Below are 57,314 nucleotides of genomic sequence, written 5' to 3' on the forward strand. Positions count from 1 at the left end.
AAACGGGTTCTTATGCCTCAGTTGTAAGTGTCTACCATGTCCCCGAACAAGTGTTCACTATGTCCCCGGACCGTACACGTATCCATCGCGGGGAGGTTCAAAAACGCACCAGTAAATTCCGCATTCATGTAAATGAATCGGGTTAGAGCCCGCATGAATAAAGCCATGTCTTATTCTGAATATCCCTTCAAGTAACGCGAACTTTTTAGAACAAGAAGTCGAAATGAGTATAGTAAGCCAGTCGTTTCAGAAGAAACGGCGTAGGTGAATCCGAACTTAAGGACAGCGTTATGGATACGAAATTTATCGACTGGCATACGGCAGATATCATTGCGGCACTGCGCAAAAGAGGTACGTCACTTGCAGCAGAGTCCCGCCGCCATGGTCTGAGTTCTTCCACCCTGGCCAACGCCCTGACCCGCCCCTGGCCAAAGGGAGAATTGATTATCGCGACGGCGCTGGAAACGCACCCGTGGGTGATCTGGCCTTCACGTTATCACGATCCTGTTACTCATGAATTTATCGACAGAACGCGCATGATGCGCCAGAGAAAAGCAAAAACAGAACCGCAGGGATAACGGTTTTTTGACAGGAATAGCAACCCCCCGGTCATTTCTGGCAGGGGGCTGCCGGAACGATTACTCGCCCTTCACACGCTCGATATTGGCACCCAGCGCGCGCAGTTTGTCTTCAATACGTTCATAGCCACGATCGATGTGATAAATACGATCCACCACCGTTGTGCCTTCCGCGATACAGCCCGCCAGCACCAGGCTTGCAGACGCACGCAGATCCGTTGCCATTACCTGAGCACCGGACAGTTTCTCAACGCCATGGCAAATCACGGTATTACTTTCGATCTCAGCATGTGCACCCATACGGATCAGTTCCGGTACGTGCATAAAACGGTTTTCGAAAATCGTCTCGGTAATCACACCGGTTCCTTCGGCAACCAGGTTCAGCAGAGTGAACTGTGCCTGCATATCGGTCGGGAATGCCGGATGCGGAGCCGTACGCACGGTCACCGCTTTAGGACGCTTGCCGTGCATGTCGAGGCTGATCCAGTCTTCACCGGTTTCAACATCGGCACCCGCTTCACGCAGCTTCGCCAGAACGGCATCCAGAGTGTCTGGCTGTGCATTACGGCAGACAATCTTACCGCCGGAAATGGCCGCAGCCACCAGGAAGGTGCCGGTTTCGATACGGTCCGGCAGAACGCGATACACACCACCGCCCAGACGCTCAACGCCTTCAATGGTGATGCGGTCAGTACCCTGGCCGGAAATCTTCGCGCCCAGCGCCACGAGGAAATTGGCGGTATCCACGATCTCCGGTTCACGCGCGGCGTTTTCGATGATGGTGGTACCTTCTGCCAGCGTTGCCGCAGACATGATGGTAACGGTAGCGCCTACGCTCACTTTGTCCATGACAATGTGTGCGCCTTTCAGACGACCGTTGACGGAGGCCTTAACGTAACCCTCTTCCAGCTTGATCTCTGCGCCCAGTTTCTCCAGGCCAAAGATATGCAGGTCAACCGGACGCGCGCCGATGGCGCAACCGCCCGGCAGCGAAACCTGACCCTGACCGAAACGTGCCACCAGCGGGCCAAGCGCCCAGATAGATGCACGCATGGTTTTAACCAGATCGTAAGGCGCAGAGAAGTTGTTCACGTTGCTGGCGTCGATCCAGACGGAACCGTTGCGCTCAACTTTAGTGCCCAACTGGGTGAGCAACTTCATGGTCGTGTCGATATCTTTCAGCTTCGGTACGTTCTGAATTTCTACCGGCTCTTCCGCGAGCAGCGCAGCAAAGAGGATTGGTAGCGCGGCGTTCTTCGCGCCAGAAATTGTGACTTCGCCCTGGAGACGCGTTGGCCCCTGTACACGAAATTTATCCATTGTGTGCTCTCTTATAAATTCAACCGTGCTGCGGGCCTGTCGCCCTCAGCTCAAAAACCGTTTAGTTTGCGATCGCGTGCCCACTCTTGCGGGGTGAACGCTTTAATCGACAGGGCGTGGATGCGGTTATCCGCAATATATTCCATCAGCGGCGCGTACACAGCCTGCTGCTTCTTCACACGGCTCATACCGTCGAACATCTCACCCACAGCAATAACCTGGAAGTGACTGCCATCGCCAGTGACGTGGGCTTCCTGAAGGGAGAGTGCATTCATCAGCACTGTCTGGATTTCATGATTTTCCATGGGCTCTTAATCATCTGATAGTGAAAACAAGCCCAACATCTTAGAGCAAAGTGGCGTCGTCTTAAACAAGCAAAAAGCCCCGACGATGAAACTGTCAGGGCTTTCGGAAGTAACGCACTGAAAATATTAACGAGGCAGTACGTCCTGAGGCAGATTGTAGAGTTGCGCAAGGGTAACGACATTGTCACTTGCGCCATGAAGCATGACGCTTGTTCCCTGCTTTTTGCCCACGGCAACCAGATGGGCGAGCAGCGCAACGCCTGCCGTATCCACCCGCGTGACGTCGGTTAAGTCGATAAGCGTCACGCCCTGCATCGCTTCCTGGCGTTTATCCCACAGTGGGTTCAGCAGATCCTGGTCCAGCTCACCGGACAGCCTTAACGTCTCACCTTCACGCGACCAGCGGAGTTGCTGCGACATTACTTCTTCTCGTCCAGGGTAATTTTCTGACGAGCAATGGACTGCAACTGTGCGGTCAGGCCATCAATGCCCTTGGTGCGCAGCAGGTCGCTCCACTCGTTTTGTTTAGTGGTGATCATGCTCACCCCTTCGGCGATCATGTCATACGCCTGCCAGTGGCCGGTCTGGCTATTTTTACGCCACTGGAAATCCAGGCGCACCGGCGGACGGCCGTTAGGATCGATGATCGTTACGCGAATAGGCACGATGGTCGCATCACCCAGCGGCTGCTCCGGGGCGATCTGATAGGTCTGACCGTGGTACATCGCCAGCGCCTGACCATACGCTTGCTTCAGGTATTCACGGAATGCGGCAAAATAGGCCTCACGCTGCGCCGGGGTGGCGTCTTTGTAATAGCGGCCCAGCACCAGCGCTCCCGCATATTTGATCTGCACATACGGCAGCAGTTCCTGGTCAACCACGTCACGCAGATAGTCAGGATTCGCGCGAATTTTTGGCTGTTCGTTTTTGAGACGGTCGAAGGTTTTCTTCGCAGCTTCGTCCATCAGTTTGTACGGGTTGCTCTGATCCGCAGCATGTGCCGCAGTGAGAGGGGCAATGACCAGCATGGCAACCATTAACAGTCGTTTAAACATGAATGACTTCTCCTGAATTAATTCGCAGCACCAGGGGTCGGCGCAACGTTGGTATGGTCTTCACTCTGCGCAGGGACATCGTCAGACTTTTTATCATCCCCTTTACTGTTGTAAAGGAACTGACCAATCATGTCCTCCAGCACCATCGCGGACTTCGTATCCTGGATAACGCTACCGTCTTTAAGGATAGTCGTTCCCAGCTCGGGATCTTCAAAGCCGACGTTAAGTGCCAGATATTGTTCACCCAGCAGGCCGGAAGTACGGATAGAAAGGGAGCTGGTGTCCGGAATGTGGTTGTAACGTTCTTCGATATCCATCGCAACGCGCGGCAGATACGTTTTCTCATCGAGCGTAATGTCAGATACGCGGCCGATCACCACGCCGCCAATGCGGACCGGTGAACGCGCCTTCAGCCCGCCGATGTTATCGAACGTGGCATAGATGCGATACGTCGGCTCGGTGCGCACAGACGTAATATCTGCCGCTCTCAGGCAGATAAACAGCGCCGCCAGCAGCGCCAGCAGCAGGAAAACGCCGACCCAAATTTCATTTTTTCTCGTTTGCATGAACTCAATTCCCAAACATCAGTGCGGTGAGCACAAAATCCAGGCCCAGTACGGCCAGCGACGAATGTACGACAGTACGTGTAGTTGCACGGCTAATGCCCGCCGACGTCGGGATAGCATCGTAACCATTGAACAATGCAATCCAGGTGACCGTAATGGCAAACACCACGCTTTTAATCAGGCAGTTAACCAGATCCATTCGCAGGTCTATGGCGTCCTGCATCGCGGACCAGAAGAAGCCGGCATCGATGCCTTTCCAGTGGACCCCAACCAGCGAACCGCCCCAGATCCCCACGGCGACAAACAGAATAGTCAGTAGCGGGAGCGAGATCACCCCCGCCCAGAAACGCGGCGAGATCACGCGACGCAGCGGATCGACCGCCATCATCTCCATGCTGGAGAGCTGCTCGGTCGCACGCATCAGGCCAATCTCAGCCGTTAATGCCGACCCAGCGCGTCCGGCAAACAGCAGTGCCGCCACAACCGGACCCAATTCGCGCAGCAGCGAAAGCGCCACCAGCATTCCGAGGCTGGTTTCCGCACTGTAGGTTGTCAGAACAAGGTAGCCCTGCAGCCCCAGCACCATGCCGATAAACAGACCGGAAACAATAATGATGAGCATCGACAGCACGCCGACATTATAAAGCTGACGCACCAGCAGAGGGGCGTGCTTACTAAACTCCGGCTTGCCGACCAGCGCGTTGAATAACATCAATCCGGCACGCCCGAACGTCCTGATGGTTTTTATGCCACGGTGTCCGAGAGCGGCCAACGCATTTAACAGCATGAGTGGCTTAACTCCCTATTCCCAGTAAATCGTCACGATAATCGCCCGCCGGGTAGCGGAACGGTACGGGTCCGTCAGCAATACCGTCGAGGAACTGCCGCACGCGCGGATCGCAATTTTCCTGCAGCGCCTGGGCGCTGCCGTGTGCAACGATCTTTTTGTCCGCCACGATATAGGCGTAATCGGCAATGCTCAACACTTCCGGTACATCGTGAGACACCACGATACAGGTGACGCCGAGCGCGCTGTTCAGTTCAGAGATGAGCTTTACCAGCACGCCCATCGTGATGGGATCCTGCCCGACGAACGGTTCGTCGAACATGATTAAATCGGGCTCTAATGCAATGGCTCGCGCCAGCGCGGCGCGGCGCGCCATCCCGCCGGACAGCTCCGAAGGCATTAGCTTCGCGGCTCCCCGCAACCCCACAGCTTCAAGCTTCATCATCACCGTGCTTTTCAGCAGCTCAGGCGGCAGGCTGGTATGCTCACGCAGCGGATAGGCCACGTTATCAAAGACGTTCATGTCGGTGAACAACGCCCCCGACTGAAAGAGCATACTCATACGTTTGCGGACAGTATACAGGCGCGAGCGCGACATCTCCGGGACGTTTTCGCCATCGAAGAGGATTTCACCGCTATCCGGTGGGATCTGACCACCAATAAGGCGCAGGAGGGTCGTTTTACCGATCCCGGACGGCCCCATGATGGCGGTGATTTTGCCACGCGGTACGGTCAACGAAATATCATCGAATATCAGTCGATTGCCGCGAGAAAAACTCACACCGCGGACATCGACGATATTCGCCATCGTTTGGCTCATTTATAGTTCCTTTCTTACCCTGCTCACGTTAAGACGTGCAGCCTGAATCAGCCCTTAACCCCGCATTTTTACAGAATATTAGCCGTTGAGGTTAGCGAAAGCTGGCATTTGTTTTACTTTTCCGGCGCATAAAGTCAAAATTAGGAATTCGTTACGCCTCAGACCGTATGCAGTCCAGCCATTCCCGCGCGATGGACCGACAAGTATACCTGAAGAAAGGACTTTTGATGCTTTTAGCAACAGCACTGTTAATCATTGGTTTACTGTTAGTGGTCTACAGTGCTGACCGTTTAGTCTTTGCTGCATCTATCCTGTGTCGCCTGACGGGTGTACCGCCTGTAGTCATCGGGATGACCGTGGTCAGCGTTGGCACGTCACTTCCTGAAATCATCGTCTCCGTCTCGGCGTCGTTGCATGGTCAGTTAGACCTGGCAATTGGCACCGCGATTGGCTCTAACATCGTCAATATATTACTGATTTTAGGCCTTGCGGCACTGCTCCATCCATTTCGCGTGCATTCTGATGTTCTGCGCCGTGAATTGCCGCTAATGTTAGTCGTAAGCCTGCTGGCAGGGTGCGTATTTTATGATGGCGTACTGAGCTATAGCGACGGCATTTTCCTGCTGGCGCTGGCCGTCATCTGGTTACTGTATAGTGTTAAGATTGCCCGCCAGGCGGAAAAACAGGGTCAGGATAGCCTGACGCGTGAACAGGTTGCCGAACTCCCGCGGGAAGGCACGCTGCCGGTCGCCCTCCTCTGGCTTGGCGTTGCGCTGATCATCATGCCGATGGCAACGCGCATGGTCGTGGATAACGCGACGGTACTGGCGAACTATTTCGCCATGAGCGAACTGACGATTGGCCTGACGGTTATTGCTATCGGCACCAGCCTGCCGGAGCTGGCCACCGCCATTGCGGGGGCACGTAAAGGGGAAGATGACATCGCCATTGGTAATATCATCGGCTCCAACATATTTAATATCGCGATTGTCATGGGCCTGCCGGCTCTGATTACGCCGGGGCCGTTTAATCCTATGGCGTTTTCACGCGATTACGGGGTGATGTTGCTGGTCAGCGTGATATTTGCCCTGCTCTGCTGGCGGCGGCAACGCCAGATCGGCAAAGGCGCAGGCGCGCTGCTGACGGGTGGATTTATCGTATGGATGGCGATGCTGTACTGGCTCTCGCCTCTTCTCTCTGGGTAAACGGAAACGCATTATGTCGCAAATAGAATTGCAGCCGGGTTTTGACTTTCAGAAAGCAGGCAAAGAGGTTCTGGAGATTGAACGTGAAGGTCTGGCGCAGTTAGATCAGTACATTAATCAGGATTTTAGTCTGGCATGTGAGAAGATATTCTACTGTGCCGGGAAAGTCGTGGTGATGGGGATGGGCAAGTCCGGCCACATTGGGCGCAAAATGGCGGCAACGTTTGCCAGCACCGGAACCTCGTCCTTCTTTGTACACCCGGGGGAAGCCGCGCACGGCGACCTGGGGATGGTCACGCCGCAGGATGTCGTTATCGCGCTGTCCAACTCCGGTGAATCCAATGAAATTCTGGCATTGATCCCCGTACTGAAGCGTCTGCAGGTGCCGCTGATTTGCATGACCAGCCGTCCGGAAAGTAGCATGGCGCGTGCAGCCGATATTCATCTGTGCGTTAAAGTACCGAAAGAGGCCTGCCCGCTCGGCCTGGCGCCAACATCCAGCACCACCGCCGCGCTGGTCATGGGTGATGCGCTTGCCGTCGCGCTGCTTGAAGCCCGCGGTTTTACGCCGGAAGATTTCGCGCTCTCCCATCCGGGCGGCGCGCTGGGGCGCAAGCTGCTGCTGCGGGTAAACGATATTATGCACACCGGGGATGAGATCCCTCACGTCAGCAAAGAAGCCTCCCTGCGTGATGCGCTGCTGGAAATAACCCGTAAGAATCTGGGTATGACGGTCGTGTGCGACGATCTGATGAAAATTCAGGGGATCTTCACCGATGGCGACCTGCGTCGCGTGTTCGACATGGGTGTAGATGTCCGCACGCTCGGCATTGCCGATGTGATGACGCCCGGCGGCATTCGCGTGCGTCCGGGAACGCTGGCCGTGGATGTGCTGAACCTGATGCAGTCCCGCCATATCACCTCCGTTATGGTTGCCGATGGCGACCAGTTGCTGGGTGTGGTACATATGCATGATCTGCTGCGCGCTGGCGTAGTGTAATAAAGGATAAGACAATGAGTAATGCGGGTGCATCCCTTGCAACCTGTTATGGTCCGGTCAGTACCCAGATGATGGCAAAGGCGGAAAATATTCGTCTGCTCATTCTGGATGTGGATGGCGTACTTTCCGATGGCCTGATTTACATGGGCAATAATGGTGAAGAGCTGAAAGCGTTTAACGTTCGCGACGGCTACGGTATCCGCTGTGCGCTCACCTCGGGTATTGAGGTTGCTATCATCACCGGACGAAAAGCTAAACTGGTAGAAGACCGCTGTGAAACCTTAGGCATTACCCATCTTTACCAGGGTCAATCCGATAAGATGGCAGCGTTCAATGATTTACTGGGTAAACTGGCTATCGCACCGGAAAACGTGGCCTACGTCGGGGACGACCTGATTGACTGGCCGGTGATGGCTGAAGTCGGTCTCAGCATCGCGGTTGCTGATGCTCATCCGCTGTTGATCCCGCGCGCTGACTACGTTACCCACATCAACGGTGGCCGGGGTGCCGTCCGTGAAGTCTGCGATCTGCTTCTGCTGGCGCAGGGCAAGCTTGATGAAGCCAAAGGGCAATCGATATGAGTAAAACCAGACGTTGGGTTATCATTCTGCTTTCGCTTGTCGCACTGGTATTGATTGGCGTGAACCTTGCCGATCGCGACGATACGCAAACGGAAGTCGTCAACAATAACGATCCAACCTATAAAAGCGATCACAGTGACACCGTGGTCTATAGCCCGGAAGGTGCGCTGAATTATCGCTTGATTGCCCAGCACGTTGAATACTTTTCCGATGACGGCGTTTCGTGGTTTACCCAACCTGTCATGACCACTTTCGATAAAGACAAAGTGCCGACGTGGTCAATTAAGTCAGATCGGGCCAAACTGACAAATGATCGTATGCTTTATCTGTATGGCCACGTTGAAGTCAACGCCCTGACCGCTGACTCGCAACTGCGAAAAATTACGACGGATAATGCCCAGATCAACCTGGTAACCCAGGACGTGACGTCGCAGGATCTGGTCACACTGTATGGCACAACATTTAATTCCAGCGGTTTAAGAATGCGCGGGAACTTACGCAGCAAGAACGCCGAGCTGATTGAAAAGGTTAGAACCTCCTATGAAATTCAAAACAAACAAACTCAGCCTTAAAGTAATTATCGCCAGCGCGATGCTGGCGGCCAGTCTCCCCGCGCTTGCTGTAACGGGCGATACCGACCAGCCGATCCATATCGAGTCCGACACTCAGTCTCTCGATATGCAGGGTAACGTCGTCACCTTCACGGGTAACGTCGTCATGACTCAGGGGACCATCAAAATTAACGCCGATAAAGTGGTCGTTACCCGTCCGGGCGGCGAGCAGGGCAAAGAGATCATTGATGGTTACGGCAACCCGGCCACCTTCTACCAGATGCAGGACAACGGCAAGCCGGTGAAGGGCCACGCCTCGCATATGCACTATGAGCTGGCGAAGGACCTGGTCATCCTGACCGGAAACGCGTATCTGGAACAGCTGGACAGCAATATTACCGGTGACCAGATTACCTATCTGGTGAAAGAGCAAAAAATGCAGGCCTCCAGCGAGAAAGGCAAACGCGTAACCACCGTGCTGGTTCCGTCGCAGCTGCAGGACAAAGGCAAGGGCCAGGCCCCGGCACAGAAGAAGAGTAACTAATTCGCTATGGCAACATTAACTGCAAAAAATCTCGCGAAGGCCTATAAGGGCCGCCGTGTCGTAGAAGATGTCAGTCTGACCGTCAACTCCGGCGAAATTGTGGGCCTGCTTGGCCCGAACGGTGCGGGTAAAACCACCACCTTCTACATGGTGGTTGGCATTGTGCCGCGCGATGCCGGCAACATTATTATTGACGATGAAGATATCAGCCTGCTGCCGCTGCACGCGCGCGCGCGCCGTGGCATCGGCTATCTGCCGCAGGAAGCCTCTATTTTCCGTCGTCTGAGCGTCTTTGATAACCTGATGGCAGTCCTGCAAATTCGCGACGACCTGACCAACGAACAGCGTCAGGATCGCGCCAACGAGCTGATGGAAGAGTTTCATATCGAACACCTGCGCGACAGCCTGGGCCAGGCCTTGTCCGGGGGGGAACGCCGTCGTGTTGAGATTGCGCGCGCGCTGGCCGCCAATCCGAAGTTTATCCTTCTGGATGAACCGTTTGCGGGCGTTGACCCGATCTCCGTTATCGACATTAAACGCATTATCGAGCATCTGCGTGACAGCGGACTTGGCGTGCTGATCACCGACCACAACGTTCGTGAAACGCTGGCGGTATGTGAACGTGCGTATATCGTGAGCCAGGGCAATCTGATCGCTCACGGTACGCCGCAGCAGATCCTCGAAGACGATCATGTTAAGCGCGTCTATCTTGGGGAAGACTTCAGACTCTGATAGGGTAGAGGTAACGTAACGCCGAACCGGAGAAAAATGCTCTGAACATGAAGCAAGGTTTGCAATTAAGGCTCAGCCAACAGCTGGCGATGACGCCGCAGTTACAGCAGGCAATTCGTCTGTTGCAACTGTCCACCTTAGAACTCCAGCAGGAGCTCCAGCAGGCGCTGGACAGCAATCCCCTGCTGGAGCAAGCCGATCTTCATGACGAGGTAGATACCCAGCAGTCACAGGACACAGAAGCGCTCGACACCGCGGATGCACTCGAACAAAAAGAGATGCCGGACGAGCTTCCGCTGGATGCCAGCTGGGATGAAATCTATACCGCCGGGACCCCTTCCGGCACGCGTGCAGACTACCAGGACGACGAGCTACCGGTCTACCAGGGCGAAACCACCCAGTCGCTGCAGGATTACCTGATGTGGCAGGTAGAGCTTACCCCCTTCTCCGATACCGACCGCGCTATTGCCACGTCGATTGTCGACGCCGTTGATGACACCGGTTATTTGACCGTCACGCTGGACGACATTCTGGAAAGCATGGGCGATGAAGAGATTGAGATTGAGGAGATTGAAGCGGTACTGAAACGCATTCAGCGCTTCGATCCGGTCGGGGTGGCCGCGAAGGACCTGCGTGACTGTCTGCTGATCCAGCTTTCTCAGTTCAGCAAAGAGACGCCGTGGCTCGACGAGGCACGCTTAATCATCAGCGATCATCTGGATCTTCTGGCTAACCACGATTTCCGCACCCTGATGCGCGTGACGCGCCTGAAGGAAGAGGTGCTGAAAGAGGCGGTAAATCTGATCCAGTCCCTCGATCCGCGTCCCGGTCAGTCGATCCAGACCAGCGAACCCGAGTACGTTATCCCGGACGTGCTGGTCAGAAAACACAATGACCGCTGGGTCGTTGAACTGAACTCTGACAGCATCCCTCGCCTGCAAATCAACCAGCAGTACGCCTCCATGTGTACCAGCGCGCGCAACGACTCCGACAATCAATATATTCGCAGCAATCTTCAGGAAGCGCGATGGTTGATCAAGAGCCTGGAGAGCCGGAATGATACCCTGCTTCGCGTGAGCCGCTGCATCGTCGAACAGCAGCAGGCCTTCTTTGAGCAGGGCGAAGAGTATATGAAGCCGATGGTGCTGGCGGATATCGCCCAGGCCGTTGAGATGCATGAATCCACTATTTCCCGCGTTACTACGCAGAAGTATCTGCACAGTCCGCGCGGTATTTTTGAGCTTAAGTATTTCTTCTCCAGCCACGTGAACACCGAGGGTGGCGGCGAAGCCTCCTCAACGGCGATTCGCGCCCTGGTGAAGAAGTTGATCGCCGCGGAGAACCCCGCGAAGCCACTAAGTGACAGTAAGTTGACCACCATGCTGTCCGATCAGGGTATTATGGTGGCACGTCGTACTGTTGCGAAGTATCGAGAGTCTTTATCCATTCCGCCGTCTAACCAGCGTAAACAGCTGGTCTGACACAACCGATAAGGAAGACACTATGCAGCTCAATATCACAGGACATAACGTCGAGATTACTGAGGCTTTACGTGACTTCGTGAACGCTAAGTTCGCGAAACTCGAGCAGTATTTCGAAAGGATCAATCAGGTCTACGTTGTGTTAAAAGTGGAGAAAGTGACTCATATCTCGGATGCAACCCTGCATGTTAACGGGGGTGAACTCCATGCCAGTGCGGAAGGGCAAGACATGTACGCGGCTATCGACGGCTTGATTGACAAGCTTGCGCGACAGCTCAATAAACATAAAGATAAACTGAAACAACACTAATTGTCCGGGCAGTTAACGGGTGCAGGACGGCCTGTTGTGAAACACAACGGGCCATTTGTACAGTTAGCGCTTAGGTGAAATTATGATGAACAACGATTCCGCTCTTCAACTGAGCAATGTCCTTAACCAGGAATGTACCCGCAGTGCCGTTCACTGCCAGAGCAAAAAACGTGCGCTGGAGATCATCAGTGAATTGGCTGCAAAACAGCTGGGCCTGCCGCCGCAGGTGGTGTTCGAAGCCATTCTGACCCGTGAAAAGATGGGCAGTACCGGTATCGGCAACGGCATCGCGATCCCGCACGGCAAGCTGGAAGAGGACACCCTGCGTGCCGTCGGTGTGTTTGTGCAACTGGAAACCCCAATCGCTTTTGACGCCATTGATAACCAGCCCGTCGATCTCCTCTTCGCGCTGTTGGTGCCTGCCGACCAGACCAAGACCCACCTGCATACGCTTTCGCTGGTTGCTAAACGTCTGGCGGATAAAACCATCTGCCGTCGACTGCGCTCAGCCCAAAGTGATGAAGAGCTTTATCAAATTATCACTGAAGCAGAAGGCAATCAGGATGACGCATAACCAGGTGATGGCCTTCACATCTGTTGTCCTGAGGAGAAACGGAACATGGTGCTGATGATTGTCAGCGGTCGTTCAGGGTCGGGGAAATCCGTTGCCCTGCGCGCGCTGGAAGACATGGGTTTTTACTGCGTCGATAACCTGCCGGTCGTGTTATTGCCCGATCTGGCACGCACGTTAGCGGAGAGACAAACCTCCGCCGCCGTCAGTATCGACGTTCGTAACATGCCGGAATCGCCAGAGATCTTCGAACAGGCAATGAGTAACCTGCCTGACGCGTTCTCGCCTCAGCTGCTGTTCCTTGATGCCGACCGCAATACCCTGATCCGCCGCTACAGCGACACCCGTCGTCTGCACCCGCTTTCCAGCAAGAATCTCTCGCTGGAGAGCGCCATCGACGAAGAGAGCGATCTGCTTGAGCCGCTGCGCTCACGTGCCGATCTGATTGTCGACACCTCAGAGATGTCCGTTCACGAGCTGGCGGAAATGCTGCGAACCCGGCTGCTGGGTAAACGCGAGCGCGAGCTGACGATGGTGTTCGAATCCTTCGGCTTTAAGCACGGTATTCCGATTGATGCGGACTATGTTTTCGACGTGCGCTTCCTGCCGAACCCGCACTGGGATCCCAAACTGCGTCCAATGACCGGCCTGGATAAGCCCGTGGCGGCGTTCCTTGACCGACACACAGAAGTTCACAATTTTATCTACCAGACGCGAAGCTACCTTGAGCTATGGTTACCTATGCTGGAGACAAACAATCGTAGCTACCTGACGGTGGCGATTGGCTGTACCGGCGGTAAACATCGTTCGGTCTACATCGCCGAACAGCTGGCCGACTATTTCCGCTCGCGCGGTAAGAACGTTCAGTCCCGTCATCGCACGCTGGAAAAACGTAAAACATGACCGTAAAACAAACCGTTGAGATCACCAATAAGCTGGGCATGCATGCACGCCCGGCGATGAAGCTGTTTGAGCTGATGCAGGGTTTCGATGCAGAAGTGCTGCTGCGTAATGACGAAGGCACCGAAGCGGAAGCCAACAGCGTGATTGCGCTGCTGATGCTGGACTCCGCCAAAGGGCGTCAGATTGAGGTTGAAGCCACCGGTCCTCAGGAAGAGGAAGCTCTGGCAGCGGTAGTTGCGCTGTTTAACGCCGGGTTCGACGAAGATTAGGCCTGCTATTCTGGCGGGTGGCGCTGCGCTTACCCGCCCTACATTAACGCATTTCTCTCCATAAACCCTTCCCCACCCAGCTGGCGCATCTGGCGCATGATCCACGCCTGACGGCTTCGCACATACCCTGACGGGGCGCTGGCCTTGAAGCGGACAGGATTAGGCAGAACAGCCGCGAGCAGCGCCGCTTCCGACATGCTCAGCCTGCTGGCAGGTTTATTAAAATAGCGTTGTGATGCAGCTTCGACACCAAATACCCCGTCGCCGAACTCGGCGATATTAAGGTAAACGGTCAGAATACGCTTTTTGCTCCAGACCGTTTCCATTCCCAGGGTCAGGCCCGCTTCCAGCCCTTTTCGCACCCAGCTTCGGCCATCCCACAGGAACAGGTTTTTAGCCGTCTGCTGCGACAGCGTTGACGCACCGCGCACGCGGTTTTCGTGACGTTCGTTATGGGCCAGCGCCTTTTCGATCGCGGCCACATCGAACCCCCAGTGCTCCGGGAATTTTTGATCTTCCGCCGCGATAACCGCCAGCCCCATGAACGGAGAAATTTCATCCATGCTCACCCAGTCAGAATGGGCAACATAGCCGAAATCACCGGAGAACCACGCGCTAAGCTGGCGCTCAACCATGACCGCTGAAAACGGTACCGGCAAAATGCTGAACACGGCCAGGCCGCCCCCCCAGAACACCGCCAGGACGAGAACGATGCGTAAAAGAAGGCGTTTCAACCATGCGCCTGCGGAAGACTGACGCCTCATTCCGTCAGCACCAGCACCCGGGCGACCAGCTTTTCAATGCCCACGGCGGCTTCCGCAATATTCTTCGCCAGCATATACGCGGGCGTGGTGACAACTTTGTTGTCTTCATCCACCACAATGTCATCGACCGGGCACGGAACGTGTTCACCCCCCATATCCTCGACGACCTCTGCGGTATCAATATCGGTTCCGATCGTCAGCCGTAACGGAAAATCGAAAATATTTGGCAGCATGGCCGGTGCAATACAGATAAAGCCCAGCGGCTTGCCCGCGGCATGCATCGCCAGCGTCAGCGCTTTGAGATCAGGGTCCACCGTGCATGCGGCACCCTCGGCAGCAAAGGTGCTGAGATTTTTCGCGGCGCCGAAGCCGCCCGGCACAATGAGCGCATCCAGTTCAGCGGCATCTGCCTGCGCCAGCGGATGAATCTCTCCCCGGGCAATACGCGCGGCTTCAATCAGCACGTTACGCGTTTCGGCCATCGGCTCGCCGGTCAGATGGTTAATCACATCCGACTGATTTTTGTCGGGCGCAAAACAGATAACCTCTGCTCCCTGTTTTGTCAGGGCCAGCAGCGTGATTACGGCTTCATGTATTTCTGAACCATCAAAAACACCGCATCCGCTCAGGACAACACCAATTTTTTTCATCTTGACGATCCTTCTTTGCAACTCGCTGAAGCACATTAATAATTTTGATTAAAACGCTATGCTTCACACATTTCACTGATTCATGTAACAAACCATTTAAGATTTGCTATCTTATCTGCGTGCGGCCTAAATTTTTACGGCGGCGCCCATTAGAAAATTACTTTAAAAAACAGGCGCAGCCACGATTTCCCTGGTGTTGGCGCAGTATTCGCGCACCCCGGTCTAGCCGGGGTCATTTTTTTCTGGCATCCACCCAGGCTTTAAGCACCGCAACATCGTTCTGCCACTCTTGTTTCATCTCTTCAACCCAATCACCAACGTTATCTTCCCAAGCTGGTAAATCAGGCGACTGAATCTGTTGACCCAACTGCTGCAGGTGGCGTAACCCGACCGAGCCGGCTGCGCCTTTGATTTTATGCCCTTCTTCCACGATGCCCTTCTGGTCACGCGCCGTCAGGTTTGACTCCAGCACGCTCAGATAACCCGGCATCATTTTTTCAAACACCGCCAGGCCGTCGGTAATCAGTTTCGGGCCGACCAGATCGATATACTGCTCCAGCATCGCGGTATCGAGTATCGTTTGGGCTTTTGCGCTATCAACAGACGTCATGGTGCTCTCCTCTTCATCGTGGGTATCCCAGAACTTCTTGATCATGGCGGTCAGAGCAGGCACCGCCAGAGGCTTGCTGAGTACATCGTCCATACCGGCGTCGAGATACTCTTTTTTATCTTTCAGCACGTTTGCCGTCAGCGCCACCAGCGGCGGCAGTTCATCAGCCGCGTACTGACGCGTCAGTTCACGCGAGATATCCAGCCCGGTCATATCCGGCAACTGAATATCCAGCAGAACGAGGTCATATTCACCCGGTGTAAACATCTCCAGCGCGGCTTTACCGGTCATCGCGACATCCACGCTGTTGCCCAGTTTTTCCAGCACCGAGCGCGCTACAATCACGTTAAGCTCAATATCCTCCACCAGCAGGACGTGCAGCGCAGGCAGCGGCATATCGTCATTTTCAAAGGTATCCTCTACCTCTTCCGCCACCGCCGGCGCATGCACCGTCAGCGTGAAGGTTGACCCTTTGCCCGCCTGGCTGGCAACGGTGATGTCACCACCCATGCTCTTCGCCAGCCGCTTAGACACCGCCAGGCCGATTCCGGTACCAGTGGCCGGTTTTCCACCGTTGCTGTCCTTCACCTGGTAGTACATCGCGAAAATCTTGTCCTGCTCCTCCTGCGGAATACCAATCCCGGAGTCCTCTACCTCGAAATGCAGCATGTCCCCGTCGTCATAGCGAATACGCACCGCCACCTGCCCCTTCTGGGTAAATTTCACCGCGTTGCTGATGAGATTCCACAGGATCTGACGCAGGCGCGTGCCGTCGGTAATCACTTTATGCGGCAGCGGCAGGGTGGGATCCATGACAAAATTCAGCCCCTTCTGCTGGGCCTGCAGACCAGACAAGTTTTCCAGATCGGCAAGGAAGCTGGTGAAATCAACCGGCTGGTTATCAAGCTGAACCTTTCGGCGCTCCATTTTATCCATGTCAATAATATCGTTGAAGATATTACCCAGCGTGACCGCCGAGACATGAATCGTTTTGAGGTATTTTTCCTGTTCTGCGGTCAGGTCGGTATCCAGCAGAATACGGCTCAGCCCCACAATGCCGTTAAGCGGGGTACGAAGCTCATGGCTGATGGTGGAGATGAAGGTGGTCTTGTCGCGGCTGGCGCGCTCCAGCGCATCCTGATAGCGCTTACGCTCGGTAATATCACGGCCGAAGCCCATCAGGCCGTGGCGCTTCCCGACGCGGTCATAGTACGGCACCTTACGGATCTCAAAGCAGGCTTTGCGCCCGTCCGGGTAATCCAGCCACTGTTCGTAGGTCAGCGAGACGTTATGGCGGAACACTTTTTCATCCGTCTCCATGACCTTGGCGGCCGCCTCTTCGGAGTAAACGTCCTGCGGCTTGAGGTGAATCAGCTGCTTCTCGCTTTTCCCGGTCAGGAGCTCCATCGCGCGGTTACAGCCTGAAAATTCTTTATCTTCGTTACGGTAGAATACCAGATCCGGTGAAGCGTCCAGGAACGAACGCAGGAAGGAGGATTGCTGCTCAAGCTGGATCTGCGTCACCTCGCGCTCTTTCATTTCGATTTTCAGCTGTTCCAGCGTGGCCTGACGCTCTGCCTCCGCCTTCTCACGATCTGAAATTTCCTGATTCAACTGAGCAATGTTGTCTTTAAGCTGAACGTTGAGCTTCAGGTCGCGCTCGCGCATCTCCTCCAGCTTATCGACCAGTTTTGATAAGCGCTGACGGGACTCCTCAAGCTGTTCGACCACCACGGAAAGGAAATAGACCGCCCACGGGGTAATGAGCAGGCCGAAGAAGATAGAGCGGATAACGTCGATACTCTCGACCTGACCATGCAGAACCATCGTAACGGCCATCTGCACGACAATCGCCAGAACGACCAGCGCCAGCGCCAGCAGCATGGAGAAACGCACCAGCCCAAGCTTCATCATCAGGTCGACGTAGTACTGGGCTAGCATTCGAATTTGCTTCATAGAGGATCCCTTCACGACTTTATCGCTCAATAATACTCAAATTCGAGGCGGGACGTTGAAGGTTGTGAGAAAAAGTGCGGGGTGAAACAGGAGATTAGCCTCGCCTCCGTTTCACCGGAAGCGAGGAGAGGTCAATCAGGAGCGTTTCAGCAGCAGCCAGAGGCTGATCAGGAAGAAGCTGGCGCTCGGCAGCAGCGCACCGATAATCGGCGGGATGCCATAAACCAGCGTCAGCGGACCGAAGATCTGATCGAGTACATAGAAGACAAAGCCGAAGCTAATACCGGTCACGACGCGCACGCCCATCGGCACGCTACGCAGCGGGCCGAAGATAAACGACAGCGCCATCAGCATCATCACCGCCACGGACATCGGCTGGAAGATTTTGCTCCACATGTTGAGCTGATAGCGTCCGGCATCCTGCCCGCTCGACTTCAGGTACTTCACATAGTTGTGCAAGCCGCTGATAGAGAGCGCGTCAGGATCCAGCGCAACAACCCCGAGCTTATCCGGCGTGAGGTTGGTCTTCCAGGTGCCGGTCACCGTCTGTGACCCGGTAATCTGTTTTGGATCCGTCAGGTCAGATTCATCAACCTGCGACAAACGCCACTGCTTATGTTCAGCGTCAAACTTCGCGGAAGAGGCGTGTCGGACAGACTCCAGACGGCGCTGGTCGTTGAACGCGTAGATGCTCACCCCGCCCAGTTCATCATTACCCTTTACCCGTTCGATGTAGACGAAGTTTTTCCCGTCTTTCGCCCATAAACCTTGCTGAGTCGAGAGCAGTGAACCACCGTACATTGCCTGAGCACGATAGTTACGCGCCATCTGCTCGCCCTGCGGTGCCACCCACTCGCCAATCGCCATGGTCAACAGCACCAGCGGGATTGCGGTTTTCATTACCGACAGCGCAACCTGCATACGGGTAAAGCCTGAGGCCTGCATCACCACCAGCTCGCTGCGCTGAGCCAGCATCCCCAGCCCCAGCAGCGCGCCCAGCAGAGCCGCCATCGGGAAGAAGATCTGCACATCTTTTGGCACGCTGAGCAGGGTGTACATCCCCGCCCCCATCGCGTCATAGCTGCCCTGTCCGGCTTTTTTCAGCTGATCGACAAATTTGATAATGCCGGAGAGCGACACCAGCATGAACAACGTCATCATGATGGTAGTGAAAATGGTTTTACCGATATAGCGATCAAGAACGCCAAACGCCTGCATTAGATGGCTCCTTTACGCGAGAATCGGGCACGTATGCGGCGCACAGGCACCGTATCCCACAGGTTTAATCCCAGCGCCAGTAAGATGTACAGGCTGTTAACGAACCACGTCCAGACCATCGGATCCAGTTTACCCTTCGCGCCGTTAGAGCGAATCGAGGTTTGCAGCAGGAAGTAGATCAGGTAAAGCAGCATCGCTGGCAGCATAGAGAGCACGCGGCCCTGGCGCGGGTTCACCACGCTCAGCGGCACGACAATCAGTGCCATCATAAACACGGTGAATACGAGCGTAATACGCCAGTGGAACTCAGCCCGCGCTCTGTCGGTATCGGTATTCCACAGCGTGCGCATATCCATTTGCTCGGTATCCGTCGGATCGAGCGCCACCGCCTGATGACCAATAATGGCCTGATAGTTCTGGAAATCCGTAATACGGAAGTCACGCAGCATCGCGGTGCCTTCGAAACGGGTGCCTTTATTCAGCGTGACGACCTGAGAACCGTCTTTGCGCTGAGAAAGCTTGCCAGAATCGGCAACCACCACTGACGGACGCGCGTTACCTTTAGGACGCAGCTGCGCCAGAAATACATCGTTGAATTTACTGCCGTCAACGCTCTCAATAAACAGCACGGAGTTTCCGTCAGTCGCCTGCTGGAACTGCCCCTGCGCGAGCGCCGCCAAGCCGGGGTTTGCTTTCGCCTCGGCCAGCACTTCGTCCTGATGACGGGAAGACATAGGGCCCGCCCACATCACATTCACCGCCGCAACAATGCCCGTGAACAGCGCCAGTATCATCGCCGCTTTCACCAGTACAGCTTTACTCAGGCCGCAGGCATGCATCACCGTAATTTCACTCTCGGTGTACAGCTTACCGAGGGTCATCAGCAGGCCGAGGAATAGACTCAGCGGCAGAATAAGCTGCGCCATTTCCGGGATCCCCAGCCCAAGCAGGGAAAGCACCAGATTCGTTGGAATTTCGCCGTCAACGGCCGCACCGAGGATCTTCACCAGCTTCTGACAGAAAAAAATCAGCAGCAGGATGAAGAGGATCGCCAGTTGGCTTTTGAGCGTCTCCCGCACCAGATATCTTATGATTATCACTTTAAATACGCCCGTAAAAACCCGTCTCTTTGCTGGAAAATCGCTTGTTTCATGGCTTAAACGTCATTTATTCTCTTGAGTCGTCGAAATCGTCGCTAAGATTAAAACATCCGGCGGATTCACGCTTCAGGACTTTTTCTGACGTGTCGAAACCGTAGTAACGTAAGATTAACACGAAGTCACCACAACAGCGGACATGAGTTACGAAAGGTTTCAATTCTATCCGTAGCAGCCGCCGTTGTCTTTAAGATTCAGGAGCGTAGTGCATGGAGTTCAGTGTAAAAAGCGGTAGCCCGGAGAAACAGCGGAGTGCCTGCATCGTTGTGGGCGTCTTTGAACCGCGCCGACTCTCCCCGATCGCCGAGCAACTCGATAAAATCAGTGACGGCTATATCAGCGCCCTGCTGCGCCGTGGCGAACTGGAAGGCAAACCTGGGCAGACGCTGTTACTGCACCATGTTCCGAACGTCCTGTCAGAGCGTATTCTGCTGATTGGCTGCGGCAAAGAGCGCGAGCTGGATGAACGTCAGTATAAGCAGGTTATTCAGAAAACCATTAATACGCTGAATGACACCGGTTCAATGGAAGCCGTCTGCTTCCTGACCGAGCTGCACGTCAAAGGCCGTAACACCTACTGGAAAGTGCGTCAGGCCGTCGAAACGGCAAAAGAGAGCCTTTACAGCTTCGAGCAGCTTAAGACCAACAAAAGCGAGCCGCGTCGCCCGCTGCGCAAAATGGTCTTTAACGTGCCAACCCGTCGCGAACTGACCAGCGGCGAGCGCGCCATCCAGCATGGTCTGGCGATTGCCGCCGGTATCAAAGCGGCAAAAGATCTCGGCAACATGCCGCCAAACATCTGTAACGCCGCCTACCTCGCCTCTCAGGCGCGCCAGCTGGCTGACTCCTACAGCAAAAACGTCATCACCCGCGTCATCGGCGAACAGCAGATGAAAGAGCTGGGGATGCACTCTTATCTGGCGGTGGGTAACGGCTCGCAGAACGAATCCCTGATGTCGGTCATCGAATACAAAGGCAACCCGTCTGAAGACGCGCGTCCGATCGTGCTCGTCGGTAAAGGGCTGACCTTTGACTCCGGCGGTATCTCCATCAAGCCTTCAGAAGGCATGGACGAGATGAAGTACGACATGTGCGGCGCGGCGGCGGTTTACGGCGTCATGCGCATGGTTGCGGAGCTTCAGCTGCCCATCAACGTAATCGGCGTGCTGGCAGGCTGCGAAAACATGCCTGGCGGTCGCGCGTATCGTCCGGGCGACGTCCTGACCACCATGTCCGGCCAGACCGTTGAGGTGCTCAATACCGACGCCGAAGGCCGTCTGGTACTCTGTGACGTGTTGACCTACGTTGAGCGCTTCGAGCCAGAAGCGGTTATCGACGTGGCCACCCTGACCGGTGCCTGCGTGATTGCCCTGGGCCATCACATCACCGGCCTGATGTCGAACCACAACCCGCTGGCGCACGAGCTTATCGGTGCGTCCGAGCAGGCCGGTGACCGCGCATGGCGTCTGCCGCTGGGTGACGAGTATCAGGAACAGCTGGAGTCTAACTTTGCGGACATGGCTAACATCGGCGGTCGTCCTGGCGGAGCAATTACCGCAGGCTGCTTCCTGGCGCGCTTCACCCGTAAATATAACTGGGCGCACCTGGATATCGCGGGGACCGCATGGCGCTCCGGTAAAGCCAAAGGCGCTACCGGACGTCCGGTGGCCCTGCTGTCGCAGTTCCTGCTTAATCGTGCGGGTTTTAACGGCGACGAGTAAGTCAAAACGGCAGTAAACCGTAGGCCGGGTAAGGCGAAGCCGCCACCCGGCTTAAGCATTTAAAGTGAGCACAAGAAGCCCCATATATGAAAAATGCAACGTTCTACCTTCTGGACAACGACACCCATCAGGATGGCCTCAGCGCCGTTGAACAGCTGGTGTGTGAAATTGCCGCAGAACGTTGGCGCGCAGGTAAACGCGTACTGATTGCCTGTGAAGATGAGCAGCAGGCGATTCGCCTGGATGAAGCGCTATGGGCGCGCCCGCCGGAAAGTTTTGTTCCGCATAACCTGTCGGGCGAAGGTCCACGCGGCGGGGCACCGGTCGAAATTGCCTGGCCGCAAAAGCGCAACAGCAGCGCGCGCGATATTCTCATTAGCCTGCGGACAGACTTTGCAGATTTTGCCACCGCTTTCACAGAAGTGGTAGACTTTGTCCCTTACGAAGAATCCTTGAAACAACTGGCGCGCGAACGCTATAAAGCGTACCGCCTGGCCGGTTTTAACCTGAATACGGCAACCTGGAAATAATGGAAAAGACATATAACCCACGCGATATCGAACAGCCGCTTTACGAGCACTGGGAACAGCAGGGCTATTTCAAGCCTAACGGCGACGAAAGCAAAGAGTCCTTCTGCATCATGATCCCGCCGCCGAACGTCACCGGCAGTTTGCATATGGGGCATGCTTTCCAGCAGACCATCATGGACACCATGATCCGCTACCAGCGCATGCAGGGCAAAAACACCCTGTGGCAGGCGGGGACTGACCACGCGGGTATCGCGACCCAGATGGTGGTTGAGCGTAAAATTGCCGCTGAAGAAGGTAAAACTCGTCACGACTACGGTCGCGATGCGTTCATCGACAAAATCTGGCAGTGGAAGGCAGAATCCGGCGGCACCATTACCCGTCAGATGCGCCGTCTCGGCAACTCCGTGGACTGGGAGCGCGAGCGCTTCACCATGGACGAAGGCCTGTCCAACGCCGTAAAAGAAGTGTTCGTCCGTCTGTACAAAGAAGACCTGATTTACCGCGGCAAACGCCTGGTAAACTGGGACCCGAAACTGCGCACCGCAATTTCTGACCTGGAAGTGGAAAACCGCGAGTCTAAAGGCTCCATGTGGCACATCCGCTATCCGCTGGCCGACGGCGCAAAAACCGCAGACGGTAAAGATTACCTGGTGGTGGCGACCACCCGTCCGGAAACCCTGCTGGGCGATACCGGCGTGGCCGTTAACCCGGAAGATCCGCGCTATAAAGATCTGATCGGCAAATTTGTGGTGCTGCCGCTGGTGAACCGCCGCATTCCGATTGTGGGCGACGAACACGCCGACATGGAAAAAGGCACCGGCTGCGTGAAAATCACCCCGGCGCACGACTTCAACGACTATGAAGTGGGTCGTCGTCACGCCCTGCCGATGATCAACATTCTGACCTTCGACGGCGATATCCGCGAAAGCGCAGAGGTGTACGACACCAAAGGCAACGAATCCGACGTTTACTCCAGCGAGATCCCGGCGGAGTTCCAGAAGCTGGAGCGCTTTGCCGCACGTAAAGCCATCGTAGCCGCCGTTGATGCCCTCGGCCTGCTGGAAGAGATTAAGCCTCACGATCTGACCGTGCCGTACGGCGACCGTGGCGGCGTGGTTATTGAGCCAATGCTGACCGACCAGTGGTACGTCCGTGCCGACGTGCTGGCAAAACCGGCTGTGGAAGCGGTTGAGAACGGCAGCATTCAGTTCGTGCCGAAGCAGTACGAAAACATGTACTTCTCCTGGATGCGCGACATTCAGGACTGGTGTATCTCCCGTCAGCTGTGGTGGGGTCACCGCATCCCGGCATGGTACGACAACGAAGGCAACGTCTACGTTGGCCGTAGCGAAGACGAAGTGCGTCAGGAAAACAACCTGAGCGCTGACGTGGCCCTGCGCCAGGATGAAGACGTTCTGGATACCTGGTTCTCCTCCGCGCTGTGGACCTTCTCTACCCTCGGCTGGCCGGAAAACACCGACGCGCTGCGTCAGTTCCACCCTACCAGCGTAATGGTGTCCGGCTTCGACATCATCTTCTTCTGGATTGCCCGCATGATCATGATGACCATGCACTTCATCAAAGACGAAGACGGCAAGCCGCAGGTTCCGTTCCATACCGTCTACATGACCGGCCTTATCCGCGACGACGAAGGGCAGAAGATGTCCAAGTCCAAGGGCAACGTGATTGACCCGCTGGACATGGTTGACGGGATCTCCCTGGAAGACCTGTTGGAAAAACGTACCGGCAACATGATGCAGCCGCAGCTGGCTGAGAAAATCCGCAAGCGTACCGAGAAGCAGTTCCCGAACGGGATCGAATCTCACGGTACCGACGCCCTGCGCTTCACCCTGGCGGCGCTGGCCTCGACCGGCCGCGACATCAACTGGGACATGAAGCGTCTGGAAGGTTACCGTAACTTCTGTAACAAGCTGTGGAACGCCAGCCGCTTCGTGCTGATGAACACCGAAGATCAGGATTGCGGCTTCAACGGCGGCGAGATGACCCTGTCTCTGGCGGACCGCTGGATCCTGGCGGAATTTAACCAGACGGTGAAAGCCTTCCGCGAGGCGCTGGACAGCTACCGCTTCGATATTGCAGCGGGCATTCTGTATGAATTCACCTGGAACCAGTTCTGTGACTGGTATCTGGAGCTGGCGAAGCCGGTCATGAACGGCGGTTCTGAAGCAGAGCTGCGCGGCACGCGCAACACGCTGATTACCGTCCTGGAAGGCCTGCTGCGCCTGGCGCATCCGGTTATTCCATTCATCACCGAGACCATCTGGCAGCGCGTGAAGGTCATTGCGGGCATCAGCGCCGATACCATCATGCTGCAGCCGTTCCCGGAATTCGATGCGGCTAAGGTTGATGAAGCCGCGTCAGCGGATACCGAGTGGCTGAAGCAGGCGATCGTTGCGGTACGTAACATCCGTGCCGAAATGAACATCGCCCCGGGTAAACCACTGGAGCTGCTGCTGCGCGGCTGCAGCGACGCTGCCGTTCGTCGCGTCACCGAGAACAACACCTTCCTGAAAACCATGGCGCGTCTGGAAAGCATCACCGTGCTGCCTGCCGATGACAAGGGTCCGGTTTCCGTGACTAAAATTATCGACGGTGCGGAGCTGCTGATCCCGATGGCGGGCCTGGTCGACAAAGACGCAGAGCTGGCGCGTCTGGCGAAAGAAGTGGCGAAGGTCGACGTGGAAATTGGCAAAATCGAAAGTAAGCTGGCGAACGAAGGCTTTGTTGCCCGCGCGCCGGAAGCTGTCATTGCCAAAGAGCGTGAGCGTCTGGTTGCCTTCGCCGATGCGAAGACCAAACTGATCGAGCAGCAGGCCGTTATCGCGGCCCTGTAATGCTTTTACCCCTTACGCTTCAGGGCGTAAGGGGTAACCTTCCTGAAAACTCCTCGCTTGCACTCCCTTTTCTGCGGTGCTATTAACAGCAACTGTGTGTCAATTTTTGTAATGAGTAATGCTATGAGCGTGATTACCCCCGTCGCGACGACGATGCGTCGGATCACTGAGCAGGACAATCCGGCTATCGCCGCCGTTATCCGCACCGTTTCTGCAGAGTTTGGGCTGACGGCGGATAAAGGTTACACCGTTGCCGACCCGAATCTTGACGAACTGTTTAAGCTGTACAGCCAGCCGGGCCACGCCTACTGGGTCATTGAGCAGGACGGCCAGGTTGTGGGCGGCGGCGGTGTTGCACCGCTGAGCTGCAGCGAGCCGGATATCTGTGAGCTGCAGAAAATGTATTTCTTGCCGTCGGTTCGTGGACAGGGTCTGGCGAAAAAGCTGGCGCTGGTCGCCCTGGAGCACGCGCGCAATCAGGGTTTTAAACGCTGTTACCTCGAAACCACCGCCTTCCTCAAAGAGGCCATCGGCCTGTATGAACATCTGGGCTTTGAGCATATCGATGCGCCGCTGGGCTGCACGGGCCACGTCGACTGCGAAGTCAGAATGCTGAAAAGTCTGTAAGTTTCGTTCCTGCCCCCTTCTGTTAAGCGGCTGTAAACTGAATGCTCTACACTCTCAGTTCACACCACAACGGGGGAAACACGATGTCGAAGATAAAAAGCTACGCCGCACCGCAGGCGGGTGCAGAACTTGAGCTGTACGAGTACGATGCGGGCGAACTAAAAGCAGAAGACGTCGAAGTACAGGTTGATTACTGCGGGGTCTGCCACTCAGATCTCTCGATGATCGACAACGAATGGGGCTTCTCCAGCTATCCGCTGGTTGCCGGGCACGAAGTGATTGGCCGCGTCGTCGCGCTCGGCAGCGCCGCGCAGGACAAAGGGCTGAAGGTTGGCCAGCGCGTGGGCATTGGCTGGACAGCACGCAGCTGCGGCCACTGCGACGCCTGTATCAGCGGCAACCAGATCAACTGCCTAGAAGGCGCAGTGCCCACCATCCTGAACAAGGGCGGTTTCGCCGATAAGCTGCGCGCCGACTGGCAATGGGTCATCCCGCTGCCGGACAGCATTGATATTGAATCTGCTGGTCCACTGCTGTGCGGCGGGATCACCGTCTTTAAACCGCTGCTGATGCACCACGTCACCGCCACCAGCCGCGTGGGCGTGATCGGTATCGGCGGTCTGGGCCATATCGCCATCAAGCTGCTGCACGCGATGGGCTGTGAAGTGACGGCGTTTAGCTCGAACCCGGCGAAGGAGAAAGAAGTGCTGGCAATGGGCGCGGACAAAGTCGTGAACAGCCGCGATCCGGACGCGCTGAACGCGCTGGCTGGGCAGTTTGACCTGATCATCAACACCGTGAACGTCGATCTCAACTGGCAGCCTTACTTTGAAGCGCTGGCCTACGGCGGTAACTTCCACACCGTGGGTGCGGTGATGAAGCCGCTGCCGGTTCCGGCCTTTACCCTGATCGGCGGGGATCGCAGCGTGTCAGGCTCCGCGACCGGTACGCCATACGAGCTGCGCAAGCTGATGAAGTTTGCCGGCCGCACCAAAGTGACGCCGACCACCGAGCTGTATCCAATGTCGAAAATTAACGAAGCCATCCAGCACGTGCGCGACGGCAAAGCCCGTTATCGCGTGGTGTTGAAAGCGGATTTCTGATGTGAGTTTGCCGGGTGGCGGCTTCGCCTGACCCGGCCTACTTTTGCTACTGCGCCAATGTATTAAACACTTCCGCCACCGCGACCGCCCCCGGGTCCATTACCCCATCCAGATTCTCTTTATTCACATACGATGAGCGCCCTGCTCCGGCTTTCGCCATTTTCGCCGTTGCCTCCGCCCCCTGCTGCGCAGCCTGCGCGGCCGCCTGAAGATCTTTTTTCTTCAAGGCTTCCAGCGCCGGTTGCAGCGCATCGATCAGCGTACGATCGCCGAGATCTGCCCCGCCATACTGCTTCATCTGCGCCAGTCCGCTCAGCAATGCTTCAGGTAGCGGCTGTCCATCGTGAAGCTTTTGCCCCGCCGCCGTGAAGAAGATCGACATGAGTACACCGCTCGATCCGCCCATCACCGTGGCCAGTCGTTCCCCCACCAGCAACAGCAGCTTAGGCACGTCATTCAGCGGGAGAGTGTTTTCTTCCAGGCGCTGCGCAATATCCCGTGCACCTTGCGCAAACGTAGAGCCGGTATCGCCATCGCCCACTTTGGCATCCAGCGCATTCAGGCGGTTTTCAAGCTGTATGAGCGTCTTCGTCACCTGTGAAACAGACTCCTTCACCTGCGGATTGTCGGACGCGGCATATTCCACGCTATCGTGAATAGCGCTTTGCGGAACGGTACGCAGAGGGGCAAACGCCACAGGCTTCTGCCAGCCCAGCGTCTCGACCTCGGCGTGAATCGCCTTTTCAAAGTAATCGTTGAGCTTTAGCAGCGTCAGAGAAAAGCCCTTCATATCCAGCGCGCTCACCAGCGGCGCAGGGCCAATCAGGTACGCAATATTCTCTTTCAGCGCTGAATGTGCCAGCTCTTTGGTGAGCAGAGCCATCTCCAGCGCGGACACGCCGCCGAGGTTGTTGATCAGCACCGCGAAACGCCCCTCGCCCGCCTGCGCTTTGAGCGGCGACACCAGCGTGTCGATAATCGCTTTGCTGTTTTGCGTATCAACCACCGAGGCACCCGGCTCCCCGTGGATCCCCAGCCCCAGCTCGACATGGCCCTGCTTGATGCGCCCCTCTTCATCGTCGCTGCCCGGCAGGTTGCAGGTTTGCATCGCAACGCCCAGGCTCCAGAGGTTATCGCAGGCCTGCTGCGCAATATCCCGCACCTCGCTCAGCGATTTTCCGTGCTCCGCTGCATAGCCCGCAATCTTGTGCACCAGCGCCGTGCCGGCAATGCCGCGCGGCTGCTTGTTGTCGGGCAGCGCGATATCGTCTGCCACAATCACCATCTCGACCTTCAGGCCGTAGCGTTTGGCCTTTTCTGCCGCCAGGCCAAAGTTAAGCCGGTCACCGGTATAGTTTTTGACGATGAGCAGGCAGCCGCGATCGCCCGTCACCGCCACAATAGCGTTCAGCACCGCATCCACGCTCGGGGAGGCGAACAGATCGCCACACACTGCCGCCGTCAGCATGCCTTTACCGACAAATCCGGCGTGCGCCGGTTCGTGCCCGGAGCCACCGCCGGAGATCACCGCCACGCGGCTTTTATCCCAGTCGCCGCGGGCGACAACCCTGATAGCTGGATCGATATCAAGTTTGACGAGATTCGCATGTGGCGCAGAAAGCAGTATGCCTTCAATGGCGTCGTTGACCAGCTGTTTGCGATCGTTAAAGAAGAATCTGGACATTGTTTTCCACTATTTTATGAACCGTATGCAAAAGCATAGTCCGCGCTGGACAATGCGCCGCAAAGTCAGCAATTTACTCAACCATTTTGCCGTCAGGTTGCCTATACTCCACCCAGGACTAAGAGAGGAAGCGCATCATGAGTACACCATTGTTAATTGCCCGGACGCTGGAAAAAGAGCTGTATTTACTGCCCGCGATGGCGAACCGCCACGGTCTGATTACCGGCGCCACCGGCACAGGGAAAACAGTCACTCTTCAGAAGCTGGCGGAGTCACTTTCAGAGATTGGCGTGCCGGTCTTTATGGCTGACGTGAAGGGCGATTTAACCGGTGTGGCTCAGGAGGGTACCGCTTCTGAAAAACTGCTCGAACGACTGAAGAATATTGGCATTACGGACTGGACGCCGCACGGCAACCCGGTGGTGGTCTGGGACATCTTCGGTGAGAAAGGCCACCCGGTACGCGCCACCGTTTCCGATCTCGGCCCGCTGCTGCTGGCCCGCCTGCTCAACCTCAACGACGTGCAGTCCGGCGTGCTGAATATTATCTTCCGTATCGCCGACGATCAGGGGCTGCTGCTGCTCGATTTCAAAGATCTGCGCGCCATTACCCAGTATATCGGCGATAACGCCAAATCTTTCCAGAACCAGTACGGCAATATCAGCAGCGCCTCTGTCGGTGCCATTCAGCGTGGGCTACTGACGCTGGAGCAGCAGGGCGCCGAACACTTCTTCGGCGAGCCGATGCTGGATATTAAAGACTGGATGCGCACCGACAGCAGCGGCAAAGGCATCATCAACATTCTGAGTTCAGAGAAGCTCTACCAGATGCCAAAGCTTTACGCCGCCAGCCTGCTGTGGATGCTCTCCGAACTGTACGAGCAGTTACCGGAAGCGGGCGATCTGGAAAAACCCAAACTGGTCTTCTTCTTTGACGAAGCACACCTGCTGTTTAACGACGCGCCGCAGGTACTGCTGGATAAAATTGAACAGGTTATACGCCTGATCCGCTCCAAAGGGGTCGGCGTCTGGTTTGTGTCGCAAAACCCGTCGGATATTCCTGACAATGTGCTGGGCCAGCTGGGTAACCGCGTGCAGCACGCCCTGCGCGCCTTTACGCCGAAGGATCAGAAAGCGGTGAAAGCCGCCGCGCAAACCATGCGTGCCAATCCGGCCTTTGATACCGAAGCCGCGATTCAGGCGCTGGGCACCGGTGAAGCACTGATCTCGTTCCTGGATGCCAAGGGCAGCCCGTCCGTGGTGGAACGCGCAATGGTGATCGCGCCCTGCTCGCGCATGGGGCCGGTTACCGACGATGAACGTAACAGCCTGATTAATCACTCCCCGGTGTACGGCAAGTATGAAGACGAGGTGGATCGGGAGTCTGCGTTCGAGATGCTGCAAAAAGGGGTACAGGCAAACACCGAATCGCAGGATGCTCCACCCGCTAAGGGCCAGTCAGTCGCAGTGGATGACGGCATTCTCGGCGGGCTAAAAGACATTTTGTTTGGCACAACCGGACCGCGCGGCGGCAAGCGCGACGGCGTGGTACAGACTATGGCGAAAAGCGCCGCGCGGCAGGTCACCAATCAGATTGTGCGCGGCATGCTGGGGAGTCTGCTAGGCGGCCGCCGTCGATAGGCGGGGAACCCACGGGCGGCCCAGCGCCGAACCCTGTACGCCGTTTTCCTGAAGATAGCGGTCGATTTCCACCATCCCCGTCCACCGGTTCTCGCACCAGAGCGGTGCCAGAAGCGTTGGACGGCGGGCGCTGGCGGAGATGCGGTGGTAGACAATCTCCGGCGGCGTGTGGCGAATCATCTCCCCCGCCGTCACCGTATAGTCCTCAAGCTCGATACCGCTTAACCGCCCGGCCTCCCAGGCTTTCGCCATAATGCTGCCCTTCACGATATGCAGCGGATGAAGCTTGATGCCGTCCACGCCGGTTTCAACGACTTTTTCCAGCGTTTCAAGGGCATGCTGTTGACCTTCGCCGGGCAGACCGACAATCAGATGTGAACAGACCTTCAGCCCGCGCTCGCGTGCCAGCCGCGTGGTGCGCTGGTAGCAGGCGAAATCATGGCCACGGTTGATACGGTGCAGCGTTTTATCATGTGCCGTTTGCAAGCCCAGCTCCAGCCAGATCTCGTAGCCTTGTTCTTTGTACTCGCTGAGCAGGTCCAGCACCGCGTCCGGTACGCAGTCCGGGCGGGTTCCCACGCACAGCCCAACGATGTTGGCCTGGCTGACGGCCTGCTGATACATCGATCGCAATACCTGCACCTCCGCCCACGTGCTGGTGTAAGCCTGAAAATAGGCCAGATACTGCTTCGCACGGTTCACCAGGCTGGCCTGATGAGCAAGCTGTTCAGCGATAGAGTTATGTTGCTGTGCTTCATCGGCAAACGACGCAACGTTACAGAAGGTGCAGCCTCCGCGCCCGATGGTGCCGTCGCGATTCGGGCAGCTAAACCCGCCGTGCAGCGTCAGCTTATGCACCTTTTGACCGTACCGCTGCAAAAGATCCCCACCAAACATATTGACTAATTTCTGTAACTGCATAATCTGATAGACCGTCCCGAAGAAAGGGGACAAGCCTGCCATTTTTAGCCTCTGTCGGCGATGACCTGGATCAATCGCCCTGGACGGCCTTTATCCATTTGAATAAATAATCACGATTACCGAGATTTCATTCACCCGCCACGTAATTACTTTTCCTTATGTTCTGATGGTTTTTTTCATTTATAGCGCCAGGACTGAAAAACAGTGATTTTATGCGGGTTCGAAGACTGCGCCAGATTATTATTCTGTCATAAAACCGCATTTCAGCACGCTGCATCAATAATACCGCTTTCATATAGTGAGTCAGATCACACTCCCCTGCACCTTCCTGGCGCTTTCAGTGGTTGTAAAATTAGCCAAATAACCAATAAAAACAAAATGATAATTACGCTTTAGCACATTTTTGTATAAATAAGATTGCCATTTGACCTGTGTACCAATTCCCGATAAGTTGGAAATCCGCTGGAAGCTTTCTGGATGAGCGGCCTGCTCATCATATTTATGCAGTAATTGAGATTCCCTCTGAAGCAAGTCCTCAAACTTGTTTACCTGCGCGAAAGGATGAAAAAGAGGGCGAATGCGAGGTCCGCGTATGAAACGCTAACCCCGTCGCCATGCTCTTTCTGCGCCTGTGCGCCACGGTAAAGTTCAGTGGGAAGCCCGACGAGCCTGGGGAGGTTCACTGATATGTTGTACGATAAATCCCTTGAGAAGGATAACTGTGGTTTCGGCCTGATCGCCCACATAGAAGGCGAACCTAGCCACAAGGTAGTGCGTACCGCTATTCACGCACTGGCCCGTATGCAGCACCGTGGCGCCATCCTGGCCGATGGTAAAACCGGCGACGGTTGCGGCCTGCTGCTGCAAAAACCGGATCGTTTCTTCCGCATCGTGGCGGAAGAGCGCGGCTGGCGTTTAGCCAAAAACTACGCTGTCGGCATGCTGTTCCTGAATCAGGATCCTGAAAAGGCTGCCGCCTCACGCCGCATCGTTGAAGAAGAACTTCAGCGCGAAACCCTGTCGATTGTCGGCTGGCGCGATGTGCCAACCAACGAAGGGGTACTCGGTGAAATCGCCCTCTCCTCGCTGCCTCGTATTGAGCAGATTTTCGTTAACGCGCCTGCGGGCTGGCGTCCGCGCGATATGGAACGCCGTCTGTTTATCGCCCGTCGCCGCATTGAAAAACGTCTTCAGGACGATAAAGAGTTCTACGTCTGTAGCCTCTCTAACCTGGTGAACATCTATAAAGGTCTGTGTATGCCGGCTGACCTGCCGCGCTTCTACCTGGACCTGGCGGACCTGCGTCTGGAATCGGCCATTTGCCTGTTCCACCAGCGCTTCTCCACCAACACCGTACCGCGCTGGCCGCTGGCTCAGCCGTTCCGCTACCTGGCGCACAACGGCGAGATCAACACCATCACCGGCAACCGCCAGTGGGCGCGTGCTCGTACCTATAAGTTCCAGACCCCGCTGATCCCTGACCTGCACGATGCCGCGCCGTTCGTGAACGAAACCGGCTCTGACTCCAGCTCCATGGACAACATGCTGGAGCTGCTGCTGGCGGGCGGGATGGATATCGTGCGCGCCATGCGTCTGCTCGTGCCGCCGGCCTGGCAGAACAACCCGGATATGGATCCGGAGCTGCGCGCATTCTTCGACTTTAACTCCATGCACATGGAGCCGTGGGACGGTCCGGCAGGTATCGTGATGTCCGACGGTCGCTTCGCTGCCTGTAACCTGGACCGTAACGGTCTGCGTCCGGCGCGCTACGTCATCACCAAAGACAAGCTCATCACCTGCGCCTCTGAAGTGGGGATCTGGGATTACCAGCCTGACGAAGTGGTCGAGAAAGGCCGCGTCGGTCCGGGCGAGCTGATGGTGATCGATACCCGCGGCGGCCGTATTCTGCACTCTGCGGAAACCGATAACGATCTGAAAAGCCGCCATCCGTATAAAGAGTGGATGGCGAAAAACGTCCGTCGCCTGGTGCCGTTCGAAGATCTGTCTGACGACGAAGTGGGCAGCCGCGAGATGGACGACGATACCCTCGCGAGCTTCCAGAAGCAGTTTAACTACAGCGCGGAAGAGCTGGACTCGGTTATTCGCGTGCTCGGCGAAAACGGCCAGGAAGCGGTCGGCTCGATGGGTGACGATACCCCGTTCGCCGTGCTCTCCAGCCAGCCGCGCATTATTTACGACTACTTCCGTCAGCAGTTTGCGCAGGTGACCAACCCGCCAATCGATCCGCTGCGTGAAGCCCACGTGATGTCGCTAGCCACCAGCATCGGCCGTGAGATGAACGTCTTCTGCGAAGCCGAAGGCCAGGCGCACCGTCTGACCTTTAAATCGCCGATCCTGCTGTACTCTGATTTTAAACAGCTCACCACCATGACCGAGGAGCACTACCGCGCCGACACGCTCGATATCACCTTCGACGTGACCGAAACGAGCCTCGAAGAGACGGTGAATGCGCTGTGTGACAAAGCCGAGCAGATGGTGCGTAACGGCACCGTTCTGCTGGTGCTGTCTGACCGTAACATTGCGAAAAACCGTCTGCCGGTGCCTGCGCCAATGGCGGTGGGAGCTATCCAGACGCGTCTGGTCGACAAGAGCCTGCGCTGCGACGCCAACATCATTGTGGAAACCGCGAGCGCCCGCGATCCGCACCACTTTGCCGTGCTGTTAGGCTTTGGTGCGACGGCGATCTACCCGTACCTGGCCTACGAAACGCTGGCCCGCCTGGTAGACACCCGCGCCATCGACAAAGATTACCGCACGGTGATGCTGAACTACCGTAACGGCATCAACAAAGGCCTGTATAAGATCATGTCCAAAATGGGCATCTCGACCATTGCCTCTTACCGCTGCTCGAAGCTGTTTGAAGCGGTCGGCCTGCACGACGACGTCGCCAACCTCTGCTTCCAGGGCGTGGTCAGCCGCATCGGCGGGGCCGGTTTTGCTGACTTCCAGCAGGATCTGGTGAACCTGTCGAAGCGCGCCTGGCTGGCACGTAAGCCGCTGGAACAGGGCGGCCTGCTGAAATACGTTCACGGCGGCGAATATCACGCCTACAACCCGGACGTGGTGCGCACGCTGCAACAGGCGGTACAGAGCGGCGAATACAGCGATTATCAGCAGTATGCCGAGCTGGTGAACAACCGTCCGGCAGCGACGCTGCGAGACCTTATTGCCCTCAATCCGGGCGATGAAGCGGTCAGCGTTGACGAAGTTGAGCCTGCATCCGAACTGTTCAAACGCTTCGATACCGCGGCGATGTCCATCGGCGCGCTGAGCCCGGAAGCGCACGAAGCGCTGGCGGAAGCCATGAACAGCATCGGCGGCAACTCCAACTCCGGCGAGGGCGGTGAAGATCCGGCCCGTTACGGCACCAACAAAGTGTCGCGCATCAAGCAGGTGGCGTCCGGCCGCTTTGGCGTAACCCCTGCCTACCTGGTTAACGCCGACGTGATCCAGATTAAGGTCGCTCAGGGTGCAAAACCGGGCGAAGGCGGTCAGCTGCCGGGTGATAAAGTCACCCCGTACATCGCCAAACTGCGCTACTCGGTGCCGGGCGTGACGCTGATTTCCCCGCCGCCGCACCACGATATCTACTCTATCGAGGATCTGGCGCAGCTCATTTTCGACCTGAAGCAGGTCAACCCGAAAGCGATGATCTCCGTGAAGCTGGTTTCCGAGCCGGGCGTCGGCACCATCGCCACCGGCGTGGCGAAAGCCTATGCGGATCTGATCACCATTGCCGGCTACGACGGCGGTACCGGCGCAAGCCCGCTCTCCTCCGTGAAATACGCGGGCTGCCCGTGGGAGCTTGGCCTGGTGGAAACCCAGCAGGCGCTGGTGGCTAACGGTCTGCGTCACAAGATCCGTCTGCAGGTGGACGGCGGTCTGAAAACCGGCCTCGACATCATCAAAGCGGCGATTCTGGGTGCGGAAAGCTTCGGCTTCGGTACCGGCCCGATGGTTGCGCTCGGCTGTAAATACCTGCGTATTTGCCACCTGAACAACTGCGCAACCGGCGTTGCGACCCAGGACGAGAAGCTGCGTAAGAATCACTATCATGGCCTGCCGTTCAAGGTGACTAACTACTTTGACTTCATCGCCCGTGAAACCCGCGAGCTGATGGCGCAGCTGGGCGTGAAGCGTCTGGTGGATCTGATTGGCCGTACCGACCTGCTGAAAGAGCTGGAAGGCTTCACCGCCAAGCAGCAGAAGCTGGAGCTGTCTAAGCTGCTGGAAACGGCTGAGCCGCATCCTGGCAAAGCGGTTTACTGCACCGAGAACAACCCGCCGTTCGACAACGGCGTGCTGAACGCGCAGCTGCTGCAACAGGCGAAGCCGTACGTGGACGAGAAGCAGAGCAAAACGTTCTGGTTTGATATTCGCAATACCGACCGTTCTGTCGGCGCGTCCCTCTCCGGTTATATCGCGCAAACGCACGGCGATCAGGGGCTGGCGTCGGATCCGATTACCGCGCACTTCAGCGGTACCGCGGGCCAGAGCTTCGGCGTGTGGAACGCCGGCGGCGTTGAGTTATACCTGACCGGCGATGCCAACGACTACGTCGGCAAAGGCATGGCGGGCGGTCTGCTGGCGGTGCGTCCTCCGGTCGGTTCAGCCTTCCGCAGCCATGAAGCCAGCATCATCGGCAACACCTGTCTGTACGGTGCGACCGGCGGTCGTCTGTTTGCCGCGGGCCGTGCGGGCGAACGTTTTGCGGTGCGTAACTCCGGTGCCATCACCGTGGTGGAAGGCATCGGCGATAACGGCTGCGAATACATGACGGGCGGAATTGTGTGCGTCCTGGGTAAAACCGGCGTGAACTTTGGCGCCGGCATGACGGGCGGTTTTGCCTACGTGCTGGATGAAGACGGTGAGTTCCGCAAACGCGTGAACCCGGAACTGGTGGAAGTGCTGGACGTTGATTCGCTGGCCATTCACGAAGAACACCTGCGCGGTTTGATTACCGAACACGTGCAGCATACCGGTTCTTCGCGCGGCGAAGAGATCCTGGCGAACTGGCCAGCGTTCTCTGCGAAATTCGCGCTGGTTAAGCCGAAGTCCAGCGATGTTAAAGCCCTGTTGGGTCACCGTAGTCGTAGCGCAGCAGAGCTGCGCGTGCAGGCGCAGTAAGGAATTCAGATGAGCCAGAACGTATACCAGTTTATCGACCTGCAGCGTGTTGATCCGCCAAAGAAACCGCTAAAGATCCGTAAAATTGAATTTGTTGAAATCTATGAGCCGTTTTCAGAAGGCCAGGCCAAAGCACAGGCAGACCGCTGCCTGTCCTGCGGTAACCCTTACTGCGAATGGAAATGTCCGGTCCATAACTACATTCCGAACTGGCTGAAGCTGGCCAACGAAGGGCGTATTTTTGAAGCCGCCGAGCTGTCTCACCAGACCAACACCCTGCCGGAAGTGTGCGGCCGCGTGTGTCCTCAGGATCGCCTGTGCGAAGGCTCCTGTACGCTGAACGACGAGTTTGGCGCGGTGACCATCGGCAACATCGAACGCTATATCAACGATAAAGCGTTCGAGATGGGCTGGCGTCCGGATATGACCGGCGTGAAGCAAACCGACAAGCGCGTGGCGATCGTCGGCGCGGGTCCGGCAGGCCTGGCCTGTGCGGACGTGCTGACACGCAACGGCGTGAAGGCGGTGGTTTTTGACCGTCACCCGGAAATCGGCGGTCTGCTGACCTTCGGTATCCCGGCATTCAAGCTGGAAAAAGAGGTAATGACCCGCCGCCGTGAAATCTTCACCGGCATGGGCATTGAGTTCAAACTCAACACCGAAGTGGGCCGCGACGTGCAGCTCGACGATCTGCTGAAGGATTACGACGCCGTGTTCCTGGGCGTGGGTACCTATCAGTCCATGCGCGGTGGTCTGGAAAACGAAGACGCGCCGGGCGTTTACGACGCGCTGCCGTTCCTGATTGCTAATACCAAACAGCTGATGGGCTACGGCGAAACTGCCGACGAGCCGTTTGTCAGCATGGAAGGTAAACGCGTTGTCGTGCTGGGCGGCGGTGATACCGCGATGGACTGCGTGCGTACGTCCATTCGTCAGAACGCGGCGCACGTCATCTGTGCTTACCGTCGTGACGAAGAAAACATGCCGGGCTCTAAGCGCGAAGTGAAAAACGCGCGTGAAGAGGGCGTGGAGTTCCAGTTCAACATCCAGCCTCTGGGCATTGAAGTGAACGCCAACGGTAAGGTAAGCGGCGTGAAGATGGCGCGTACGGAGATGGGTGCGCCGGATGCGAAAGGCCGTCGTCGTGCGGAGATTGTGGCTGGCTCTGAGCACGTGATCCCGGCCGACGCCGTGGTGATGGCGTTTGGTTTCCGCCCTCACAGCATGGAGTGGCTGGCGAAGCACAGCGTAGAGCTGGACTCACAGGGCCGCGTGATTGCGCCGGAAGGCAGCGACAACGCCTTCCAGACCAGCAACCCGAAAATCTTCGCCGGTGGCGATATCGTTCGCGGTTCAGACCTGGTGGTTACCGCGATTGCCGAAGGACGTAAAGCGGCTGACGGGATCATGAACTTCCTGGAAGTGTAAGCCCCTCTGACTCCCCGGCAGAAGCATAAAGCGGAACGCCGGGGAGCCTGTTTTCAGTAACCTCCCCTTCAGTTAACGATACCCATTTCCCCACAAATGCAGCGTAAACCCCGGACGTAAACGTTTGCATTGTCGAAAAAAATGGATATTATGCGGCGGATTTTTTGGCCAAAATTCAAGGAGGCGTTGTGTCGCAAGATAACAATTATAGCCAGGGCCCCGTCCCTCTGACGGCGCGGAAAGGCGTGGTTCCACTCACTTTTGTGATGTTAGGGTTAACGTTTTTTTCCGCCAGTATGTGGACCGGAGGCACGCTCGGTACCGGTCTTTCCTATAATGATTTCTTCCTCGCAGTTCTCTTCGGCAATCTCCTCCTCGGTATTTACACTGCTTTTCTTGGCTACATTGGCGCAAAAACCGGCCTCTCAACCCATCTTCTTGCGCGTTACTCGTTCGGTATAAAAGGTTCCTGGCTTCCCTCCATGCTTTTAGGCGGTACGCAGGTAGGATGGTTTGGCGTCGGCGTAGCGATGTTTGCCATCCCGGTTAGTAAAGCCACGGGCATCGACGTGAACATCCTGATTGCGGTTTCCGGCCTGCTGATGACGTTGACCATTTTTTTTGGCATCTCGGCACTGACGATTTTATCCATCATCGCCGTACCCGCTATCGTCATCCTGGGTAGCTACTCCGTCTGGCTGGCGGTGGACGGCGTGGGAGGGTTGGACCACCTCAAATCCATTGTGCCGCAGACGCCGCTCAACTTTTCCAGCGCGCTGGCGCTGGTTGTAGGTTCGTTTATCAGCGCAGGCACGCTGACCGCCGACTTCGTCCGCTTTGGCCGCAATGCTAAAGGTGCCGTTCTGGTGGCGATGGTGGCATTTTTCCTTGGCAACTCGCTGATGTTTATCTTCGGTGCGGCAGGCGCTGCTGCCGTAGGACAGGCCGATATTTCTGACGTGATGATCGCCCAGGGACTGCTGCTGCCGGCGATTGTCGTTCTCGGCCTGAATATCTGGACCACCAATGACAACGCGCTGTACGCCTCTGGTCTGGGTTTCGCCAATATTACTGGCCTTTCCAGCCGTACGCTGTCGGTGGTGAATGGCATTATCGGTACGCTGTGCGCGCTGTGGCTATACAACAACTTCGTTGGCTGGCTGACCTTTCTGTCGGCAGCGATTCCGCCGATTGGCGGGGTGATTATCGCCGACTATCTGATTAATCGCCGCCGCTATGCCAGCTTCGACCACGCAAAATTTGTGTCCGTTAACTGGATTGCCATTTTCTCGGTCGCACTGGGCGTTGCTGCCGGGCACTACATTCCGGGAATTGTCCCCGTTAACGCAGTATTGGGTGGCGTCTTCAGCTATTTGGTGTTAAACCCATTCGCCAAACGTACCCTTGTCAATCCTTCGGAGGCTTCCCATGCAGAATAATTCCCTCACTATCCGTCAGGCCCGTTTGCAGGGGCAGGAGGGTTTATGGCAGATCACGATTGAGGACGGACGCTTCAGCCGTATCGATCCTCAGGAAACCGCCTCTGCGCCAGTCGGTCAGGTGCTGGACGCCGAATGCGGGCTGGTTATCCCTCCTTTCATCGAACCGCATATCCATCTGGATACAACGCAAACGGCGGGTGAACCGAGCTGGAACCAGTCAGGCACCCTTTTCGAAGGCATCGAGCGCTGGGCCGAACGTAAGGCGATGCTCACCCACGAAGACGTTAAAGCTCGCGCGATGCAAACCCTGAAGTGGCAGATCGCCAACGGCATTCAGTACGTACGTACTCACGTTGACGTCTCGGACCCTACCCTTACGGCACTGAAAGCCATGCTGGAGGTGAAGCAGGAAGTCGCCCCGTGGGTCGATATGCAAATTGTGGCATTCCCGCAGGAAGGCATTCTTTCTTATCCGAACGGTGAAGCACTGCTTGAGGAAGCAGTGCGTTTAGGGGCGGATGTCATCGGCGCAATCCCGCACTTTGAATTTACGCGTGAATATGGCGTGGAGTCGCTGCATAAAACGTTTTCCCTGGCCAGAAAGTACGACCGCCTGATCGATGTCCACTGTGACGAAATTGATGATGAACAATCGCGCTTCGTTGAAACCGTTGCAGCCCTGGCACATCGTGACGGAATGGGTTCGCGCGTGACCGCCAGCCATACCACGGCGATGCACTCCTATAATGGCGCGTATACGTCCCGGCTGTTCCGCCTGTTAAAAATGTCAGACATTAACTTCGTGGCAAACCCGCTGGTTAACACGCATTTGCAGGGCCGTTTCGATACCTATCCCAAACGCCGCGGCATTACACGCGTCAAAGAAATGCTGGAAGCGGAGATCAACGTCTGCTTCGGTCATGACGACGTTTTCGATCCGTGGTATCCGCTGGGAACCGCGAATATGCTTCAGGTTCTGCATATGGGACTGCACGTTTGCCAACTGATGGGTTACGGGCAAATAAACGATGGGCTTAACCTGATCACTACCCACAGCGCGAAAACGCTTAATTTGCAGGACTATGGCGTGCGCGTTGGGAATTCAGCAAACCTGGTGATCCTCCCGGCAGAGAATGGGTTTGATGCCGTTCGTCGCCAGACGCCGGCACGATACTCTGTTCGCCACGGCAAGGTGATTGCCGAGACGGTGCCCAGCCAGACAACCTTGCATCTGACGCAGCCGGAAGCGGTGACGTTTAAGCGCTAATTCAGGGTTGGTAACCGCGTGGCAAACGTCATCGCGTACATAAAGATATCCTCACGGCGGAGCTAACGCCCTGCCGCTTTTTCCAGCGGATTAACTTTTGCTTTTGGCTAAAGCGCTTTTATCGCCGCCAAACGGGACGGCTCCGCTGAAAGGTTTACCGTCGATGGCGTCGTGAGTTCGAATCGCCTCCGGCCGCAGCCAGCGCTGAACGCGGGACGGCATATCCAGCCCAATCAGCAGGATCACCACAAAGGTCAGGCCGAAGGAGAGCGATCCCAGGGCTGTGCCCAGCGCCATATTCTGCGACAGCAGTGCGCCAATCACCGGGGCGATCGCTCCGCCCAGCGCCCCGACGTTATAGGTAAAGCCCAGACCCGCCGCACGCTGGTCGGTGTCGAAATAACCGCCGATGAGTTTCGGTAAGATCCCCGAGATCCCCTGCCCCAGCATCTGCTGGAAAAAGAGCAGCAGGCCCAGCACCCAGACATTTGCGCCACCGATCGCAAAGACGGGAACGATCAGCAGCTGTGAGGCCAGCAGGCTACAGACGTAGGCCTTCCGGGTGCCCAACCAGTCGCCGAGAAAACCACCCACGCAGCAGCCTACAGCCGCGCCGAAGCCGCTAAAGAACAGCACCTTCGCCACCGTCGACGGGTCATAGGCCAGGTCGGTTTTCAGATACGTGGGTAACAGCGCCTGAATCGGCCAGGAGTAGAGGAACGCGAAGAGCACGACAACCATCAGCGTGACGCCCGTAGGCCAGCGTTTACCGCTGCTTTGCACCATAAAGCTGATAAACACAATGGCGCACAGCAGGCCGAGAATAACCACCAGCCCGGCGTTGTTGAGTTCGCCGGCAAAGCAGAACCACAGCGCCGTGCCAGCAAACAGCGTCATCGCCATATTGATCAGACGGTATTTGCCGCGATAAAGAATATCAACCATTGTACGTACCGGCGCCTGACCTTCGTGCTTCGCTTTCCAGTCTTCAGCCTCCGGAATATTTTTCCGCAGCCACAGGGCAAAGACGATGGGCAGGATGCCGATAAAGAACAGCGCTCGCCAGCCCCAGACGGGCACGACAAGGCTGTAGACCTGGGCCGCAACCACGGCACCGATGGAGAAGCCAGAAATCAGAAAACCACTCGCCTTATTGCGCAGATGTTTCGGCCAGCTTTCGATGACGTAGGTTGCGCTGGAGCCGTATTCCCCCGCCATCCCCATACCAATCACCATGCGGGCGATAAACAGGATGACGTAACCCGGCGCAAAACCGCAGGCCAGCGTACCGCAGGAGAAGAGTACGATGCTGGTTATCATTGCCAGCTTGCGGCCATAGCGGTCGCCCATGGCGCCCAGCAGCAGGCCGCCGAACCAGCGCGAAATAAAGGCCGCCGAAATGAGGCTCGCCGCTTCCACGGTCGTCAGGCCAAATTCACTTTTAATTTCTGTCAGGACTAAGGCAATCAGGACAAAATCGAAGCCATCAAGCAGATATCCCAGCCAGGCGGCAGAGAAGGCGCGCCACTGAGGGCGGCTTAGATGGCGGTACCACGGGATGCTTTGGGTAGACTTACTCATTTCACTCTCCCGACGATTTCTCTGTCGTTTTACCGAATGGCGCGTCGCTTATCCGGCAGTACGTTAGCGTTTTTCCGCCATTAACTGCTCCGCCAGCGCCTTCAGCGCCGGCACGAATTTCTCGTCTACAGGGGCAAACGGTTTACGGCACAGCGGCACGGACACCACGTCCATGTAGTGCAGAACCGTTTTCAGACCACGGAAGACCCCGGTTTTGATCAGCAGGTCGATGACCTTGTTGCATTCGCTTTGCAGGCGCTGTGCGGTGGCGTTATCCCCCTCACGAACCGCGTTGGCGATAGCCCGGTAGCGCCAGCCCATAATGTTGTAGGTGCTGCCGATCCCCCCGTCCGCGCCGGCCAGCAGGCCGGAGGCAAAGATTTCGTCATAGCCGTTGTAGAGCACCAGATCCGGATGCTCACGGCGGATCTGCTCCATCTGGAAGAGATCGCCGGAGGTTTGTTTTAACGCGCCGACGCCGGGCAGCGTCACCAGACTGTTGATCTGATCCAGGCTTAGCTTCACGCCGCTTAACGCCGGGATGTTGTAGACCACCATCGGCAGACCATCCGCCGAATCAATAATTGCACGGTAGTGATCGCAATGTTCTTCAAAGCTAAAGGGGTAATAAAACGGCGTGACGGCGGACACGGCGTCAAAGCCCAGGCGGACAGCGGCGGTGGCCAGCTGCTGGCTTTCCGCAGTGCTCACGCAGCCAACGTGGGCAATAAGCGTGATTTTTCCTTTCGCCTCCTCCGCCACGATCTCCATCACCTGCTCGCGTTCAGAAAGGCTTTGGACAAAGGCTTCCCCCGTTGAACCGCCGACATAAAGCCCGTCGATGCCCTGCGCAATATTGAATTGCACCAGACGGCGCAGGCTCTCCTTATCCAGCGCCTGCTGTTGGGTAAACGGAGTCAGAAGTGCGGCCATTACGCCGCGGAGTTGCGTTGCCATAGATACCTCAATCATTCGTGTGTTTGTTATAACGATATACCTTTATACCTGTTATACCAGATCAATTAAGCAGCAGTGGGATACAGAACGCTTATATTGCGATCTGCTTCACTAAAGGATCGTTACTTTTTAGCTTTTGAATGCTGGCCGAAGGCGTGCCAGGTAGCGGAAACGCTGTTGAGGTGAGTTTGCAACGCCCGATCGGCTTCATCGGGATCGCGGCGGCGGATCGCGTCAACGATCGCGATATGCTGGCGATAGCTGGCTGCGTTATGTTGATAAAGCTCTGCATCCGGCACTTTAGGACGCGCCGCGATTAGCCAGTCGAGCAGCGCAACGTGGATCGCGTTGAAGATTGGGTTGCCGGGGATCTCCGCCAGCACGCGGTGAAAATCGACGTCGGATCGAATGAACAGCGCGTTGTCATCCAGGGACTGGCTGTTGATCTCCAGCGCTTTCGTCAGCCGCGCAATCTGATCGTCCGTGGCGTACTCTGCGGCATAACGCACGAGGCTGGATTCAAAGAACAGACGGAGCTGCTCAAAATGGGCAATACCGCCGGGCTGGGTCAGAAAATCTTTCGCCATCCCCGACAGCTCGCTGATGATGGTATCGGCAGACGGCAGGGTGACGCGGGCGCGTTCACCGTTGTTAATCTGTACCAGACCTTTACGCTTCAGCGCCGCCAGCGCTTCGCGCACCGAGGGGCGGCCCACGTTGAAGAACGCCATCAGCTCGCGCTCGGAGGGCAGTTGCTCTCCCTGGGCAAATTCCTTCCGGCGGATCATCTGCTCTAGCTCTTCTTCCACCATATCCGACAGCTTTTTGCGCGTCAGCGGTCGGCGACGCAGGCTGCGGCCAAGGGTTACATCTGAGTTTTCAGCGTTACGATCGGTCGGTTTCATTGCAGTCCGGTGCCATTGAAGGAAAACGCTGCATCATAACACAGGAAATTAGAGGGGGCGAAAAGGGGCAGAAAGCAAAACAGGCCCGTCGGGCCTGTTTGTTTATTTCACAACGCGCAGTGCGGGACGACCACCGCGCGGTGGCGGTTCATCATCGGGACCCTCGTCGTCGTCCTGACGATCGGGCTTGTCGCCATCAATCACAGACATTACCGGGTCGCTTTCGCGTTCATCGGATGCCTCATCGTCATTCAGGCTGGCAACCTCTTCATCATACGCCGCTTCCGGCTCGAACATGGTGCCTGCACCGTTTTCACGGGCGTAGATAGCCAGAACCGCAGCCAGCGGAACGGAAACCTGACGCGGCACGCCGCCGAAACGCGCATTAAAGCGCACTTCGTCGTTTGCCAGCTCCAGGTTACCCACTGCACGTGGCGCAATATTCAGTACAATCTGTCCGTCGCGTGCGTATTCCATTGGAACCTGCACGCCCGGCAACGTCACATCCACAACCAGGTGCGGCGTGAGCTGGTTATCCAGCAGCCATTCATAGAAGGCGCGCAGCAGATACGGACGGCGTGGGGTAAGTTGTGACATTTCCACAGTCATTAGCCTCGGCCGAGACGCATTTCACGTTCCGGTTCAGTTAAAGATGCCAGGAAAGAGTCGCGCTCAAATACGCGAGTCATATAGCCTTTCAGCTCTTTTGCGCCAGGGCCGCTGAACTCAACGCCCAGAATTGGCAGACGCCACAGCAGCGGGGCCAGATAGCAATCCACCAGGCTGAACTCGTCGCTCAGGAAGAACGGTTTCTGACCAAACACAGGGGCAATTGCCAGCAGCTCTTCACGCAGTTGCTTACGCGCAGCGTCGGCTTCAGAAGCGGAGCCGCTGGTAATGACGTTCATCAGCGAGTACCAGTCTTTTTCGATACGCTGCATGTACAGGCGGCTTTCACCACGTGCAACAGGGTAAACAGGCATCAGCGGCGGATGCGGGAAACGCTCATCCAGATATTCCATAATGATACGGGATTCCCACAGGGTCAGCTCGCGATCCACCAGCGTCGGTACGCTTTGGCTCGGGTTGAGATCGATCAGATCCTGAGGCGGGTTATCCTTTTCCACATGCTCGATCTCAAAACTGACACCCTTCTCGGCCAGCACGATACGAACCTGATGGCTATAAATGTCAGTAGGACCAGAAAACAGCGTCATTACCGAACGTTTGTTGGCAGCGACAGCCATGAAAACCTCCAGGTATATTCAGAATTTTTACTGCTACCAGCCCAACGGGGCCAGCCAGATGAAGTATCGCCCATCCCAGAGAAGACACATTGTTCAAGAATCGAACAAAAATCGAGTATTCACCGATATTTGGGCAGAAAATTGGATGATAGTTTACCAGATTTTGATGGCTTTGTGGTGAGGGGATGCCGGAAATGTGGAAAAAGAGAAGATATATGAAATGTTACTGTGGATAACCTGCGCATTATCCATAAAAAAACCCGCCGAAGCGGGTTTTTCGCCAATCGTTCTGCGTAAGCAGAATGGATTAACGTTTGGAGAACTGTGGACGACGACGTGCTTTACGCAGACCCACTTTCTTACGTTCAACCTGACGCGCGTCACGAGTAACGAAGCCAGCTTTACGCAGTTCAGAACGCAGGGATTCGTCGTACTCCATCAGAGCGCGGGTGATACCGTGACGGATCGCACCTGCCTGACCGGAGATACCACCACCTTTAACGGTGATGTACAGATCCAGTTTTTCTACCATATCAACCAGTTCCAGCGGCTGGCGAACTACCATGCGGGCAGTTTCGCGACCGAAGTACTGTTCCAGAGAACGCTGGTTGATTACGATTTTACCACTGCCCGGTTTGATGAAAACGCGAGCTGCGGAACTTTTGCGGCGACCAGTGCCGTAGTATTGATTTTCAGCCATTGCCTATAATCCCGATTAGATGTCAAGAACTTGCGGTTGCTGTGCCGCGTGGTTGTGCTCGTTGCCTGCGTAAACTTTCAGTTTACGGAACATAGCACGACCCAGCGGGCCTTTTGGCAGCATGCCTTTAACCGCGATTTCAATCACACGCTCAGGACGGCGGGCAATCATCTCTTCAAAGGTCGCTTCTTTGATACCACCGATGTGGCCGGTGTGGTGGTAGTACACTTTGTCAGTACGCTTGTTGCCGGTAACAGCAACTTTGTCAGCGTTCAGAACGATGATGTAATCACCGGTATCAACGTGCGGAGTGTATTCCGCTTTATGCTTACCGCGCAGGCGACGAGCCAGTTCAGTAGCCAGACGGCCCAGAGTTTTACCGGTCGCGTCAACAACATACCAGTCGCGCTGTACGGTTTCTGGTTTAGCTGTAAAAGTTTTCATTAAAAGCTTACCCAAATAATAAGTTACACGTTGGTGAACACCCAAACGTTTAGTCAGTTGAGGTTCACACGACAAAGTCCGGCAAACCTACCCCTTCGAATAGCACATGCCGACACATAGAAAGTTTCGGGAAAAAAACCTTCTCGTAACGTGGGGTCGCAAGATTATAGAGAAGTTGAGGTCAAAGATCGACCCTTAAATGTGATTTGGAATGGGTTTTTCGGGGGGCGCGTTTGTGCGGTCTGGTGCCCTCACTCCCAGCTCCTCTCCCCGCGGGAGAGAGGCGCATTTATTAGGGCATATGCTCACGCTTGAGATACTCTTCGCTCTGCATCTCTTGCAGGCGCGAGAGGCAGCGCTGGAACTCAAACTTCAGCCGCTCGCCCTGGTAGATCTCATATAAAGGCACCTCGGCGCTGACGGCAAGCTTGACGTGGCGCTCGTAAAACTCGTCCACCAGCGCAATGAAACGCCGCGCTTCGCTCTCCATCAGCCGCGTCATCACCGGCACATCCAGCATCATCACGGTGTGGAACAGGCGCGAAAGCGCAATATAGTCATGCTGGCTGCGGGCATCCACGCAGAGCGTCGCAAAAGAGACCGCCAGCGTCTGGTTTTCTACGCCAAGGGTGGGTAACGGGCGATGGTTAATCTCCAGCGTCGGTGCGTTTTCGCGTTTTGCGCCCGCCAGCGCCAGCCAGAGTTTATCCATCTCGCGAGCGGTATCGGCGTTTAACGGCGAAAGCCACAGGTGCGCCTGCGTTAACGTGCGCAGACGATAATCGACACCGGCATCGACATTCATGATGTCGCAATGCTGTTTGATAGCATCAATAGCCGGCAGGAAACGCGCCCGCTGCAGGCCGTTGCGATAGAGTTCATCCGGCGGGATATTCGACGTGGCAACGAGCGTGATCCCGCGGGCAAACAGCGCTTTCATCAGCCCGCCTAACAGCATGGCGTCGGTAATGTCAGAAACAAAAAACTCATCGAAGCAGAGCACGTCCGTTTCCGCCTTGAACCTGTCAGCCACAATCTCCAGCGGATCGCTTTTGCCCTGCAGCGCTGTCAGCTCTTCATGCACCCGCAGCATAAAGCGATGGAAGTGGAGGCGCTGTTTACGCTCCCCCGGCAGGCTGAGATAAAACAGATCCATCAGCCAGGTTTTTCCGCGACCGACGCCGCCCCACATATATAAACCGCGCACCGGAGCCTGAGCCTGCGGCGCTTTTTTGCCGAGCAGTCGGCCAAACGCCGCTTTGAGCCCACCACTCTGTTCTACTTCAGCAGGTTTTGCCGTGAGCGCCTGATAAATCATCTCCAGACGGTTTACCGCCTCACGTTGAACGTCATCAGGCTGATGAGTACCCTCATTCAGGGCCAGTTGATATCGCGATGCAGGGGACAGGATTTGCATAATCTTATTGTTATTCCTTCAATTAATGCTCATCAGCAGGCGTGACTGATGAAAAAAAGGCCGTTCTACACTACGCGATGATACGTCAGGATTCCACTTCTGCGGAAATAGCGGTTATAGTGGCATTATCAGGCACAGGCAGGAGCCGAGCCAACACCCTACGGAACAACAAGACAACGGGAGAAGTTCATGACCTGGGAATATGCGCTAATCGGTTTAGTCGTCGGCATCGTGATCGGTGCTGTGGCCATGCGTTTCGGCAACCGCAAATTGCGTCAGCAGCAGTCACTGCAGTACGAACTGGAAAAGAATAAAGCAGAGCTGGAAGAGTATCGCGAAGAGCTGGTCAGCCACTTTGCCCGTAGCGCTGAGCTGCTGGACAACATGGCGACCGACTACCGTCAGCTGTATCAGCATATGGCGAAAAGCTCCAGCAGCCTGCTGCCGGAAATGACCGCGGAGACTAACCCGTTCCGCAACCGTCTGGCCGACTCAGAAGCGGGTAACGATCAGGCTCCGGTTCAGATGCCACGCGACTACTCTGACGGCGCGTCCGGCCTGCTGCGCGGTGGCGCAAAACGCGATTAATCGCACAACATAAATATATTTTACGGGCGCATCTCTTGCGCCCGTCCTTTCTTCCCGTCCCCAGCTATTATTTAGTCAAACACCTCATTGTTCAGCGGTATAAAATTCAATAACATCATCATGATTTTGGGCCGTTCTTCTTTCATTCCAGGATACGAGAGTCAGCATCAATGAAGAAAAAAAACCAGCTGTTGAGCGCTATAGCGTTAAGTGTCGGGTTATCTCTCTCGGCGTCCTTCCCTGCCGGTGCGGCGCTGCCTTCGCAGGTGCCGGGACAGGCAGCCACTCCCAGCCTCGCGCCAATGCTGGAAAAAGTGTTGCCCGCGGTCGTGAGCGTTCAGGTAGAAGGCACGGCGGTTCAAAGCCAGCGCGTACCGGAAGAACTGAAAAAATATTTTGGCGATGAGTCCCCCAACCAGCAGGCCCAGCCTTTTGAAGGCCTGGGCTCTGGCGTCATCATTGATGCGGCTAAAGGCTATATCCTGACCAACAATCATGTCATCAGCCAGGCCGATAAAATCAGCGTCCAGCTGAACGATGGTCGTGAATTTGATGCCAAACTGATTGGCGGCGATGATCAGAGCGACATCGCGCTATTGCAGGTGCAGAACCCGAGCAACCTGACCCAGATTGCCATTGCGGATTCCGACAAGCTGCGCGTCGGTGATTTTGCCGTCGCTGTGGGCAACCCCTTTGGTTTAGGTCAAACCGCCACCTCCGGCATAGTCTCGGCGCTGGGACGCAGTGGCCTGAATCTGGAAGGTCTGGAAAACTTCATCCAGACCGATGCCTCAATCAACCGGGGCAACTCCGGCGGGGCATTACTCAACCTTAACGGCGAGCTGATTGGCATTAACACGGCAATTCTGGCTCCGGGCGGCGGCAGCATTGGGATTGGCTTTGCGATCCCGAGCAATATGGCTAAAACGCTGGCGCAGCAGCTAATCCAGTTCGGCGAAGTCAAACGTGGACTGCTGGGTATTAAAGGCATGGAGATGAGCGCTGATATCGCGAAAGCGTTCAATATCAACGTGCAGCGCGGTGCGTTTGTCAGTGAAGTGCTGCCAAACTCCGGCTCGGCAAAAGCAGGCATTAAATCGGGCGACGTGATCGTCAGCCTTAACGACAAGCCGCTGAGCAGCTTTGCTGAACTGCGTTCGCGTATTGCCACTACCGAACCGGGGGCCAAAGTGAAGCTGGGCCTGATCCGTGACGGTAAGCCGCTGAACGTCGAAGTGACGCTGGATAAAAGCACCTCGTCCTCTGCCAGCGCGGAGCTTATCGCCCCGGCGCTGCAGGGAGCAACGCTAAGCGATGGGCAGTTGAAAGACGGTACGAAAGGCATTCGCCTGGATACCGTCGAGAAGAGCAGCCCTGCCGCGCAGGCCGGATTGCATCAGGAAGATGTCATCATTGGCGTGAACCGCAATCGCGTGCAGTCCATTGCCGAACTGCGCAAGGTGCTGGAGAGCAAACCGGCGGTCATTGCCCTGCAGGTCATGCGTGGCAATGAGTCTATCTACATTCTGTTGCGCTAAGCATTTGCGATCCCGGACATCACCGCTGCGTGTGATGTCCGGATAACTCATGTTATGCTGCAAATCGTTCCTTTTTTCACGACACGCGCATCATGCTTTTAAAGCTCTTACGTTCCATTGTCATCGGTTTGATTGTCGCTGGCCTGCTGCTGCTGGCGATGCCGTCTTTGCGTCAGTTTAATAAGCTGTCTGCCCCCCAGTTCGACAGCACGGATGAAACGCCGGCGACCTATAACCAGGCCGTTCGCCGTGCCGCCCCTGCCGTGGTTAACGTTTATAACCGCGGCCTCAACAGCTCAGCACATAACCAGCTTGAGATCCGCACCCTTGGCTCCGGGGTGATTATGGACGAGCGCGGCTACATTATTACGAACAAACACGTGATCAACGATGCCGACCAGATCATCGTCGCCCTGCAGGATGGCCGCGTGTTTGAGGCGTTGCTTGTGGGTTCAGACAGCCTGACCGATCTGGCCGTGCTGAAGATTAACGCCACGGGCGGATTGCCGGTCATTCCGATCAACCGTAAACGTACGCCGCACATCGGCGATGTGGTGCTGGCGATCGGTAACCCGTACAACCTGGGCCAGACCATCACGCAAGGAATTATCAGCGCGACCGGTCGAATCGGCCTCAACCCGTCAGGACGGCAGAACTTCCTGCAGACGGATGCGTCAATCAACCACGGCAACTCCGGCGGCGCGCTGGTCAACTCGCTGGGCGAACTGATGGGCATCAACACCCTCTCGTTCGATAAAAGCAACGACGGCGAGACGCCGGAAGGGATCGGCTTTGCTATTCCGTTCCAGCTGGCGACCAAGATTATGGATAAGCTGATCCGCGACGGACGCGTGATCCGCGGCTATATCGGTATCGGCGGGCGCGAAATTGCGCCAATGCATACTCAGGGCGGCGGTATCGATCAGATTCAGGGCATCGTCGTCAACGAGGTGGCACCGGGTGGCCCGGCGGCTAACGCGGGGATTCAGGTTAATGATGTCATCGTGTCGGTCAACGGCACGCCGGCAGTCTCTGCCCTGGAGACGATGGACCAGGTGGCCGAAATTCGCCCTGGCTCGATCATCCCTGTGGAAATCATGCGCAACGATAAGAAAATGACGCTGCACGTGACGATTCAGGAATACCCGGCAACAAATTAGCCCCATAAAAAAACCGAAGCGCTTACTGGCTTCGGTTTTTTTGCCGGGTGGCGCTAACGCTTACCCGGCCTACGGGAGACACTTCGTTTTACTTGTTAACGAACTCTTCACCCAGAGTGATATCTTTCTTCAGCGTGTCCAGCATGCCTTCCATCGCGTTTTGCTCAAACGCGCTCAGCGTACCGATAGGCTTACGCTCTTCAATACCGTTTTTGCCCAGCAGCAGCGGCTGAGAGAAGAAGCGGGCATGTTCGCCGTCGCCTTCAACGTAAGCACATTCAACAACGCCTTTCTCGCCCTGCAGGGCGCGAACCAGTGACAGACCGAAACGTGCAGCCGCCTGGCCCATAGACAGGGTTGCAGAACCGCCACCCGCCTTCGCTTCCACCACTTCGGTGCCCGCGTTCTGGATTCGTTTGGTCAGATCAGCCACTTCCTGCTCGGTGAAGCTCACGCCCGGGATCTGCGACAGCAGAGGCAGAATAGTCACGCCAGAGTGGCCGCCGATAACCGGCACTTCCACTTCTGTTGGCTGTTTGCCTTTCAGCTCAGCAACGAAGGTGTTGGAACGGATAATATCCAGCGTGGTCACGCCGAACAGTTTGTTTTTGTCGTACACACCCGCTTTCTTCAGCACTTCGGCTGCGATAGCAACGGTGGTGTTCACCGGGTTAGTGATAATACCGATGCATGCTTTCGGGCACACTTCAGCGATCTGCTGCACCAGGTTTTTCACGATGCCCGCGTTGACGTTGAACAGGTCTGAACGATCCATGCCTGGCTTACGCGCCACGCCTGCAGAAATCAGGACCACGTCAGCACCCTGCAGCGCAGGACGCGCATCTTCACCGGAGAAGCCTTTGATTTTTACAGCGGTCGGGATGTGGCTCAGGTCAACCGCCACGCCTGGGGTTACCGGAGCAATATCGTACAGGGAGAGTTCTGAGCCTGAAGGCAGTTGGGTTTTCAGTAGTAGGGCAAGCGCCTGGCCGATACCACCAGCAGCGCCGAGGACTGCGACTTTCATCCTAAACTCCTTATTATGGTTAACTTAAGTATCTGTAAATCCGTTGCCGCGACCTTAAATCAGCATGTCTTTAATTACAATTTTCGAAGCTAAAGAATTTGAGGTCACACGACTTTATCTCTCACCAGAAAGCTATCTGACGACAGATGGCAACGAATTAAGAGGTGGTTACAATACACCCTGCCACGCCACCAAAACAACATCATTTTGATAACATTTAATTTACTTTTAAGCTTATTTGCGCGGCGTGACCCAGGCATGTTTTCTGATAACGAAATCTGATAAAATCACTCCCTTTCATAACATTATTTCAGCCTGCCGTTGAGCAGATAATTTGCATAAAAATTCATCCACATGCATAATAATGTTGTTTCTTTCGTCATATTCCGGGTGACTTATGCGAAGCTCGTCTAAGCAAGAAGAATTGGTAAAAGCGTTTAAGGCGCTACTTAAAGAAGAGAAATTCAGTTCTCAGGGAGAAATTGTTCAGGCGCTGCAGGAACAAGGCTTCGATAACATCAACCAGTCGAAAGTCTCCCGCATGTTAACCAAGTTTGGCGCGGTGCGTACCCGCAACGCCAAGATGGAGATGGTCTATTGCCTGCCGGCTGAACTTGGCGTGCCGACCACCTCCAGCCCGCTCAAGAATTTGGTTCTGGATATCGACTATAACGACGCCGTTGTGGTCATCCACACAAGCCCGGGTGCCGCGCAGCTGATTGCCCGCATGCTGGACTCGTTAGGTAAAACAGAGGGTATCCTTGGCACCATTGCCGGTGATGACACCATCTTTACCACCCCGGCTAGCGGTTTCTCCGTGAAGGATCTCCACGAAGCGATTCTGGTTCTGTTCGAACAGGAACTGTAATGCGCCCTCCCCCGTAGCGCCGCTGCGGGGATCATTCTGCTCTCGCATCATTTCCCCCTTTATTTCACTGCCCTTGCTTTGACGATTAGTGCTTTTTACCACTCATTAACATTCATACAGTGAATAGCAATCCCGCAAATCGCACAAAAAATCAAAAAGCATTATCCCTATGATTTTCTTATAAATACCAACACAAATTGCTCATAAAACACCCAGCATTATGCAATTAGGTTATAAAAAAAAGCGTGTTTAACACGTAATAACAAGGGAAACCATTAGTCTGGTATTAATTTTTTACGTTATTAGTGTATACTTGATTTTGTGATGAGGGTCACGAAACAAGACCCCACTAAAAAATTCGACGAGGTAAGAATCATGAAAATCAAAACTACTGTAGCGGCGCTGAGCGTCCTGTCTGTCCTGTCCTTCGGTGCTTTCGCAGCTGACGCTATTAATGCTGACCAGGCGCAATCCCGTGAGGCAATCGGTACGGTTTCTGTCGGCGCTGTTGGCACGTCTCCAATGGACATGCATGAGATACTGAACAAAAAAGCGGAAGAAAAAGGTGCGTCATCCTATCGCATTATCGAAGCGCGTTCCGGTGACCACTGGCACGCCACCGCCGAGCTGTACAAATAAGTTTAAGTAATCACTGAAGACATAACTCTCCACTCAACGGCACCAGGCATAAAAATAGCAGTTCACCCCTTCTCGCCGTTGAGCAAAAACCTGTTCAGGAGTAAAGACTATGAAAACCAAATTGATCATCGCAACCCTGGGTCTGGCATCCGCTCTCTCTTTCGGCGCAAGCGCAGCCGTACAGCAAGTGAATGCCGATCAGGCACAAAATCTGCAGCCAATGGGCAGCGTCTCCGTGACGTCAGTCACCGGCTCCCCGATGGACATTCGTCAGGAACTTGCCGCCAAAGCTGAAAAAGCAGGCGCCAGCAGCTATCGCGTCACCGAACTGAATCAGGGTGACCACTGGCACGCCACGGCTGAACTGTATAAATAAACCCTCGTCGTATCTCATCATACGACTTGCCCCTGGCCTCGTGGTCAGGGGCTTTTTTCATTTAATGCCGCGCGTTAAAACGAAGCTGTCCTTCAAGCTCTTCCTCCGCTTCATCGAAGAGTAATATCAGCGCGCCGAAACGTCTGCGCAGCTTATCGGGCAGATGGATAAACTCAATCTCCAGCGGTAGCGGCAGCATGCTGCCGGTGACCACGTCCCACAGCGTATCCAGATTGGTCACGCTTTCCCGTTCAAGTTCAAACGCCCGGATAAATTCCCGATAAAAGTCTTCCTGACTGTCGATTTCGTCAAAATCAAAAGTATAGGTTTTCATTGCCAGCCACCCAGTCCAGGCGGGCGGCAGATGCCGCCCAGTCTATTATAATCCCCCGATATGCAGGGTTTTAACTTCCAGATACTCTTCCAGCCCCAGCACGGATCCCTCACGTCCAAGACCGGACTCTTTTACGCCGCCGAAAGGCCCCAGCTCGGTGGAAACGGCGCACTCGTTAATGCCAATCATCCCGCTCTCGATGGCCTGTGAAACGCGGAAAACCCGGGAAAGGTTCTGGGTGTAGAAGTAAGCTGCCAGCCCGTAAGGCGTGTTATTCGCACGCTGGATGACTTCATCTTCCGAGGTGAAGCGGAAACACGCCGCAACCGGACCAAACGTCTCTTCTTCTGCCAGCTTCATGCCTTCGTGACAGTCGCCCAGCACGGTTGGCATCCAGAAATTACCGCCCAGCGGATGGGGTTTGCCGCCTGCCAGCACGGTCGCCCCTCGTGTGACAGCATCTTCAACATGCTCACGGACCTTGTCGACCGCGGCGGATTCAATCAGCGGCCCGACGACGACGCCGTCCTCAAGGCCATTCCCCACCTTAAGGGCATTAACCGCATCTGCGAGCTTATTCACAAACTTGTCGTAGACGGTTTCCTGAATGTAGAAGCGGTTCACGCTGACGCAGACCTGCCCGGCATTGCGGAATTTATTGGCAATTGCGCCTTTTACCGCAGCCTCGATGTCGGCATCCTCAAAGACGATATACGGAGCATTTCCCCCCAGCTCCATCGAGACTTTTTTCATGGTTTCTGCGGCGTTGCGCACCAGCGTTTTGCCGACGGAGGTCGAACCGGTAAAGGAGATTTTACGCACGTCGTGGCTGGCCATGATCGCATCGCTGATTTCATGGGTATTTCCGGCCACCGCGTTGAGCACACCGTCGGGCACGCCCGCCTGTTTTGCCAGCGTCAGCAGCGCAAAGGCGCTGAGCGGCGTGTTATTGGCCGGTTTGATGACACCGGTACACCCGGCTGCCAGCGCCGGGCCTAGCTTGCGGGTGAGCATCGCCATCGGGAAGTTCCACGGCGTGATGGCCGCGACCACGCCGATGGGCTCACGGGTCGCCAGAATGCGCGAGCCGGGCTTGATTGGCGGAATAATTTCACCGTTCGCGCGCTTGGCCTCTTCGGCAAACCACTGGATAAAGCTGGCGGCATACTCCACTTCCCCTTCCGCCTCTTTCAGGGGCTTGCCCTGCTCGGTGGTCATTAGCCGCCCGAGCCAGCTTTTATTTTCAATAATCAGTTCGTACCAGCGGTACAGAATCGCCGAACGCTCTTTCGCGGTTTTGGCACGCCATGCCGGGAAGGCTTTGGTGGCCGCTGCGATCGCTTCTTCGGTTTGCGCTTTACCCGCTTTCGCAACTTTAGCGATGACCTCACCGGTCGCGGGGTTCAGCACATCAAACGTTGTGTCCAGCGTTTTCCAGATGCCGTCGACCAGATAGCCGGTCTGAAAAAGGGTGTTGTCCTGAAGCGCCTGAGTCGTCATGTGTCCTCCCTTCCTGAATGTAAGTACGTGCTGGAATAAGTATAGCCACAAAAAAACCGGCGCTTTTGGCGTCGGTTTTTTTACTTCAGTCAGTTATCCGTGAGGGCATTCTGGTAGCGATGCAGCATAAACACCAGCCGCCCTACCGGCTCGGTCACCTGTGGCGGCGCTTGCCAGTGCTTGAGCTTTTCCTGATAAATATCCAGTTCTTCAAGCAGTTGGGTAAAGTAACGACGGCGTTTGTCGTCACTGCTGGCGGAAAGCACATGGTCGGCGGTACGACGCAGCTGACGGTGGAAGGCCGAGAGATCGTCGTTGATCGGCACCGGCGCGTTGCGCAGACGCTGGTGCGCGATGATCATGGTTAACGCCAGGCGGAACTTCGCTATGTCGCCCGGGAACTTGTTCAGCAGTAAAAACAGCTGCTGGTAGAGCGCGGGCAGGTGGTTCTCTTTACGACGCGCGGTATTGGTAGTCATCGACGACACGGCAGCCGATACAAACTGGTTCAGCAATACGCGCCCCGTCCGCGCCTGCGAGTTATCCCGGACCAGCAGAATCACCATCATCGCCAGGAAGCAGCCCACCAGCTGACCCAGCGCGCTGTCGAGGAACTGGCTGAAGTGGAAGGTCATCGGGTTATCCAGCACGATGATGTTAATCGTACTCGCCAGCGCCCCCAGCGATCCCAGGCGGCGCTTTTGCACTTCAATGCCGATAAAGAACGCCATCACCGCCAGGCTAATACAGAGCAGCAGCATGCTCTGCTGCGTCGACGGGATGATGACCAGGAAATAGAGCGCGCCTATCGGCAGCGCGGCGATGGTGCCGTAGAGGAAATCAATGGCGACCATGCGCGGGTTAGGCAGACGCATCGCCAGTGCGGTCACGACGGCAATCATCACCATCGCGCCGCTGCCGGACGTCCAGCCCGTCCACAGCCAGAACAGCGTGCCGAGCATACAGGCAAGCGTGGTACGCCAGAAGTTGACCATCGCGTGATGGCGCTCGGCAGACTCCGCCTTGATCACCACTTCGCCCTGGAGCACCTCTTCTTCCGCCGCGCTGATTTTGGTGTTACCGATCACGCCGCGCTTAAGCAGCAGATAACGCGTTGCAGCCCCAACCCAGGTGTAGATCGTCACCGGCGTCTCGCGCTCCCCGGTCCAGGCAATCACCCGGCGCATGCGCTTAAGCTGCTTATGCACGTCCTGCACGGTCTCTACCGGCTCGGCAAACAGCTCACGGAACGTATCGGTGACCGATTCCGGGCGGGTGTTCTGGATAAGATAGGTTTCGCACGCCTGGGTAATCAGCGTTAAGGAGACGGTATTCAGGGCTTTAAGGCGACGATTCGCCCGCGCCCAGCGAGACGACTCCATATTGAGGTTGCTGCGCATCCCTTCCAGCGCCTGCGTACGACGAACCAGCCCGCTCCATGCTTTATCCACCTCTTCGCTATCGCCGTGTTTAATGCACAGCTGCATCAGTTGGTACTGGGCAACGATCAGCGCGTCCAGCTCGCGATCCACCTCTTGCTTGATCGAGCGCGGGGAGAAAAGCAGGTCGGCCACGATCGCGCAGACAATACCAATCACAATCTCGCTGCAGCGCTCCACGGCAAACTGCGGCGCGAGCAGCGGTTCGCTTTGGATGGTGATGACAATGATCAGCGCGGTATAGCCCGCCAGCCCCCAGGCGTAGGAGTTCTCGACTTTTACCAGAGACGAGACC

The 57,314-nt window shown here is 55.9% G+C and carries 55 protein-coding genes (1 of these 55 running past the window's edge); 28 read left to right on the forward strand and 27 right to left on the reverse strand.

The features are described 5' to 3' along the window. Positions 1-290: 290 nt before the first annotated feature. A complete protein-coding gene (gene sfsB / locus IM291_RS19470) occupies positions 291-578 on the forward strand; it encodes a DNA-binding transcriptional regulator SfsB (RefSeq protein ID WP_028014559.1) in 288 nt (95 codons plus the stop codon). Between the two features lie 60 nt (positions 579-638). Here the strand turns inward: sfsB and murA are convergent, their stop codons facing one another. The 7 genes from murA to mlaF form a co-directional block, all read right to left on the reverse strand. After that, the gene (gene murA / locus IM291_RS19475; RefSeq protein WP_028014560.1) at positions 639-1,898 is read right to left on the reverse strand and encodes a UDP-N-acetylglucosamine 1-carboxyvinyltransferase; all 1,260 of its coding nucleotides are present in this window, start codon (positions 1,896-1,898) and stop codon (positions 639-641) included. Positions 1,899-1,948: 50 nt separating this feature from the next. Beyond that, entirely contained in the window at positions 1,949-2,203 is a 255-nt protein-coding gene (gene ibaG, locus IM291_RS19480; RefSeq protein WP_008501458.1) for a BolA family iron metabolism protein IbaG, read from the reverse strand. Between the two features lie 126 nt (positions 2,204-2,329). Further along, positions 2,330-2,623: a lipid asymmetry maintenance protein MlaB gene (mlaB, locus tag IM291_RS19485; protein WP_028014561.1), complete on the reverse strand. Its 294-nt coding sequence runs from the start codon at positions 2,621-2,623 to the stop codon at positions 2,330-2,332. Next, positions 2,623-3,258 (reverse strand): phospholipid-binding protein MlaC, encoded by a 636-nt coding sequence (gene mlaC, locus IM291_RS19490; protein ID WP_028014562.1) that lies wholly within the window; start codon positions 3,256-3,258, stop codon positions 2,623-2,625. The genes mlaB and mlaC overlap by 1 nt, the downstream gene beginning before the upstream one ends. A 17-nt stretch (positions 3,259-3,275) precedes the next feature. Continuing rightward, on the reverse strand, positions 3,276-3,824 hold the full coding sequence (gene mlaD, locus IM291_RS19495; RefSeq protein WP_192987533.1) for an outer membrane lipid asymmetry maintenance protein MlaD: 549 nt from the start codon (positions 3,822-3,824) through the stop codon (positions 3,276-3,278). Between the two features lie 4 nt (positions 3,825-3,828). Further along, entirely contained in the window at positions 3,829-4,611 is a 783-nt protein-coding gene (gene mlaE / locus IM291_RS19500; RefSeq protein WP_028014564.1) for a lipid asymmetry maintenance ABC transporter permease subunit MlaE, read from the reverse strand. Positions 4,612-4,618: 7 nt separating this feature from the next. Next, on the reverse strand, positions 4,619-5,431 hold the full coding sequence (gene mlaF, locus IM291_RS19505; protein ID WP_028014565.1) for a phospholipid ABC transporter ATP-binding protein MlaF: 813 nt from the start codon (positions 5,429-5,431) through the stop codon (positions 4,619-4,621). 227 nt (positions 5,432-5,658) lie between these two features. On the opposite strand from mlaF, the gene IM291_RS19510 reads away from it, so the two are divergent. The 11 genes from IM291_RS19510 to npr all read left to right on the forward strand — a co-directional run bounded on the left by IM291_RS19510 (position 5,659) and on the right by npr (position 13,578). After that, positions 5,659-6,636, forward strand: coding sequence for a calcium/sodium antiporter (locus IM291_RS19510; protein ID WP_192987534.1), 978 nt, complete (start codon positions 5,659-5,661; stop codon positions 6,634-6,636). Positions 6,637-6,649: 13 nt separating this feature from the next. After that, a complete protein-coding gene (kdsD, locus tag IM291_RS19515; protein ID WP_028014567.1) occupies positions 6,650-7,636 on the forward strand; it encodes an arabinose-5-phosphate isomerase KdsD in 987 nt (328 codons plus the stop codon). Positions 7,637-7,650: 14 nt separating this feature from the next. Further along, complete coding sequence (gene kdsC / locus IM291_RS19520; protein ID WP_025756695.1) at positions 7,651-8,217, forward strand: 3-deoxy-manno-octulosonate-8-phosphatase KdsC; 567 nt, start codon at positions 7,651-7,653, stop codon at positions 8,215-8,217. Beyond that, complete coding sequence (lptC, locus tag IM291_RS19525; RefSeq protein ID WP_028014568.1) at positions 8,214-8,789, forward strand: LPS export ABC transporter periplasmic protein LptC; 576 nt, start codon at positions 8,214-8,216, stop codon at positions 8,787-8,789. The genes kdsC and lptC overlap by 4 nt, the downstream gene beginning before the upstream one ends. Beyond that, a complete protein-coding gene (gene lptA, locus IM291_RS19530) occupies positions 8,758-9,312 on the forward strand; it encodes a lipopolysaccharide ABC transporter substrate-binding protein LptA (protein ID WP_028014569.1) in 555 nt (184 codons plus the stop codon). The genes lptC and lptA overlap by 32 nt, the downstream gene beginning before the upstream one ends. Positions 9,313-9,318: 6 nt before the next feature. After that, on the forward strand, positions 9,319-10,044 hold the full coding sequence (lptB, locus tag IM291_RS19535) for an LPS export ABC transporter ATP-binding protein (protein ID WP_028014570.1): 726 nt from the start codon (positions 9,319-9,321) through the stop codon (positions 10,042-10,044). Between the two features lie 47 nt (positions 10,045-10,091). Then, positions 10,092-11,525 (forward strand): RNA polymerase factor sigma-54, encoded by a 1,434-nt coding sequence (rpoN, locus tag IM291_RS19540; RefSeq protein ID WP_028014571.1) that lies wholly within the window; start codon positions 10,092-10,094, stop codon positions 11,523-11,525. Positions 11,526-11,547: 22 nt separating this feature from the next. Next, a complete protein-coding gene (gene hpf, locus IM291_RS19545; protein ID WP_014171818.1) occupies positions 11,548-11,835 on the forward strand; it encodes a ribosome hibernation promoting factor in 288 nt (95 codons plus the stop codon). Positions 11,836-11,917: 82 nt separating this feature from the next. After that, positions 11,918-12,409: a PTS IIA-like nitrogen regulatory protein PtsN gene (gene ptsN, locus IM291_RS19550; protein WP_008501443.1), complete on the forward strand. Its 492-nt coding sequence runs from the start codon at positions 11,918-11,920 to the stop codon at positions 12,407-12,409. Positions 12,410-12,454: 45 nt separating this feature from the next. Then, the gene (gene rapZ / locus IM291_RS19555) at positions 12,455-13,309 is read left to right on the forward strand and encodes an RNase adapter RapZ (protein WP_014885397.1); all 855 of its coding nucleotides are present in this window, start codon (positions 12,455-12,457) and stop codon (positions 13,307-13,309) included. Then, entirely contained in the window at positions 13,306-13,578 is a 273-nt protein-coding gene (gene npr, locus IM291_RS19560) for a PTS phosphocarrier protein NPr (protein ID WP_025756690.1), read from the forward strand. Before rapZ ends, npr begins: the two co-directional genes overlap by 4 nt. A gap of 38 nt (positions 13,579-13,616) precedes the next feature. Here the strand turns inward: npr and mtgA are convergent, their stop codons facing one another. The 6 genes from mtgA to IM291_RS22130 form a co-directional block, all read right to left on the reverse strand. Beyond that, on the reverse strand, positions 13,617-14,342 hold the full coding sequence (mtgA, locus tag IM291_RS19565) for a monofunctional biosynthetic peptidoglycan transglycosylase (protein ID WP_192987535.1): 726 nt from the start codon (positions 14,340-14,342) through the stop codon (positions 13,617-13,619). After that, complete coding sequence (gene elbB, locus IM291_RS19570; protein ID WP_048960849.1) at positions 14,339-14,992, reverse strand: isoprenoid biosynthesis glyoxalase ElbB; 654 nt, start codon at positions 14,990-14,992, stop codon at positions 14,339-14,341. Before elbB ends, mtgA begins: the two co-directional genes overlap by 4 nt. Positions 14,993-15,224: 232 nt before the next feature. Next, entirely contained in the window at positions 15,225-17,558 is a 2,334-nt protein-coding gene (gene arcB, locus IM291_RS19575) for an aerobic respiration two-component sensor histidine kinase ArcB (RefSeq protein WP_045260464.1), read from the reverse strand. 135 nt (positions 17,559-17,693) lie between these two features. Continuing rightward, positions 17,694-18,776: an LPS export ABC transporter permease LptG gene (gene lptG / locus IM291_RS19580; protein WP_028014575.1), complete on the reverse strand. Its 1,083-nt coding sequence runs from the start codon at positions 18,774-18,776 to the stop codon at positions 17,694-17,696. Then, complete coding sequence (gene lptF / locus IM291_RS19585; RefSeq protein ID WP_192987536.1) at positions 18,776-19,876, reverse strand: LPS export ABC transporter permease LptF; 1,101 nt, start codon at positions 19,874-19,876, stop codon at positions 18,776-18,778. Before lptF ends, lptG begins: the two co-directional genes overlap by 1 nt. Before the next feature lie 63 nt (positions 19,877-19,939). Beyond that, positions 19,940-19,999 carry a hypothetical protein gene (locus IM291_RS22130; protein ID WP_213743486.1) on the reverse strand — a complete coding sequence of 20 codons (60 nt, stop codon included), beginning with the start codon at positions 19,997-19,999 and terminating at the stop codon, positions 19,940-19,942. A 143-nt stretch (positions 20,000-20,142) separates the two neighbouring features. Here IM291_RS22130 and pepA point away from each other — a divergent pair, with 143 nt between their 5' ends. The 5 genes from pepA to IM291_RS19610 all read left to right on the forward strand — a co-directional run bounded on the left by pepA (position 20,143) and on the right by IM291_RS19610 (position 26,769). Next, positions 20,143-21,654 (forward strand): leucyl aminopeptidase, encoded by a 1,512-nt coding sequence (gene pepA, locus IM291_RS19590; protein ID WP_192987537.1) that lies wholly within the window; start codon positions 20,143-20,145, stop codon positions 21,652-21,654. 86 nt (positions 21,655-21,740) lie between these two features. After that, positions 21,741-22,184: a DNA polymerase III subunit chi gene (gene holC, locus IM291_RS19595; RefSeq protein ID WP_003861884.1), complete on the forward strand. Its 444-nt coding sequence runs from the start codon at positions 21,741-21,743 to the stop codon at positions 22,182-22,184. Then, the gene (locus tag IM291_RS19600) at positions 22,184-25,039 is read left to right on the forward strand and encodes a valine--tRNA ligase (protein ID WP_048999212.1); all 2,856 of its coding nucleotides are present in this window, start codon (positions 22,184-22,186) and stop codon (positions 25,037-25,039) included. Before holC ends, IM291_RS19600 begins: the two co-directional genes overlap by 1 nt. Positions 25,040-25,162: 123 nt before the next feature. After that, positions 25,163-25,666: a GNAT family N-acetyltransferase gene (locus IM291_RS19605; RefSeq protein ID WP_028014579.1), complete on the forward strand. Its 504-nt coding sequence runs from the start codon at positions 25,163-25,165 to the stop codon at positions 25,664-25,666. 83 nt (positions 25,667-25,749) lie between these two features. Continuing rightward, positions 25,750-26,769, forward strand: coding sequence for an NAD(P)-dependent alcohol dehydrogenase (locus IM291_RS19610; protein ID WP_028014580.1), 1,020 nt, complete (start codon positions 25,750-25,752; stop codon positions 26,767-26,769). 46 nt (positions 26,770-26,815) lie between these two features. Here the strand turns inward: IM291_RS19610 and IM291_RS19615 are convergent, their stop codons facing one another. Continuing rightward, a complete protein-coding gene (locus tag IM291_RS19615) occupies positions 26,816-28,453 on the reverse strand; it encodes a dihydroxyacetone kinase subunit DhaK (RefSeq protein WP_192971981.1) in 1,638 nt (545 codons plus the stop codon). Positions 28,454-28,590: 137 nt separating this feature from the next. On the opposite strand from IM291_RS19615, the gene IM291_RS19620 reads away from it, so the two are divergent. Then, positions 28,591-30,093 carry a helicase HerA-like C-terminal domain-containing protein gene (locus IM291_RS19620; RefSeq protein WP_063943741.1) on the forward strand — a complete coding sequence of 501 codons (1,503 nt, stop codon included), beginning with the start codon at positions 28,591-28,593 and terminating at the stop codon, positions 30,091-30,093. Here the strand turns inward: IM291_RS19620 and IM291_RS19625 are convergent. Then, on the reverse strand, positions 30,073-31,014 hold the full coding sequence (locus IM291_RS19625) for a TIGR01212 family radical SAM protein (protein ID WP_192987550.1): 942 nt from the start codon (positions 31,012-31,014) through the stop codon (positions 30,073-30,075). The two genes, IM291_RS19620 and IM291_RS19625, sit on opposite strands and share 21 nt — an antisense overlap. A 687-nt stretch (positions 31,015-31,701) precedes the next feature. On the opposite strand from IM291_RS19625, the gene gltB reads away from it, so the two are divergent. From gltB to IM291_RS19645, 4 genes are all read left to right on the forward strand, one after another. After that, entirely contained in the window at positions 31,702-36,162 is a 4,461-nt protein-coding gene (gene gltB, locus IM291_RS19630; protein WP_047367043.1) for a glutamate synthase large subunit, read from the forward strand. A gap of 9 nt (positions 36,163-36,171) precedes the next feature. After that, complete coding sequence (gltD, locus tag IM291_RS19635) at positions 36,172-37,590, forward strand: glutamate synthase subunit GltD (RefSeq protein WP_041907852.1); 1,419 nt, start codon at positions 36,172-36,174, stop codon at positions 37,588-37,590. Between the two features lie 188 nt (positions 37,591-37,778). Further along, complete coding sequence (codB, locus tag IM291_RS19640) at positions 37,779-39,029, forward strand: cytosine permease (RefSeq protein WP_192987538.1); 1,251 nt, start codon at positions 37,779-37,781, stop codon at positions 39,027-39,029. After that, positions 39,019-40,299 carry a cytosine deaminase gene (locus tag IM291_RS19645; RefSeq protein ID WP_192987540.1) on the forward strand — a complete coding sequence of 427 codons (1,281 nt, stop codon included), beginning with the start codon at positions 39,019-39,021 and terminating at the stop codon, positions 40,297-40,299. The genes codB and IM291_RS19645 overlap by 11 nt, the downstream gene beginning before the upstream one ends. A 90-nt stretch (positions 40,300-40,389) precedes the next feature. On the opposite strand, the gene IM291_RS19650 is transcribed toward IM291_RS19645, so the two are convergent. The 8 genes from IM291_RS19650 to zapE form a co-directional block, all read right to left on the reverse strand. Further along, entirely contained in the window at positions 40,390-41,880 is a 1,491-nt protein-coding gene (locus IM291_RS19650) for an MFS transporter (protein ID WP_192987541.1), read from the reverse strand. A gap of 63 nt (positions 41,881-41,943) precedes the next feature. Continuing rightward, positions 41,944-42,837, reverse strand: a complete 894-nt coding sequence (gene nanA, locus IM291_RS19655) for an N-acetylneuraminate lyase (RefSeq protein ID WP_048999220.1) — start codon at positions 42,835-42,837, stop codon at positions 41,944-41,946. 122 nt (positions 42,838-42,959) lie between these two features. Further along, positions 42,960-43,742: a transcriptional regulator NanR gene (nanR, locus tag IM291_RS19660; RefSeq protein ID WP_048999221.1), complete on the reverse strand. Its 783-nt coding sequence runs from the start codon at positions 43,740-43,742 to the stop codon at positions 42,960-42,962. Positions 43,743-43,844: 102 nt separating this feature from the next. After that, positions 43,845-44,345, reverse strand: coding sequence for a ClpXP protease specificity-enhancing factor (sspB, locus tag IM291_RS19665; RefSeq protein ID WP_028014588.1), 501 nt, complete (start codon positions 44,343-44,345; stop codon positions 43,845-43,847). A gap of 5 nt (positions 44,346-44,350) precedes the next feature. Beyond that, positions 44,351-44,989 carry a stringent starvation protein SspA gene (gene sspA, locus IM291_RS19670; protein ID WP_028014589.1) on the reverse strand — a complete coding sequence of 213 codons (639 nt, stop codon included), beginning with the start codon at positions 44,987-44,989 and terminating at the stop codon, positions 44,351-44,353. Positions 44,990-45,296: 307 nt separating this feature from the next. Further along, positions 45,297-45,689 carry a 30S ribosomal protein S9 gene (rpsI, locus tag IM291_RS19675; protein ID WP_003860436.1) on the reverse strand — a complete coding sequence of 131 codons (393 nt, stop codon included), beginning with the start codon at positions 45,687-45,689 and terminating at the stop codon, positions 45,297-45,299. 15 nt (positions 45,690-45,704) lie between these two features. After that, a complete protein-coding gene (gene rplM / locus IM291_RS19680; protein WP_006178824.1) occupies positions 45,705-46,133 on the reverse strand; it encodes a 50S ribosomal protein L13 in 429 nt (142 codons plus the stop codon). Positions 46,134-46,425: 292 nt separating this feature from the next. Next, positions 46,426-47,550: a cell division protein ZapE gene (gene zapE, locus IM291_RS19685; protein ID WP_192971977.1), complete on the reverse strand. Its 1,125-nt coding sequence runs from the start codon at positions 47,548-47,550 to the stop codon at positions 46,426-46,428. Between the two features lie 189 nt (positions 47,551-47,739). On the opposite strand from zapE, the gene zapG reads away from it, so the two are divergent. From zapG to degS, 3 genes are all read left to right on the forward strand, one after another. Next, entirely contained in the window at positions 47,740-48,138 is a 399-nt protein-coding gene (gene zapG, locus IM291_RS19690; RefSeq protein ID WP_010436126.1) for a Z-ring associated protein ZapG, read from the forward strand. A gap of 170 nt (positions 48,139-48,308) precedes the next feature. Further along, complete coding sequence (degQ, locus tag IM291_RS19695; protein ID WP_041907839.1) at positions 48,309-49,676, forward strand: serine endoprotease DegQ; 1,368 nt, start codon at positions 48,309-48,311, stop codon at positions 49,674-49,676. Between the two features lie 92 nt (positions 49,677-49,768). Then, positions 49,769-50,836, forward strand: coding sequence for an outer membrane-stress sensor serine endopeptidase DegS (gene degS, locus IM291_RS19700; protein WP_028014593.1), 1,068 nt, complete (start codon positions 49,769-49,771; stop codon positions 50,834-50,836). Between the two features lie 88 nt (positions 50,837-50,924). Here the strand turns inward: degS and mdh are convergent, their stop codons facing one another. Beyond that, positions 50,925-51,863 (reverse strand): malate dehydrogenase, encoded by a 939-nt coding sequence (mdh, locus tag IM291_RS19705; RefSeq protein WP_028014594.1) that lies wholly within the window; start codon positions 51,861-51,863, stop codon positions 50,925-50,927. 397 nt (positions 51,864-52,260) lie between these two features. Here mdh and argR point away from each other — a divergent pair, with 397 nt between their 5' ends. The 3 genes from argR to yhcN (IM291_RS19720) all read left to right on the forward strand — a co-directional run bounded on the left by argR (position 52,261) and on the right by yhcN (IM291_RS19720) (position 53,746). Beyond that, positions 52,261-52,731 (forward strand): transcriptional regulator ArgR, encoded by a 471-nt coding sequence (gene argR, locus IM291_RS19710; RefSeq protein ID WP_008502836.1) that lies wholly within the window; start codon positions 52,261-52,263, stop codon positions 52,729-52,731. A gap of 375 nt (positions 52,732-53,106) precedes the next feature. After that, the gene (gene yhcN, locus IM291_RS19715; RefSeq protein WP_192987543.1) at positions 53,107-53,370 is read left to right on the forward strand and encodes a peroxide/acid stress response protein YhcN; all 264 of its coding nucleotides are present in this window, start codon (positions 53,107-53,109) and stop codon (positions 53,368-53,370) included. 109 nt (positions 53,371-53,479) lie between these two features. Next, on the forward strand, positions 53,480-53,746 hold the full coding sequence (gene yhcN, locus IM291_RS19720; protein WP_028014595.1) for a peroxide/acid stress response protein YhcN: 267 nt from the start codon (positions 53,480-53,482) through the stop codon (positions 53,744-53,746). A gap of 61 nt (positions 53,747-53,807) precedes the next feature. On the opposite strand, the gene IM291_RS19725 is transcribed toward yhcN (IM291_RS19720), so the two are convergent. The 3 genes from IM291_RS19725 to aaeB form a co-directional block, all read right to left on the reverse strand. Further along, the gene (locus IM291_RS19725) at positions 53,808-54,080 is read right to left on the reverse strand and encodes a barstar family protein (protein WP_192971976.1); all 273 of its coding nucleotides are present in this window, start codon (positions 54,078-54,080) and stop codon (positions 53,808-53,810) included. Positions 54,081-54,125: 45 nt separating this feature from the next. Then, positions 54,126-55,580 carry an NAD-dependent succinate-semialdehyde dehydrogenase gene (locus IM291_RS19730; RefSeq protein ID WP_028014597.1) on the reverse strand — a complete coding sequence of 485 codons (1,455 nt, stop codon included), beginning with the start codon at positions 55,578-55,580 and terminating at the stop codon, positions 54,126-54,128. Between the two features lie 89 nt (positions 55,581-55,669). Beyond that, positions 55,670-57,314: the 3' portion of a p-hydroxybenzoic acid efflux pump subunit AaeB gene (aaeB, locus tag IM291_RS19735; protein WP_047367037.1), read on the reverse strand. It continues 323 nt past the right edge of the window; only the last 1,645 of its 1,968 coding nucleotides appear in the window; the start codon falls outside the window, past its right edge; the stop codon is at positions 55,670-55,672.

Origin of the sequence: Enterobacter cloacae complex sp. P27C, assembly GCF_014895705.1 — a bacterium.
In the GTDB taxonomy this organism is placed as follows: domain Bacteria; phylum Pseudomonadota; class Gammaproteobacteria; order Enterobacterales; family Enterobacteriaceae; genus Enterobacter; species Enterobacter bugandensis.

Excerpts from the sequence above, each read along its gene's own strand:
- sfsB (WP_028014559.1), top strand. The coding sequence starts at position 291 with ATGGATACGAAATTTATCGACTGGCATACGGCAGATATCATTGCGGCA.
- murA (WP_028014560.1), bottom strand. The coding sequence starts at position 1,898 with ATGGATAAATTTCGTGTACAGGGGCCAACGCGTCTCCAGGGCGAAGTC.
- ibaG (WP_008501458.1), bottom strand. The coding sequence starts at position 2,203 with ATGGAAAATCATGAAATCCAGACAGTGCTGATGAATGCACTCTCCCTT.
- mlaB (WP_028014561.1), bottom strand. The coding sequence starts at position 2,623 with ATGTCGCAGCAACTCCGCTGGTCGCGTGAAGGTGAGACGTTAAGGCTG.
- mlaC (WP_028014562.1), bottom strand. The coding sequence starts at position 3,258 with ATGTTTAAACGACTGTTAATGGTTGCCATGCTGGTCATTGCCCCTCTC.
- mlaD (WP_192987533.1), bottom strand. The coding sequence starts at position 3,824 with ATGCAAACGAGAAAAAATGAAATTTGGGTCGGCGTTTTCCTGCTGCTG.
- mlaE (WP_028014564.1), bottom strand. The coding sequence starts at position 4,611 with ATGCTGTTAAATGCGTTGGCCGCTCTCGGACACCGTGGCATAAAAACC.
- mlaF (WP_028014565.1), bottom strand. The coding sequence starts at position 5,431 with ATGAGCCAAACGATGGCGAATATCGTCGATGTCCGCGGTGTGAGTTTT.
- IM291_RS19510 (WP_192987534.1), top strand. The coding sequence starts at position 5,659 with ATGCTTTTAGCAACAGCACTGTTAATCATTGGTTTACTGTTAGTGGTC.
- kdsD (WP_028014567.1), top strand. The coding sequence starts at position 6,650 with ATGTCGCAAATAGAATTGCAGCCGGGTTTTGACTTTCAGAAAGCAGGC.
- kdsC (WP_025756695.1), top strand. The coding sequence starts at position 7,651 with ATGAGTAATGCGGGTGCATCCCTTGCAACCTGTTATGGTCCGGTCAGT.
- lptC (WP_028014568.1), top strand. The coding sequence starts at position 8,214 with ATGAGTAAAACCAGACGTTGGGTTATCATTCTGCTTTCGCTTGTCGCA.
- lptA (WP_028014569.1), top strand. The coding sequence starts at position 8,758 with ATGAAATTCAAAACAAACAAACTCAGCCTTAAAGTAATTATCGCCAGC.
- lptB (WP_028014570.1), top strand. The coding sequence starts at position 9,319 with ATGGCAACATTAACTGCAAAAAATCTCGCGAAGGCCTATAAGGGCCGC.
- rpoN (WP_028014571.1), top strand. The coding sequence starts at position 10,092 with ATGAAGCAAGGTTTGCAATTAAGGCTCAGCCAACAGCTGGCGATGACG.
- hpf (WP_014171818.1), top strand. The coding sequence starts at position 11,548 with ATGCAGCTCAATATCACAGGACATAACGTCGAGATTACTGAGGCTTTA.
- ptsN (WP_008501443.1), top strand. The coding sequence starts at position 11,918 with ATGATGAACAACGATTCCGCTCTTCAACTGAGCAATGTCCTTAACCAG.
- rapZ (WP_014885397.1), top strand. The coding sequence starts at position 12,455 with ATGGTGCTGATGATTGTCAGCGGTCGTTCAGGGTCGGGGAAATCCGTT.
- npr (WP_025756690.1), top strand. The coding sequence starts at position 13,306 with ATGACCGTAAAACAAACCGTTGAGATCACCAATAAGCTGGGCATGCAT.
- mtgA (WP_192987535.1), bottom strand. The coding sequence starts at position 14,342 with ATGAGGCGTCAGTCTTCCGCAGGCGCATGGTTGAAACGCCTTCTTTTA.
- elbB (WP_048960849.1), bottom strand. The coding sequence starts at position 14,992 with ATGAAAAAAATTGGTGTTGTCCTGAGCGGATGCGGTGTTTTTGATGGT.
- arcB (WP_045260464.1), bottom strand. The coding sequence starts at position 17,558 with ATGAAGCAAATTCGAATGCTAGCCCAGTACTACGTCGACCTGATGATG.
- lptG (WP_028014575.1), bottom strand. The coding sequence starts at position 18,776 with ATGCAGGCGTTTGGCGTTCTTGATCGCTATATCGGTAAAACCATTTTC.
- pepA (WP_192987537.1), top strand. The coding sequence starts at position 20,143 with ATGGAGTTCAGTGTAAAAAGCGGTAGCCCGGAGAAACAGCGGAGTGCC.
- holC (WP_003861884.1), top strand. The coding sequence starts at position 21,741 with ATGAAAAATGCAACGTTCTACCTTCTGGACAACGACACCCATCAGGAT.
- IM291_RS19600 (WP_048999212.1), top strand. The coding sequence starts at position 22,184 with ATGGAAAAGACATATAACCCACGCGATATCGAACAGCCGCTTTACGAG.
- IM291_RS19605 (WP_028014579.1), top strand. The coding sequence starts at position 25,163 with ATGAGCGTGATTACCCCCGTCGCGACGACGATGCGTCGGATCACTGAG.
- IM291_RS19610 (WP_028014580.1), top strand. The coding sequence starts at position 25,750 with ATGTCGAAGATAAAAAGCTACGCCGCACCGCAGGCGGGTGCAGAACTT.
- IM291_RS19615 (WP_192971981.1), bottom strand. The coding sequence starts at position 28,453 with ATGTCCAGATTCTTCTTTAACGATCGCAAACAGCTGGTCAACGACGCC.
- IM291_RS19620 (WP_063943741.1), top strand. The coding sequence starts at position 28,591 with ATGAGTACACCATTGTTAATTGCCCGGACGCTGGAAAAAGAGCTGTAT.
- IM291_RS19625 (WP_192987550.1), bottom strand. The coding sequence starts at position 31,014 with ATGCAGTTACAGAAATTAGTCAATATGTTTGGTGGGGATCTTTTGCAG.
- gltB (WP_047367043.1), top strand. The coding sequence starts at position 31,702 with ATGTTGTACGATAAATCCCTTGAGAAGGATAACTGTGGTTTCGGCCTG.
- gltD (WP_041907852.1), top strand. The coding sequence starts at position 36,172 with ATGAGCCAGAACGTATACCAGTTTATCGACCTGCAGCGTGTTGATCCG.
- IM291_RS19645 (WP_192987540.1), top strand. The coding sequence starts at position 39,019 with ATGCAGAATAATTCCCTCACTATCCGTCAGGCCCGTTTGCAGGGGCAG.
- IM291_RS19650 (WP_192987541.1), bottom strand. The coding sequence starts at position 41,880 with ATGAGTAAGTCTACCCAAAGCATCCCGTGGTACCGCCATCTAAGCCGC.
- nanA (WP_048999220.1), bottom strand. The coding sequence starts at position 42,837 with ATGGCAACGCAACTCCGCGGCGTAATGGCCGCACTTCTGACTCCGTTT.
- nanR (WP_048999221.1), bottom strand. The coding sequence starts at position 43,742 with ATGAAACCGACCGATCGTAACGCTGAAAACTCAGATGTAACCCTTGGC.
- sspA (WP_028014589.1), bottom strand. The coding sequence starts at position 44,989 with ATGGCTGTCGCTGCCAACAAACGTTCGGTAATGACGCTGTTTTCTGGT.
- rpsI (WP_003860436.1), bottom strand. The coding sequence starts at position 45,689 with ATGGCTGAAAATCAATACTACGGCACTGGTCGCCGCAAAAGTTCCGCA.
- rplM (WP_006178824.1), bottom strand. The coding sequence starts at position 46,133 with ATGAAAACTTTTACAGCTAAACCAGAAACCGTACAGCGCGACTGGTAT.
- zapE (WP_192971977.1), bottom strand. The coding sequence starts at position 47,550 with ATGCAAATCCTGTCCCCTGCATCGCGATATCAACTGGCCCTGAATGAG.
- zapG (WP_010436126.1), top strand. The coding sequence starts at position 47,740 with ATGACCTGGGAATATGCGCTAATCGGTTTAGTCGTCGGCATCGTGATC.
- degQ (WP_041907839.1), top strand. The coding sequence starts at position 48,309 with ATGAAGAAAAAAAACCAGCTGTTGAGCGCTATAGCGTTAAGTGTCGGG.
- degS (WP_028014593.1), top strand. The coding sequence starts at position 49,769 with ATGCTTTTAAAGCTCTTACGTTCCATTGTCATCGGTTTGATTGTCGCT.
- mdh (WP_028014594.1), bottom strand. The coding sequence starts at position 51,863 with ATGAAAGTCGCAGTCCTCGGCGCTGCTGGTGGTATCGGCCAGGCGCTT.
- argR (WP_008502836.1), top strand. The coding sequence starts at position 52,261 with ATGCGAAGCTCGTCTAAGCAAGAAGAATTGGTAAAAGCGTTTAAGGCG.
- yhcN (WP_192987543.1), top strand. The coding sequence starts at position 53,107 with ATGAAAATCAAAACTACTGTAGCGGCGCTGAGCGTCCTGTCTGTCCTG.
- yhcN (WP_028014595.1), top strand. The coding sequence starts at position 53,480 with ATGAAAACCAAATTGATCATCGCAACCCTGGGTCTGGCATCCGCTCTC.
- IM291_RS19725 (WP_192971976.1), bottom strand. The coding sequence starts at position 54,080 with ATGAAAACCTATACTTTTGATTTTGACGAAATCGACAGTCAGGAAGAC.
- IM291_RS19730 (WP_028014597.1), bottom strand. The coding sequence starts at position 55,580 with ATGACGACTCAGGCGCTTCAGGACAACACCCTTTTTCAGACCGGCTAT.